Origin of the sequence: Tateyamaria sp. Alg231-49 (genome assembly GCF_900143535.1) — a bacterium.
Classification (GTDB): domain Bacteria; phylum Pseudomonadota; class Alphaproteobacteria; order Rhodobacterales; family Rhodobacteraceae; genus Tateyamaria.
Genome location: NZ_FRFA01000001.1, coordinates 115,344 through 171,097 on the forward strand (window position 1 = coordinate 115,344; position 55,754 = coordinate 171,097).

The window sequence follows — 55,754 nt, forward strand, 5'->3', positions numbered from 1 at the left end:
GACAAAGGCGCGATGGCGGTGGCGTTCTTGTCAAAGCCGGCGGCAAGGCCGACGGGGTTGGGCATGGTAAGGCTGGCAACTTTGGTGCGCAGTCGGTCGCTGGTTACGGGTCCGGGCAAATGCGCCAGTGGCGTGTGAACAGCGCGCAAGGCCAATCCGTGTGCGGTTTCCGGGTCAATGCGACGCAAGGCGGCCATGCCGAGGTTTTCAATAGTGCGTTTCATCCGAAGCTGGTCCCGATTGTACCTGGTTTAGTGCGGATCAGGCGGGACGTGGCCACGCCTGCTTGCCGGTGCACCACGGCGCGTTGATAGTCAGCATCTGAAATCATGGCGAGAAAGGCATGCACCGTGGGATAGCGCGCGATGAACATCGCATCCCATGCCTCGTCTGACGGGCCGATCAGCGTGGTTTCAAACTGCGCGCTCCACAAGATGCTGCCGCCAACATTGGTCAGGATCGCCGCAGTGTGTTTTCCATAAAGAGCATAGGCTTCGGTCCCCGTCAGTCCATCACGCGCCAGTGCGTGATCGCCGGGATAGTTAGCAAGATCGCGAAACCGCACGAGGTTCAACATTTCGATCGGATGATCCCGGTCCAACCCTTTGAATGCATCAAACTGAGCGCGGGTGGGATCGACAAAGGCAGGGTCGCTCATTCCTCGAAACCGGCTCCGGCCGGGAATTGATGCACCCCGTCTATGATGGGCAGGGGTTGCGCCCAGTGTACGTCAGCCAACGTCATCTCCCGATAAAGATGCGGAAACAGTGCGTCACCCCGCGATGGTTCCCATTTTAGGTCATCGCCCAAGGCGTCAGTTTCAACCGCGATCAGAAACAGATCATCCACGCCTGCAAAATGCTTGGCCGCAGTCTCGCCAGCCTGTTCAGCCGTTGAGAAGTGGATATAGCCGTCCGTGACGTCTATCGGTGCCCCTGTCGTAGTCCTGTCCCGACGCAAAGCTGCCCATTCGGGGGCGCGGAAAATTTTGTAAATCAGCATGGTCCCCTGATGCCCGTCGCCCATCAAACAATCAAGTGGGCGTTGTCATATGTGCGTTGCGTCAATCATGCAGGATGTCCTTTGACTCGGGGCACGGATTGTTGTCACGTAACCGTCATAATCAACATGGGAGACACCGACATGACCCGACTTTTGATGGGCACAGCTGCACTGGCGCTGAGCGCTGGCGTCGCTTCGGCAGAGTATACACTGCACATTCTTCACACCAATGACATGCACAGCCGGATCGAATCGATCAACAAATACGATTCTACCTGCAACGCCGAGGGCGAAGCTGAGGGTAAGTGCTTTGGCGGCATCGCGCGGGTCAAATCGGCAATCGATGCCAAGAAAGCATCGCTCGACAACCAGAACGTCGTGGTGCTGGATGCAGGCGATCCATTTCAGGGCTCTCTGTTTTACACCACCTACAAAGGGGCCGCAGAGGCCGAATTCATGGAACAGATGGGCTATGACGTCATGGCCGTGGGCAACCACGAATTTGACGATGGTCCTGCCGGTTTGGGCAGCTTTGTAGACACGGTCAGCTTTCCTGTGATTTCGGGCAATCTGGATGTATCTGGCGAAGCCACTTTGGCAGGCAAAGTTGAGAACCACGTTGTTCTTGAGGTTGGCGGCAAGAAAATTGGTGTGATTTCGGCGTTGGCCGTAGACACCGTTGAAACGTCCAGCCCCGGCGAAAACGTGATCTTTCAGGACGAGATCGAGGCGCTGAGCGCGGATGCCGCCGCCCTTGAAGCCGAAGGCGTCGATATCATCATCGCCCTTAATCACGTCGGCCTGAACAAGGATCTGGACATCGCCGCAGCCGTTCCCGCCATCGACGTTGTGATCGGTGGGCACAGCCACACGTTGATGTCCAATGACGATGACGGCACGCCCGCATATCCCACGATGGTCGACGGCACACCGGTGGCACAGGCCTATGCCTACACCAAGTATCTGGGTCATATGACTGTCACCTTTGATGATGATGGCAACGTGACTGCGGCCTCAGGTGATCCGATGGTGCTGGATGCCTCGGTCACTCCGAACGACGCCTTCCTTGCCCGGATCACCGAAATGGGTGCGCCGATCGAAGAGATGAAGACACGTGTCGTTGCCGAAGCGGCTGACGTCATCGAAGGCGGGCGTGACACCTGCCGCGCGATGGAGTGCGCCATGGGATCGCTTATCGCAGATGCGATGCTTGACCGGGTGGCGGATCAGGGGATCGAGATCGCGATCCAGAATGGCGGGGGCATTCGTGCGTCCATCGATGCAGGGCCTGTCACAATGGGTGAAGTCCTGACCGTTCTGCCGTTTCAGAACACCCTGTCCACGTTCCAGGTGACCGGAGCAACTATCGTCGCAGCTCTGGAAAACGGTGTTGGCCAGATTGAGGACGGCGCAGGCCGTTTCCCACAAGTGGCTGGCATGAGCTACGCCTTTGATGCTGCAGCCGAGCCCGGAGCGCGCATCAGCGACGTCATGGTTGGCGGTGCGCCGATTGATACTGACAAGCTCTACGGCGTTGTGTCCAACAACTATGTGCGCAACGGCGGTGATGGCTATGGCATGTTCAAAGAGGCGCTCAATGCCTACGACTTTGGACCGGATCTTGCTGATGTCACGGCTGAATTCCTGGCCGCGAAAGGTCCGTTCACGCCCTATACGGATGGACGTATCACTGCCAAGTAAGCAGCAGGGCGCACCATAAGGTGCGCCTAAGAGACTGATTGCGAACCCCCGATGGCCAGTGCCGTTGGGGGTTTTGCTTTGCTTGCCTCGGGCTTAGCTGCCTGACCCCCGCAAGCGCTGGGCAATACCCGCCACCCGCGCACCGAACTGAGCGGCGGTTTCAAGATCGCCCTCACGTACAGCGCCGCGCGGGCTGTGCGCACTGGTCGCCATCAACCCAAGCCAGCCGCCATCTGCGTTCACGCCTTCCCGCTCAGGAAAGACAGGAGCGCCAATATCAGCGGGGCCAACCCAGATCATGCCCATCTGCGCGGCGAAGATCGAAAACCGCTGCAAGGTCGCCAGCTTGTCTCCGGAGGGAAACGTGGCGACAGTAAACCCACCGGCCAGCTTGTCCTTCCAACCAAGGTCCATCCAGCGCTCGCCCGCCTCTTCAAGAAATGCGCCGTAGCGTGCAGCGGCCGATCCCATATAAGTGGGGGCTCCGAACAAGATGGCATCTGCGCGGTCCAGCGAGTTCCAATCGTCAGGTGACATATCCTCGACATTGACGGGAACAGCGCGGGCGCCAGACTCAGTTGCACCGGTAGCGATGGCGCGAGCCACCTGCGCGGTGTGACCCGCGCCGGAGTAATAGGGCAGGGCGATGAGGCTTTGCGTGTGATCCATCGCGCTACCTTGCCCGCTAGGTCTTTGGCCCACAAGCGGGTTGCCTGTGCGGCTGAGCCGTTCCATTCTCAGCCCCATGTGCGGACGTTTTTCCATCACCCTGCCACCGGACGCCATGGCGCAGCTGTTTGAGGCGGTGCCCGCCAATGACTTGCCGGATGTGCCAAACTACAATGTCTGCCCGACGAACGCCGTGCATGTTGTTACGGCAGTTGAAGGGCAGCGTCGGCTGGGTGCTATGCGGTGGGGGTTCATTCCGCACTGGTACAAGAAACCGAACGACGGGCCGTTGCTGATCAACGCCCGGGCAGAAACGATTGCAGAAAAGCCAGCCTTTCGCGCGGCCTGCCGCGAACGTCGGGCCGTCATTGTCGCCTCTGGCTTTTATGAATGGACACGCGACGGGGATGCGCGCCTGCCTTGGTACATCAGCCGAACAGACGGTGCGCCCTTGGCCTTCGCGGCGATCTGGCAGACGTGGTCGGCCAAGGATGACAGCGACGAAATGCGCACGGCTGCCATAGTGACCACGGGTGCAAACAAATCCATGTCCACGATCCACCACCGCATGCCTGTGATCCTTGAACCGGATGACATTCCGCTTTGGCTGGGCGAACAAGGCAAAGGGGCCGCGACGCTGATGCGTGCGGCCCCGGAAAACACTTTGGGTTGGTATCGTGTCGACAAGACGGTCAATTCCAACCGGGCCGCCGGGCCTGCGTTGATTGAACCTCTGGGCGACGCGCCGACTTAGTTCAGTGGCGCAGAGTCAAAGCTGATTTCGCCTTGAACAAGCAATGTACCGTCATCTGCGACAGCGTCTTTGTCGTAAAACAACTTTTCAACCACGTCGCTGACTTCGAGGACTACTTCGCCCTGATCCGGAATGGGGCCGATTTCCCAAGCCGCGCCTTCGGCGACGATATTGTGCTCACCACCGGACAAGTTGATGAACCGAACCGAGTCGCCATTGTCCAGATAGGTGACCTTCGGGAAATAGGCATCGGCCAGGATGAGGACAGTGTGTTCGTCCGCCGCCGCAGCGGAGGCGATGGACATTGCGGCAACAGTCGCCACTAGAGAAAACGCGCGCTTCATGGCAGCACTCCTTTTATATTTCGGCCCCACCCGAAAGTCAGAATCATATAGGATGGTTTATCGGCCTGCATTGCGGCGAAAATGGGGCGTCCGCGCGTCATCGATCTGGCGCTTTTCTCTAATCGAGACGGTCACGCAGGTTATCCGCCAACCTGTGATCAGAGCGATTTGCACAAAAAACAAGCTCAGACACATTGCCATTGGACACCGGTTCGCGGCACAACAGATAGATGTCGAGACGGTAAAGTGATCGCCGATGTGTCGCATGAACGTCGCACCCGCAAAGGAGAGCTCAGATGAATGCAGAAGCCAAAATCCTGAAAGCCAAAGACGCCCCCGATCTGGGCAGCTTTGACTGGGCCGATCCGTTCCGCCTGTCTGAACAGCTTAGCGAAGACGAGCGGATGATCCAGTCTTCCGCCGCCGCCTATGCGCAGGAAAAGTTGGCGCCGCGTGTGACCAAGGCCTTTGCCGATGAAACGTCTGATCCGGAGATTTTCCGCGAGATGGGCGAAATGGGCCTGCTCGGCGTGACTTTGCCCGAGGAATACGGAGGACTCGGCGGGTCTTACGTCTCTTATGGTCTTGTCGCGCGCGAGGTTGAGCGGGTCGATTCCGGGTATCGTTCGATGATGTCGGTGCAATCAAGCCTCGTGATGTACCCGATCTATGCCTACGGGTCTGAAGCGCAGCGCAACAAGTACCTGCCCAAGCTTTCCAGCGGGGAATGGATTGGCTGTTTTGGCCTGACCGAACCAGATGCCGGGTCTGATCCTGCGGGCATGAAAACCACTGCGAAAAAGACAGATGGTGGATACGTACTGAATGGCGCCAAGATGTGGATTTCGAACTCGCCCATCGCGGATGTCTTTGTGATATGGGCAAAATCCGATGCCCATGATGGCAAAATCCGTGGATTTGTTTTGGAAAGAGGGCTGAAAGGCCTGTCGACCCCGAAGATCGAGCACAAGCTATCATTGCGGGCCTCCATCACAGGTGAGATCGTGATGGAAGATGTCGAAGTGGGCGAGGACGCTCTGCTGCCGGACGTGCAGGGGCTAAAAGGGCCGTTTGGCTGTCTTAATCGTGCACGCTATGGGATCAGCTGGGGCGCGATGGGGGCGGCTGAGTTTTGCTGGCATGCCGCGCGCCAATATGGCCTTGATCGCAAGCAATTCGGCAAGCCGCTGGCTCAGACCCAACTGTTCCAGAAAAAGCTGGCAGATATGCAGACGGAGATTGCGCTTGGGCTTCAGGCGTCGCTGCAGGTGGGCCGTTTGATGGACGCAGCCGAGGCCGCGCCTGAAATGATCTCTATCGTCAAACGCAACAATTGCGGCAAGGCGCTCGATATTGCGCGCAACGCCCGTGACATGCACGGCGGAAACGGGATTTCGGGCGAGTTTCAGGTCATGCGCCATATGATGAACCTCGAAACCGTCAACACCTATGAAGGCACCCATGACGTGCACGCCTTGATCTTGGGCCGTGCGCAAACTGGGCTGCAGGCCTTTTTCTGACCGATCGCCGGGGGCGGTCTGTCCCCGGAGGATTGCTTGGAAGCAGAAAGGGCGCGGGTTAGTTCTTTTCTGTTTTGAAAGAACCCCCGACAGAAGCACGAAATCAAACATCCTGACAGAGGCCGTATGGACCGCGTTTCGATCGTTCACGACAACTTCCTGAGACAGGTGGCAGCGCGTGACCTGCCCGAGGTCACGCCGCAGGGGCTGGACGCTGAGGCCGCGCATCGTCTGTTCGAACACCAATGTCTGACCCGTGCGCTGGATATTGTGAGCCGCGAAATGCAGAAAGCGGGTCAGGGGTTTTACACCATCGGCTCGTCCGGGCACGAGGGAATGGCGGCGGTTGCCCATGCGCTGCGCGTCGATGACATCGCGTTTCTGCACTACCGGGATGGCGCGTTTCAGGTGGCCCGAGCAGCCAAGGCCGGGCAGGACGCGTGCCGCGATATGTTGCTCAGCTATGCCTGCGCCGCGGATGATCCCACCAGCGGCGGGCGTCATAAGGTGCTGGGAAGCCGCGATCTATTTATTCCGCCGCAGACCTCGACGATTGCCAGCCACCTGCCCAAGGCCGTTGGTGCAGCCTATGGCATCGCCTTGGCCCGCCGCAATCGTCCCGAACTGGCGATCCTTCCAGACGATGCAATTGCGGTGGCGAGTTTTGGGGATGCCTCGCTCAATCACTCAACAGCGCAAGGCGCGATCAACGCAGCAGGCTGGACAAGTGTACAGGGCGCCCCCTTGCCCTTGTTGTTCATATGCGAAGACAACGGAATTGGGATTTCGACCAAGACCCCGACAGGCTGGGTCGAGGGCAGCCTCGCGCATCGTCCGGGGCTGACATATTTCCGCGGCGATGGCTGCAATGTATGGGACGCTTATGCGGCTGCATCCGAGGCCGCAGACTATGTGCGTCGCACACGAAAACCCGCCGTCCTGCATCTGCGCACTGTGCGCTTGTACGGACATGCCGGTGCCGATGTGGCGACAAGCTATTTGCCCCGCGCAGAAGTCGAGGCGGATGAGGCCAACGATCCACTTTTGCACACAGCGGCTGGGCTGGTCGCTCAAGGGATGGAGCCCGATGCTGTCCTTGCTATTTACACTGGCGCCCTTGCACGCACTCGAGATGAGGCGTCGCAGATTGCCGATGCCCCACCCCTAAAAGGGGCAGAGGCGGTAATGTCCGCCATTGTGCCGCCTGCGCGGGCCGCTTCTTTGACAAATGGTCCGGACACCCCGGCCCGTATTGCGGCCTTTGGGACGGACTTTGCCCAGATGGATCGCGTGCAACCAATGTCCAAACTGATCAACTGGGCGCTGACCGACTTAATGCTCGCCCATCCTGAAACGGTGATCATGGGCGAAGATGTTGGGCGCAAGGGTGGGGTCTATGGCGTCACACAAAAGCTGTCTGCGCGGTTTGGAACGTCCCGTGTGATCGACACACTCTTGGACGAACAGTCCATCCTCGGGCTTGCGATCGGGATGGCCCATAATGGGTTTGTCCCGATGCCGGAAATTCAGTTTCTCGCCTACCTGCACAACGCCGAGGACCAGATACGCGGCGAAGCAGCGACCCTGCCGTTCTTTTCCAACGGGCAATGGACCAACCCAATGGTGCTGCGCATTGCAGGTCTTGGCTATCAAAAAGGGTTCGGCGGTCATTTCCACAACGACAATGCGCTTGCCGTGCTGCGAGACATTCCGGGGCTGATCCTTGCCTGTCCATCGGACGGGGCAGAGGCCGTCCAAATGCTGCGCGAGTGCCACCGCCTTGCACGCGAAGAAAACCGTCTGTGCGTCTTTGTGGAACCCATTGCGCTTTACCCGATGCGGGATGTGCAGCCCGGCGATGGCGCGTGGATGCGGACCTATCCGGCTTTGGATCAGCGCATCGAGGTTGGTGAGGTCGGTGTACAGGGCGAAGGCGATCTGGCCATTGTGACCTTTGCAAATGGCCGATACCTCGCCGAACAGGCAGATATTCCCGGTGCGCGACTGATTGATCTCCGTTGGTTGGCTCCGCTGCCCATCGACAGCCTTTTGGACGCTGTGCAAGGCAGCAAACATATCCTTGTCGTCGATGAAACGCGCCGTTCTGGCGGAGTTTCGGAAGGCGTTATGACCGCCCTTTTCGAGGCCGGTCATCGCAATATTGCGCGCTATACGGCGCAAGACAGCTTTATTCCAACGGGGCGCGCGTACGGCGACACGCTGCCTTCCGTTGAGGGAATTCGCGCGGCAGTTGCCGGTTTGCAGGCGACGAATCCTGCCTGAAAAGGCGTTTGCTAACGTTCCAGAATTTCGATGAAAGCATGCGTTTCCATCGCATTGGCAATGTCGACTCAACTATTTTGCACAGGTGTGCAAAAAACAGTTGCCAAGACGTAGGTGTGGTGACTAGCGTTTAACATCACGCTGTCGCGAGGGATCACTATGGCCGAAATTCAGCTACGCAACATCAACAAGCGCTGGGGAAGTTTCGTGGGGGTCGACAACTTTGACCTGACAATTGCTGATCAGGAATTCCTCGTGTTGCTGGGCCCTTCAGGCTGTGGAAAGACCACGACGATGCGCATGATTGCGGGCCTTGAGGACGCAACAGAGGGCGACATTGTGATCGACGGCAAGCGGGTCAACGATCTGGACCCCAAAGACCGCGACGTGGCGATGGTGTTCCAGTCCTATGGTCTCTATCCGCACCTCAACGTCTACGAAAACATCCGCTTTCCGCTGAAGGTGCGCAAGGCTGATCCAGCCACCCATGACGAACGTGTGCGACGGGCCTCTGCCATGGTCGAGCTCGATGAATTTCTGCACCGCAAGCCCGCTGAGCTTTCTGGTGGTCAGCGCCAGCGCGTCGCTCTTGCCCGAGCGATTGTGCGCGAGCCGAATGTGTTCCTGATGGATGAACCACTCTCCAATCTGGACGCCAAGCTGCGGGTCTCTACTCGGGCCCAGATCAAGAACCTAAGCCACGAATTGAAGGTCACGACAGTTTACGTGACCCACGACCAAATCGAAGCGATGACATTGGCCGACCGCGTGGTTGTCATGAAACAGGGCAAGGTCCAACAAGTGGGTACCCCAACTGAAATCTACGACAACCCGGCCAACACTTTCGTAGCAAGCTTTATCGGCTCACCTGCAATGAACCTGATGGACGGCACAATGGCGGGCGGCACATTTACCGGCGACAAGGTCAAGATCAGCGGCCTTGGCGTGCCCGACGGGCCTGTCACCTTGGGGTTCCGCGCCGAAGACGCTGCATTGGCTGAAGCCGACGGCCAGATCAACGCACCGATCTACACAATCGAACTGTTGGGAGACGCCACCATGCTGACGGTCCGTGCGGGCGGACAATTGGTTTCGGTCAAGGCGCACAAGGAATTCCGGGCAGAGATAGGCGACATGATCTCCTTCTCGATCCCGAACACGATCTGTCACGCATTTGACAGTACGTCAGGCGAACGCCTCGGCTGACATGACACCCCGTTGTCCCCGGGGGCACCCGGGCAGCGGGCAATCCAAGTTGGTGCAGGCTTGCAAGGTGCACTGACAAAAAACGCAACAGGGAGTTTGCACATGTATCTTAAGAAACTGGCACTGGCGGGCGCTGTCTCGCTTATGGGCACATCCGCGTTCGCGGCGTGCTCTTACGAAAACACGGTGCCGCTGAAATCGCTGAGCGCTGGATTTGAAGCGTGGAAAGCCGTCACAGACGCCATGGCCGAGTGCGGGAATTTTAAGGCCGAGCTTGATCAGGAATTCCGCACCAAGCAGCCTGCTGCCTTTGAGGCGAACCCATCACTTTATCACATCGGTGGCGTATCCAACGGCACCGTCACACCGTTGCTGAACGCAGGCACGATCCGCCCACTGGACGATCTAGTGGCCAAGTATGGTCAGAACCTGTCGCCCAACCAGCTAATCAAAGTTGACGGCAAGACCATGGCGATTGCCATGATGGTCAACACCCAGCACCTGATGTACCGCGAAGATATCTTCAACGATCTTGGCCTTGAAGTGCCCACCACATGGGACGAAGTGTTCGCTGCCGCTGAAACTATAAAAGAGGCCGGTGTTGTTGACCACGCCATCGGTGCCACGATGAAATCCGGCTGGAACCTCGCGCAGGAATTCGTGAACATGTATCCGGCCTTTGGTGGTGCGTTCTTCAACGCAGACAACTCTGCCGCAGTGAATTCCGAGGCGGGTATGAAAGCCCTGGAAACATTGGCGAAAACGCTTCCATACGCCGATCCAGAGGTGCTCGTCAGCGACTCAACTTACGTGCAACAGCAGTTCCAACAGGGCAAAATCGCCATGTCGAACCTCTGGGCAAGCCGTGGCGCTGCCATGGATGACGAGGCCGAAAGCACAGTTGTAGGCAAAGTCAAAATGGCTGCCGCACCGCTTGCTATGGAAGGCGGCGCACCTGCCACCACACTGTGGTGGGACGGCATCGTGATCGCGAGCAACATCACTGATGAGGAAGCTGACGCTGCTTTCCGTCTGGCGATGGAAGGTCTGGACGAGGAAATGGTCAAGGCCAACAACGGAGCCGCGATCTGGCTGGTCAAAGGCTATGAGCCCGGTCCGCTGGCCGCAGGTGCGATTGCAACGGCCACCGCGTCTCCTGCGGCTCCGCCTTACCCATCGACCACACAAATGGGTCTGATGCACACGGCGCTGGGGAACGAACTGCCTGCATTCCTGACAGGGGAACGTGACGCAGCAGCCACGCTTGTCGCGATTGAGGAATCCTACGCCACCGCGGCCAAAGAGGCCGGTGTGCTGAAGTAAGCCACTTTCTTGGCTGGCCGGGGCGTTCCCGGCCAGCCAATCCAAACACTGGGATGTCATGCAAACTGAATTCGATCATATCGTTCTGGGCGGTGGCTCTGCTGGATGCGCGGTTGCTGCGCGTCTTGCCGAACAACCGAACGCACTGGCGGGAATGCCGCCGGCCCGATTGCGGCATCCGCGTCGACCAAGCGTAATCTTTGACGCCAACACCAATGCCCCATCCATGATGATCGGTTGGCAGAGCAGGGGCCATAAGCCCGCTGCCACCCACGAAAGGACTGCAGCATGAAGTTCAAGACATTCTTCTGGTTCGTCGCGCCGTCGGTATTCATGATGCTGCTCTTTATCGCAGCGCCACTGGTTTCGGTTTTCATCCAGTCCTTTCAGGTGACCCAACCGGTCATGCAACAGATCGAGGTGGAAACCTGCACGCCCGGGTTCCTGACACAGACCTGCACCACTGAAATGAAAACAGTGCCAACGATCGACGAAGAGACAGGCAAGACGATCACGACAACTTCGTGGGTTGGCTTTCAGAGCTACGCCAACGTGCTGCAAATGGACAAGGTTTGGGAGGCGATCAGCAGCGGCGCTGTCGGTGACATTCTGCAGATCGACTTCTGGAAGGCGCTGCGTTTCACCCTGATGTTCACGCTGTTGACGCTGCCGCTGGTGATCGGGGTCGGGCTGATGATTGCGCTGGCAGTCAACAATGCAGCCAAGGCATTCAAGGGCCCCATAATCTTCGTCTCCCTTCTGCCCTTTATTATCACGCCGGTGATTGGGTCACTGTCGATCTACTGGCTTTTTGTGGGCGACGGCATCCTGACGGCAACGCTGGAACGCTGGACCGGGCAGGACATTGCAATGTTCGCTCAGGCTTGGACAATTGAACTCCTGATGTACTTTTACCGCGTCTGGCACGTGGCACCCTTTGCTTTCGTGATCTTCTATGCGGGCCTGCAAACCGTGAATATGGACACGCTGGAGTCCGCCATCATCGACGGGGCCAGCAGGTTTGAGCGCCTGCGGTACGTGATCGTGCCGCACCTGATGCCGCTGATCATCTTCATCGCGCTGATCCACTTGATGGACTGCTATCGGACGTTCGAAGAAATCGTCGGCTTCCGCTCTCAGGCGCACGTGATTTCGCTACAGTGGCTCACCTATGACTTCATGGTGCCGGATGATGCGGGCAACCGTGCGATTAGCCGGGCGTCGGCCTCGGCCATGCTGACCATGATCGGGATCGTTGTTCTGTTGATCCTGCCGTTGCGCCGCACATGGCGTGACCACAAAGGGGGGGCACACTGATGTCAAAGGCAACCGCACAACCGCTTTCGCTCAAAGTTGCATCGGGCGCATTCCTCGCCTTCTGGTGCTTGCTGGCGGCCTTCCCAATCGTGTGGATCGCGGTGATGAGCGTCAAATCCCCGCGCGACGCCTTTGCGGCGAGCGCTTGGGACGTCATCACCGGGCCTGCGACCCGGGCTGCTGGCACCGGGCTGTCGATCATCGACATCGTGCTGGGGCTGGCATTCCTGTTCTTTGCGATCCGCTGGGCCTTTACGGGCCTGCCAAAACTGGTTGAGCGGTTCTCTCCTCCGGGGCTGATCGTTGTGGGATGGCTGGTCGGCGCGGCCGTCTTTGGCCTCGCATTCGTGCTGGTCTTTTTTGGGATATTGCCGCCGGTATTCGGGGTGATCAATTCGATCCTTGGACCCATTGGCGAACCGATCATTGGGCTTACGACCGAACACTATCAGGCTGTCTGGGGCGAAAACCAGTTCTACCGCAACTTCATGAACTCGATGATTGTGACGGCTGGCGTGGTTTTGATCTCTCTTACCGTGGGGACGCTGGCAGGCTATGGGCTTGCGCGCTCTGGTTCGAACCTCGCCTTTTGGCTTTTGATCCTCGCTCTTGTTTTCCGCGCACTGCCGCATTCGGTTCTGGTGGCGGGGTACCTGCCGTGGTTCATCAATTCCGCTGAAATCCTGCGGCCCATCTTTGGGGACCTCTCGCCAACGCTCTACGGGCAACCCTGGGCGGTGATCGCGGTGCTTGTGTCTATCAACCAACCGTTCACGATCTGGATGCTGCGTAGCTTCTTCCAGAACATTCCTTCCGAACTGGATGAGGCCGCACGGGTGGATGGATGCAGCCACTTCCAGGCCTTCCGTCGCGTGATCATGCCGGTCATGTGGCCGGGGGTGATCACAACGGGCCTGTTCTCGTTCCTCTTGGGCTATAACGACTTCCTTGTGACCTCTCTGCTTCTGGATGCACAGAACCAGACGATGGTTCCCGCCATCGCGGGCTACTTCAACCGTGAAACCACAACAACAGATCAGGTCGAGGCGGTGGCGGCGGCGGTGTCGATCACAGCGCCTTTGTTCTTGCTTGTGATGGTGTTCCAGCGCCAGATCGTGAGTGGGCTTACGGCGGGGGCCGTCAAAGGCTGATGGTTTCTTCTGACCCAAAATACCACGGGGTCCGGGGCAGAGCCCCGGTCCTGTTCTCAAAAATCAAGGATGACGTTGCATGAAAGGGTCTCGCCCCGAACAAGCCGTGCTGACACGCGACACGGATCTCAGCAAAACAGACGAAACCCGCGCTGTGATCGAAGGGATGGTGGACGGCCTCAACGATCACCGCATTGATGATATTGGCCAGTTCTTTGCCGAAAGCTTTCTCTGGATGGGCAATCAGGGCTGCGGGACCAAGACCGGGTTGCAAGAGTTTCAGGACAACTGGCAGCGCCCGTTTCAGGCCGCCTTCAGCGACAAGGTCTGTGTGGACGAGGCGCGCCTTTATATGGGCGAATGGGCCGCAGCCTTTGGACGGCAAGAGGCAACGCATTCGGGTGACTTCATGGGGGTCGCCCCCACGGGCAAGCGGATCGACATCCGCTACATGGATTTCTGGAAAGTCGAAGACGGGCGGATCACCGACAACTACGTCATGGTCGATTTCCCGCATGTGCTGGCCCAGCTTGGGGTTGATGTTTTCAATGGTGAGGGATGGGAGGCGTTCGATAATGGCGACAGGGTCGCGCCCCGCCCCTCAGGGATGAGGTGACGAAATGACAATTGAGTATTTGAAAACCGGGAAGCCGGAAACGGAGCGGGACGCAGACGATGCCAAAACGCGTGCGATCGTTGAGGCGACTCTGGCGGATATCGCGGCACGCGGCGACGTGGCCGTGCGCGAATTGTCGGAAAAGTTCGACAACTACTCGCCGCCTGCGTTCAAACTGTCGGCCGAAGAGATCGACGCGTTGATCGCGCAACTGACCCCGCGCGAGCTGGAGGACATCCGTTTCGCCCAAGAACAGGTGCGCAATTTTGCTAAGGCCCAGCGTGACTCGATGCTCGACATCGAGGTCGAAACGATGCCGGGTGTGATCCTCGGTCACAAGAACATCCCCGTGCAATCGGTGGGGTGTTACGTGCCGGGTGGCAAGTTCCCGATGGTCGCATCCGCCCATATGTCGGTGGCAACGGCCAGTGTCGCTGGCGTCCCACGGATCATCGCCTGCACGCCCCCGTTTCAGGGCAAACCCAACCCGGGTGTAATCGCGGCCATGCATATGGGCGGCGCGCACGAGATCTACGTGATGGGTGGCATTCAGGCGATCGGCGCGATGGCTTTGGGCACCGAAACGATTGAACCTGTGCACATGCTCGTTGGACCCGGCAATGCCTTTGTGGCAGAGGCCAAACGGCAACTGTTCGGCAAGGTGGGCATTGATTTGTTCGCCGGGCCGACCGAGACGATGGTGATCGCGGACGATACGGTGGACGCTGAAATGTGTGCCACCGATCTCTTGGGGCAGGCCGAGCACGGGTATAATTCTCCGGCGGTTCTGCTCACCAACAGCCGCAAGCTGGCCGAGGCGACGCTGGTCGAAATTGACCGCATTCTGACCATCCTGCCGACCGCCGACACTGCATCGAAGTCGTGGGAGGACTATGGCGAGGTAATCTTGTGCGATACCTACGACGAGATGCTGGAAGTCGCAGACGACATCGCGTCGGAGCATGTGCAAGTGATGACCGATCGCGATGACTGGTTCCTCGAGCATATGACCTGCTACGGCGCGCTCTTCCTTGGTCCACGCACCAACGTGGCCAATGGGGACAAGGTGATCGGAACCAACCACACGCTGCCAACCAAAAAAGCGGGGCGGTACACGGGCGGTCTGTGGGTCGGCAAGTTCCTCAAGACGCATTCCTATCAAAAGGTCACAACAGACGCGGCGGCTGCCGAAATCGGCGCCTATGGTTCGCGCCTGTGCATGCTCGAAGGGTTCGTGGGCCATGCGGAGCAGTGCAACCTGCGTGTGCGCCGCTACGGCGGTGTGAACGTGCCTTACGGCACTGGTGCCCCAGCGCGGGATGCTGCGGAGTAAAAAGGGGGGCTAGCCCCCCGTCCTGCGGACTCCCCCCAGGATTTTTTAATCAGAGAAGAAGACCCTATGGGGACCGACATCAATCAACGCAACAAGACGAAGGCACTGACACTTTGGGCGGAACTTGACCGCGACCCGAACAGTGCGTTGGCGTTGCTGGACAAGGTCAAGCAGTGGCAGGGACCCGAACCCATTGGCATCCACAGCAGCGGTGCGGGCATCGTTGCTGCGATGTTTGCCCCCCTGCGGGCCGCCATCCCGGATTTGCAGCGCCAGACTCATATCCTGATGGGCGGTCAGTCTTCGGCCCATGAAAGCGGGCAGGGGGATGGTGCGTGGTGGGTCGCCGGCACGGGCTACTACACTGGCCGCGCCAGCGCGGACGTCTTTGGCATTCCGGCAACGACGCGCGAGCTGCGCATTCGCTGGGGTGAATTTTTGCGCTTTGATGCTGACGGGCAAGTGACACATGCCCAGACCATCTGGGATTTTGTCGATTGGTTCGAACAGATTGGACTGCCCATCCTGCCGCGCCCGAACGGGGCCTCGCATGTCTACCCGGCCCCGACGGGCTATGATGGAGTGCTGGCTGATGCACAAAGCGTCAAAGAGACCGAGCAAAGCATGGGGTTGGGTCGGGCGTTGATCTTTGGGGGGCTCAACACGTTTGACGAAAGTGATCTCTCAAGCATGGGCATGGCCCGATTTTTCCATCCCAACATCAAATGGTATGGCCCCGGCGGGATCGGAGCCTGCCTGTCATTGCACGAGTTCGAAACCTTGCACCAACGCCCGTGGCTGACAGCCTTTCCTGACCGCAAGGTGATGCATCTGGAAAGCCTCTTTGCAGAAGGCCGCATGGTCGCCGCGTCCGGACCCAAGGGCGTGGTCGCGACACATACCGGTCCTTATTTGGGCCAGCCTGCCAGTGCTGCGCATCTGGAGGTCTCGGGCCTTGATTTCTGGCTGCGCACTGGCGGGCAATTCACCGAAAACTGGGTGTTCGTGGATATGATCCATCTTTTCGCACAGATGGGTATCGATCTGTTTGCGCGGGCTAAGGGGCATTGGCCATGAGCGATCCACATACGCAGCACAAGACACTATTGGCCCCGTTGCGCGCAGCCATGTATGATTTTGACGCAAGCGCAGTGCGCGCCGCCCTACATGCTGTTTGTGACCCTGATGTCCTATTCAATTTGGCGTTTCCGTTCGAAACGACCGCGGGTGTGGACGCCTATTTTGACAAGGCTTACGACCCACTGCTGGCCGCGATCCCTGATCTGGAACGGCGTGATTTCATCGTTATGGCCGGCCCAACACCGGATGGGCACGACTGGGTTGGATGCGGCGGCTACTATACCGGCACCTTCCAGCACCCTTGGTTGGATATCCCGGCCACGGGGCACATCGTGCACATGCGGTTTCACGAGTTTTACCGCTTTGTTGACGGTCGCGTGGTCGAGATGCAGGCGCTTTGGGATATTCCGGAGGTGATGATGCAAGCGGGCGCGTGGCCAATGGTGCCGAGCCTTGGGCGCGAATGGCACGTGCCGGGGCCCGCCACCTGCGATGGGCTGGTGCCCGGACCCTATGACGGCAAAGAGGGTGCTGCCACCTGCCAGCATATCATCGACATGCTGGAGCACATGAAGCGCCACCCCAGCCAGGGCGGCCCTGAAGTGATGGAGATGGAGCGATTCTGGCACCCGCGCTTGATGTGGTACGGCCCCTCGGGCATCGGCTCGGGGCGGGGCATCGCGGGCTTTCGCAACTGGCACCAGATCCCGTTTCTGAATGGGATGCCGGATCGTGGTGCCTTTGTGGATGACATCGTCTATCACTTCTTCGGGGACCGCGCCTATGCGGCGGTCACGGGCTGGCCGAACATGTATCAGACCATAACGCATGATGGATGGTTGGGCCTGCCCCCGACAGATAAAAAGGTCGCCATGCGCAGCCTTGATTTCTGGCGGCTTGAGAACGGGTTGATACGGGAGAATTGGGTGATGGTGGATCTGCTGCATATGTATAACCAGATCGGGGTGGACGTGCTGGGGCGCATGCGCGAGTTCAATAAAGCACGCGCTGGGTTTGATCCAGAAACGGGGCGGGCGTTATGAGCACTCTGCCACGCACTCCATCGCTCGATTTGACGGGAAAACGCGCTCTGGTGACAGGGGCATCGTCGGGCGTTGGCTTGGGCTGCGCCGTGGCGTTGGCCGAGGCCGGCGCGCATGTGGTGTGTGCGGCAAGACGCGCTGACGTGTTGAACGATGCGGTTGCCGCCATGCAAGCCGCCGGACTGAGCGCTGAGGCGTTGCAGCTGGATCAGACCGACATTCCCGCCGTCTACGCCGCCTTTGAGACGCCCTGTGATGTCGTCGTCAACTCGGCTGGCCTTGCGCGGCACAGTGCGGCCCTCGACACCGTACCGCAGGATTATGACGCGGTTTTCGACATCAACGTCAAAGGTGCATATTTCCTGTCGACGTCCGCCGCACGTGCGCTGATCAAGGCAAACAAACCCGGCTCGATCATCCACATTTCATCCCAGATGGGCCACGTGGGCGGTATCGACCGCACGGTCTATTGCGCGACCAAACACGCGGTCGAAGGGATGGTCAAAGCCATGGCGATCGAGTGGGGAAAATCAGGTGTCCGCATCAACACGATCTGCCCGACCTTCATACGCACGCCGCTGACGGAACCGACGTTCAATGACCCTGAGCGCTATGCGTGGATCATGGACAAGATCAAATTGCCCCGTGTCGGCGAGGTGAGTGACATCATGGGCGCGGTGCAGTTTTTGGCAAGTGACGCCTCTGCAATGGTGACAGGCACTTCAATGCTGATCGACGGGGGCTGGACGGCAGACTGATGGGCAAAAAGGTAACAGCATTGGACGTGGCGGAACGGGCGGGTGTGTCGCGCTCGGCTGTATCTCGGGTGTTCACGCCGGGTGCTTCTGTGTCCGAACGCACGGCCAAAAAGGTCCGCTCGGCGGCCGAGGCCCTCGGGTATCGCCCCAACGTACTAGCGCGCTCCCTGATCACCGGTCGCTCGCGCATTATCGGTCTTCTGGTCGCCTATCTCGAAAATCAATTCTATCCCGAAGCCATCGAACGGCTCAGCCACGAGTTGCAAAAGCGGGGCTATCACGTTCTCGTCTTTATGGCTGCGAACTCCGGCGAAGAGGCGGACGAGGTGATGGAAGAACTGCTCGACTACCAGGTCGATGGGATCATCGCGGCCTCTGTCGGAATGTCCAATGATCTGACGCGTCGATGCGAGGCCGCAGGCATCCCGATTGTGCTGTTCAACCGCGCGCAGGATGATGATCGCCTCTCTGCTGTGACATCTGACAACTACCACGGTGGGCGCAAGCTGGCTGAATTCCTCGTCGCGGGCGGGCACGGCCGCATCGCCCATATCGCCGGTTGGGAAGGGGCCTCAACGCAGCGGGACCGCGAGGCGGGGTTCGTTGCGGGGTTGAACGCAGCAGGCCAGGGCCTGTTCGCCCGCGCCGTCAGCGATTTTCAGTTTGAGCAGGCCAAGGCGGTCGCGCGCGACATGTTTTCCGCAACCGATATTCCTGATGCGGTGTTCTGCGCGAATGACCACATGGCCTTTGCGGTCATGGATGTACTGCGTTTCGAACTGGGGCTTTCTGTTCCGGGTGATGTGTCTGTCGTGGGGTACGACGACGTGACGCTTGCCGCTTGGCCCAGCTATGACCTGACCACAGTGCGCCAGCCTGCCGGGCAAATGGCGCAAGCCACTGTGGGTATCCTGATGGATCGCCTGAGCGATCCCGACACCAAACCGCGACGCGTTGCGCTCGACGGTCCCCTGATCATTCGCGGCTCTGCCCGCATTCCCAAAGGATGGACCTCATGAAGGGTTTTTCGAACCGGTGGAAAGATTTCCCCGACTACATCATCGGCATCACCAAAGAGATATGGGAAGACCGCGGCATCGCGACACTGCACCATTACTACAGCCCCGACATTGTGGTGCGTTCGCCCGGAAGTGTGGTGATCGGGAACGAAAAAGTCATCGGGGCGACAATGGCCACGCTTGCGGAATTCCCTGACCGTACTCTTTTGGGGGAAGACGTCATTTGGTCCGGCACCCCGGAAGAGGGCATGTTGTCGTCCCACCGCATCCTGTCGACAGCGACGCACACGGCCGACGGCGTCTATGGGCCTGCATCTGGCAAGAAGCTGCAATACCGGATCATTGCCGACTGCCACGCGATCAACAATCAAATCAACGATGAATGGCTGATCCGGGATCAAACGGCGGTCGTGAACCAGATCGGCTGGGACGCCAAGGAATACGCCGCCGACCTCATTGCACGCGAAGGCGGACCAGAAAAGGCAGTGCGCCCGCTGACCCCTGCAACAGATCAGCCCGGGCCCTACAAAGGACGTGGCAACGACAACGCATGGGGCGAGAAATACGCCGACATCCTCACGCGGATCATGGGCGCAGACATGGCAGTGATCCCTGCCGAATATGACCGTGCCGTGCAGTCTGAATACCCCGGTGGCACCACAGGGCACAGCCATGGTCCGGTTGATCGGTTCTGGATGGGCCTGCGCGCGTCTTTCCCGGATGCAACCTTTACCATCGACCACCAGATCGGGCGCGACGATGATCATATGCCACCCCGCGCAGCGATCCGCTGGGCGCTGCACGGCAAACATGACGGCTGGGGCTACTTTGGCGCGCCGACAGGGGCAGAGGTTTATGTGCTGGGCATCAGCCATGCCGAATTCGGCCCATGGGGTCTGCGCCGTGAATTTGCACTGTTTGATGAAACTGCGATCTGGAAACAGATCTTGCTTCAGACAGGATAACGCACGAATGGCCTTGAATAGGAACCATACGGTCCCCAACTCTCAATCGTCTGCACACACCGCAGACGACAAAAGGGATCTGACCTATGCAACGCTATGACGAATTGATGTTCACACCCGCCGTGCAAGCGCTTCAAGACGTCGAGGGCACGCGCGAGATGTATGCCCGCAACTACGGTGCGCGCACGCGACCACTGGGCGCGGATGACATCGCGTTCATTACCAGCCGAACCTCCTTCTACATGGCCAGCGTCTCTGAAACTGGCTGGCCTTACATCCAGCACCGGGGCGGTCCCGTGGGATTCCTTCAGGTGCTTGACGATCACACGCTCGGCTTTGCCGATTACAAAGGGAACAAGCAGCATATCAGCCATGGCAACGTGGACCATGACGACCGGGTGTCGCTGTTCCTGATGGACTACCCGCGCAAGGCCCGCATGAAGCTGCAAGGTCACGCCACGTTCCAAAACGCAGCCGATAATCCTGACCTCGCCGCACGCCTGACCGTTGAGGGTCAGGGACGTGTAGAACGCCTCGTGACCATCAAACTGGCCGCCTTCGACTGGAACTGCCCGCAATTCATCACGCCGCGCTTTGACAGTGCAGAGATTGCGCAACTGGTTGGCCCGGAAATGGACAAGCTGAGCGCACGCATCCAAGAACTCGAGGCTGAAAACGCGGCACTGCGAGGGCAGGGATGACAGACATCTACCGCGCCGCAGAACGACTGATGGGGATGCAAGACGCTGATTGGCAGCGCCATGCAAACCCGCTCAGCGTCTGGTCGCGGTTCACCTGCCTGCCACTGCTGACGTTCGCGATCTACGCGCGCCAATGGATCGGTTGGTGGTCGCTGCCATTGTTTATGCTGGCGTGCCTCTGGACTTGGGCAAATCCGCGGGTCTTTCCAGTGCCGTCAGACTTTGGGTCGTGGGCGTCGCGCACCACGTTGGGCGAACGCATCTTCCTTGCCCGAGACCGTTACGACATCCCTGATCACCACATTCGTGCCTCTCATGTGCTGACAAGCCTTTCAGCCCTCGGCCTTGCGCCCCTCGCATACGGCCTGATCGTGCTTGACCCGTATGCCGTTCTGGCAGGGCTTGTGGCCATCATCCTGCCAAAACTCTGGTTCTGTGATCGCATGGTCTGGATCCACGCGGAAATGACCGGGACAACACCCGGAACACCTCTCTCAACACCCCTGATGCCCCCCGAAAGGACCTAAGCCCATGACCCCCGCCGAGATGGAGCCGCGCATTGTGCGTTACGGCGATCTGATGCCCTGCAAGACCGCGTTCATCGACGCACATACGCCGGGCAGTGATCAAAAGGAAAACTTCACCATCATTGGTGGCGGAGTCTCAGAGAGCGCGGATCAGCACGTCCACATCTCCATCCCGCATGGCTTTAATATTGGGGCGGCAGGGCAACCGCCCAAATGCCGCAACTCGCTGCACAGCCACCGCACGGCTGAGGTGTTCTTTGTGCTGTCGGGTCGTTGGCGCTTTTTCTGGGGCCGCTGGGGAGATGCGGGCGAGGTGGTGCTGGAAGAGGGCGACATCATCAACATCCCAACCGGCATCTTCCGCGGGTTTGAAAACATCGGCACCGACTACGGGATGATCATGGCGATCCTTGGTGGTGATGATGCGGGCGGTGGTGTCATCTGGGCGCCCCAAGTGATCGAGGATGCCGCCGATCACGGGCTGATGCTGGGCGAAAACGGCAAGCTTTATGATACCAAGCAAGGACAGGCGCTGCCCGATGGGGTGAATCCGATGCCAACCCTGACCGAGGAAGAATTGACCGAATACCCCGAGATGACGCCGATGCAGGTCGTCGGCATGGGGGTGCGCCGCTACAACGACATGATGGCGCTAGGCCAGCACGCGCCCTGCAAGGTGATTGGCGAAACAGGCATCATTCGCGACAAACCGGGGTTCGAGGTGGACCTGATCACCCGGGGCAGCGCGACCAAAGAGATGCACCAACACGACCGCCCCTCGGTCCTCATGCCGATGCGCGGCCATTGGCGTGTGACGTGGCAGGGTGGGGCAACAACGCTTGCCCCCGGCGACACGATGAGCGTGCCCGAGAACATCCCTCACAGTGCGGTTCCTTCAATGACAGGTGAGGCGTCGCTGTATCACATCGTCGCAACGGATGACGCAGCAGGGCCCACATGGATGGGCTAAGGGCAACCCTTTGCGCCCTCGTGTTGGCGACACCTGTGCATGCGGGTTGGGTCGCGCGCACGGCGGATGATGGCGCGCTTTTCTACGGGTTCGCGGTGGCCGAGGGCACAGGGCTTGCCGTGCGCTGCAACGGCCCCTCGCGCCAAGGGCTGCCCGTGGTGAGCGTCGGCGCCCACGAAGAGGCGCGCACAGACCCGTTCCATTTGATCTACAGCCTGCGCCCACCACTGATGGAGGCACCCGCCACGGGGTATCAGCGCAGTGATGTGGTGATCTGGTCGGGCGGCACGGGCTACCGTCTGCCGCCAACCATCTGGAACGAACTTGACGGTGAATGGCAGGTGCAGGTGGGCATGACGGATGCACTGTCCCTGTCGCTGATGACATCGGCGGATGTTGTCGTGGGGCCAGAGGCCGGGCCACATACCCGCGTTACAACCGACCAAATGAACCAATCGGTGGCCGAAGCGATGGCGTTCTGTGTTGCGGAATACCGCCGCGCGGGCCTGCCAGCCCCGGCGCCGCTGGATCAATTCTGGCCACAAGCGAACAACAGCCTGCTGGCAGACGATACTGCACCGACCATACCTGATGGTATGGTCGACTACGCCCGCGCGCATATCCGCGATGGTTGCTCCGGACCGGCGCAAATCGACGACAGCGCGATCCTTCTGGGCGAGATTGACGGCGACGGGCAGGAAGACGCAGTGGTGAACTGGGGCCGCATTACCTGCACCCAAGGGCTACCCCGCCCGTTTTGCGGGGCATCCATGTGCAGCGCAGATGTGTACCTGTCCAGCGCATACGCGCGCATTGGCGGCCCACTCAACCTGCTCGCGCTCGGCGTTCAACTGCAACCGCTCACCAATGGCCTGCAAGGCGTCTCGCTGGGTGGGTCTCTTTCAATGTGCGATGCGGCAGGGCAAACAGGCGGGGCCTGCAACTTTATCTGGTATTGGAACGGGGCTGAACTGGTGCAACTGAAATGAGCGAACTCGATCCCCTCGCGGATGAAACCCAAGCCATCTATGAGCGGCAAGCGGCACGCTATGATGCCAACCGGTCGCGCGCATTGTTTGAGGCGCGATGGCTGGCGCGATTTGCGGCCAGCCTCGCGCCGGGTGCGCATGTGCTTGATCTGGGATGCGGAACCGGCGAACCAATCGCGCGTTGGTTCATGGCTGAAGGGTTCAAAGTCACCGGCGTCGATTTCGCGAACGCGATGCTCGACATTGCCCGCAGTCGTTGGCCAGATGGGGATTGGCGCGATGGCGACATGCGCACCCTCGATCTGGGGCAGACGTTCGACGGGATCATCGCGTGGAACAGCTTTTTCCATTTGCGGCCCGACGAACAACGCGTTTGCATCGCGCATCTGGCAGACCATCTTGCTCCGGGCGCGCCATTGATGCTCACTGTCGGCCCGCGTGCAGGCGAAGTCAGCGGAACCGTGGGCGAGGACACAGTTTACCACGCGTCCCTGTCCCCGGCAGGCTACGCGTCCTGCCTCGAAGCGCACGGCCTGCGCCTCACCGGATTTCTGGCCGAAGACCCAGAAGCCAATGAACACAGCGTGCTGATGGCACGCAAAGACCACGATCAGGAGACTTAAAGTGACCATTCTGACCACCCACGCCGGCAGCCTGCCACGGACCCAAGAGGTCGTGGATTTCATTTTTGCGCGCGAACACGGCAAGGATTACGACCAAGCCGCATTTGATGCGGCCATGACGGCTGCAGTCGATGTCACGGTGGGCAAACAGGTGGCCGCAGGCGTCGGGATCGTCAGTGACGGCGAGACGTCCAAAATCAGCTACGCGACCTACGTCAAAGACCGCTACACCGGCTTTTCCGGCGACAGCCCGCGCAACGCACCTGCCGACCTCAAACAATTCCCCGGCTTCCTCAAGCGGTTGGCAAACGAAGGCGGCACACCGCAATACGCCCGCCCCATGTGCACGGGCGAGGTCAAGAGCCGCGGACAGGGCGAGTTGGAAAAAGACATCGCAAACCTCAAAGCAGCTATGGCCAAGCATGGCGCACCGCGTGGGTTTATGAACGCAGCCTCACCAGGGGTTATCTCTCTGTTCCTGCAGAACGATTTCTATCCAACACGCGACGCATACCTCGCCGCTCTGGCCGATGCGATGAAGGCAGAATACGACACAATCATCGCCGCAGGGCTCGATCTGCAACTTGATTGCCCGGACCTCGCGCTCAGCCGTCACATGCTGTTCGCAGACCTGTCGGATGCTGAATTCGTCAAGATCGCCGACGCCCATGTGGAGGCGCTCAATCACGCATTGCGCGACATTCCTGCGGAAAAGGTGCGGGTGCACATCTGTTGGGGCAACTATGAGGGGCCGCACGTCTGCGACATCGACATGGACACTGTTTTCCCGACACTCATGTCCACGCGGGCCTCGTACCTGCTTTTTGAAACATCAAATCCGCGCCATGCGCACGAATGGACAGTATTCCGCGACCGCAAGGCGGAAATCCCGGACAACAAGGTTCTGGTGCCGGGCGTCGTGGACACCACCACGAACTTTGTCGAACACCCGCAAGTGGTCTCGCAACGAATCGAACGCTTCACTGACATCGTGGGCAAAGACCGCGTTGTGGCGGGCAGCGATTGCGGCTTTGGCACTTTTGCAGGCTTTGGCGCGGTCGATCCCGACATCGCCTATGCCAAACTCGAGGCGCTGTCTCAGGGCGCGGGCCTTGTCTCCGCTTAAGGCGGTCGTCCTGTGCGCGCTGTTGGCGGCCCCGACCCAAGCACAAGAGGCTGATATGAAATTGTCTCCAAACTGGGAGTACGTGGCAGACACGGTCATGGGCGGCGTGTCCCAAGGCCAAGCACGTCAGGAAACGGTGGCCGGACGAAAGGCCATCCGGCTGACGGGCACCGTATCACTCGACAACAATGGCGGGTTTGTGCAGATCGCATTTGATCTGGCCGAGGGACGCGATTTTGATGCACGCAGCTATACTGGGCTGGTTTTCGAGGTGCTGGGCAACGGCGAAACCTATGATCTGCGATTGCGCACGCGTGCGCTGAATCGTCCCTGGCAATCCTTCCGCACAAGCTTTGTCGCGCCAGCGGAATGGACGGAAGTGCGCGTGCCATTTGACACGCTCGTTGCCCACAGGACAGATGCGGAATTTGATGCCGCAACTCTGCGTCGCGTTGGTATCCTCGCGATCGGAAAAGTCATGCAGGCAGATATTTCCCTCTCGGCCATCGGGTTCTATCGCTAGGCCAAAGGTGCATCCACACACAGCCTTTTGTGCGTAGCAAATGGGCACCCAAACGCACTACCCCTTTATTTTTCTAAACATATGACGCTAAATACAGTCACGCATTTTGATTAGCGGTTTTTTCGTGTTTTGATTTAGGCGCTGCGTTCTCTTTTTGGGGAAGGGACCAGCGCTGTTGGAGGGTCCATTGCCATGAGGGTTGAGCGCGCAATATTGCTTGCCGATGTGTCGGGCAGCACTGCGCTGTACCGAAGCCACGGTGACGAACGCGCAAGCCAGCTCGTATTTGAATGCGTGGAAGGCATGCAAAAGATCGCCACGATCCACGGCGGTGAGTTTGTGCGCTCCAAGGGCGACGACGTACTGTGCCTGTTTGCAGGCGCAGACGCGGCGATCGCAGCCGCGGGCGATATGATGACTCATGGCGCGCGGGGCGAGGTGTCGCTGCATGCAGGGCTCCATTGGGGACTTGTGGTGCATCGCGGGACCGAACTGTTCGGGGACGCCATCAACATTGCCGCGCGCCTGTCCAGCCAAGCCAAAGAAAACGAAGTTTTGATGAGTCGCGAACTGGTCAACTACACCAAGTCTGTTGACCGCGACACGCTCCGTTCGATCGGGGAACACACGCTCAAGGGCATCAATATGCCAACCGAGATCTTCGCTCTGATGGCGGGCGGAGACGAAGACGGTGGCGTGACCAGCTTTGCCGCCCAACCCACTATGTTTCAGGCACAGCGCAAGGAGACGGTGGCCAAAACCGCCGTGCGGCTGTCTTGGATGAACTGGTCTCAGGACATCCACGAGGGACAACAGATCACCGTGGGCCGTTCGTCTGCCTGCGGGCTTGTCGTACCCGAAGCATGGGTGTCGCGCGTGCATGCGGCGATCTCCGTGCGAGGCGGGATCGTGGAGTTCAAAGACAGCTCATCCGCGGGAACGACACTCACGATCGGCACTGCCCCCGAATTCTACATCTGCCGCCAGACCGTGGCCCTCACCGGTTCGGGATCTATCGCGCTGGGCGGCGTCGCCTCCGGCGAAGCCCCGCGCATCACCTACGAAGTGGTGCAGGTCGACTAGACCTCGCGCGGCGCGGGCGCACCGCCCTCAAAACTGTTGCCATTCTGATAATCGCAAGGCGCGTCCTGCATCTGCAAATGCAATCCGTCCCCGTCGTAAGGATGGGCACGGGCAAGCGCTTCGTCGACATCAATCCCCAGTCCAGGCGCATCCGAGGGCGTGATGAAACCATCCTCCACCCGGATCGCGCCCTTGATCAACTGATCATGGAACGGCGTTTCTATTGTCTCGCACATCAGGATGTTCGGAATCGAAGCCGCCAGTTGCACGTTTGCTGCCCACTCAACAGGGCCTGCATACAGGTGCGGCGCCATCTGGGCGTTGTAGACCTCCGCGATGGCGGCGACCTTTTTCATCTCCCAGATACCGCCCGCCCGGCCAAGTGCTGGCTGCACAATGCTTGCCGCACCGCTGCGCAAGACGGGTGCAAATTCGGCCTTCGTGGTTAGGCGTTCGCCCGTCGCCACCGGAATACGCACCGCGCGGGCGACCTTGGCCATCTCCTCCACCGCATCCGGCGGGATCGGCTCTTCGAACCACAGCGGCGCATAGGGCTCAATCGCCTGACCCAAACGGATCGCCCCCGCCGTGGTGAACTGCCCATGGGTGCCAAAAAGCAGATCGGCCCGGTCTCCCACGGCTTCCCGGATCGCTTTGCAAAAGGCGACAGACATAGAAATGTCACGCATGCCCGGCATATGCCCGCCGCGCATGGTGTAGGGGCCCGCGGGGTCAAATTTTACGGCTGTGTATCCACGATCAACGCAGTCGAGGGCTGACTCAGCCGCCATCTCCGGCGACGTCCAGAAATCCTCAAGCAAATGATGGGGCAGGGGGTAAAGGTAAGTATAGGCGCGGATACGATCATTCATCCGCCCGCCCAACATTGCATGCACTGGCCGCCCACGGGCCTTGCCCACAATATCCCAACACGCGATTTCAAGCCCCGAAAAGGCGCCCATCACGGTCAAATCCGGGCGCTGGGTAAAGCCCGAAGAATAGGCACGGCGAAACATCAACTCGATGTCTTCGGGATTTTCACCGGCCATATGGCGGTCAAACACATCCTCAATGACAGCGCGCATCGCCGCAGGGCCGACGGACGAGGCATAACACTCGCCCCACCCGACAATCCCGTCATCCGTGGTCAGCTTCACCAATATCCAATACCGTCCACCCCAACCGGGGGCCGGGGGTGCCGTGATGATGATGTCGAGATCGCGCAGTTTCATGATGCGTCCCTTCTCTGATTTAAAAAATCCCGGGGGAGTCCCGCAGGGACGGGGGCTGGCCCCCTTTACCGGTTAAACATGATCACGTTGCGCCGGGCTTTGCCGCCCTTGGTATCCGCAATCGCGTCATTGATCTGATCAAGCGACCACCGGCCGGAAATCAGGCTGTCCAATTGCAAGCGGCCTTGCAGATACAAGTCGACCATCCAGGGGATATCGCGCTGGATCACCACATCGCCCATTTTTGAGCCGACCATACCCTGACCCAGATATGCGAGATTGACGGGTTCGTATTCCGCCATCGCACCAGAATGCGGCATGCCGACCATAACGACCTTGCCACCACGACCAAGATACCTTGGAGCCTGATCATAGGCGGGGATCGCGCCAACAGTCACGATGACGGCTTCGGCGCCTTTGCCGCCAAGGGCTTTATAGGCTTCGCGCCATGGCGCTTCGCCCGTGGCCAACACACCGTGCGTTGCTCCAAAGGCGGTCGCGTCATCCAGTTTGTCCTCGGTCATGTCAACGGCGACGATGCGGCGGGCCCCGGCGATACGTGCCCCCTGAATAGCGTTCAGGCCCACGCCGCCGGCACCGATGACCACGACATCCTCACCTGCCCGCAAGCCTGCTGCGTTCACCACAGCGCCGACGCCCGTGATCACACCGCAAGCAATCAGGCTGGCCGCGTCCATCGGCATTGAGGCGGGGACTTTGACCAACTGGCTCTGATCCACGACCACTTTTTCGGCAAATGCGCCGCAGGCCATGGCCTGATGCAGCATACCATCATCTGCCGTGCGGATCGGACCCTGGTCTCCGTCATATGGGGTCTCGCAAATGGTGGGCTTGCCCCCGGCACAAGACGGGCAGGTGCCGCAGGCCCGGATCAGTGTAACGACGACACTGTCGCCCACAGCGACACCTTGCACGGTATCTCCAACGGCGCTGACGACACCAGCGGCCTCGTGCCCATAAACCGCAGGCAAACTGCCACCCCATGCACCATCTGCAAAGGAAATGTCGGAATGGCAAATAGCGACCGCGTGCAGGGTCACTTCGACTTCGCCCACCTTGGGCGCTCTCAATTGGATGTCTTCTATTACGAGGGGGGCGCCGAATTCGTGGCACACGGCCGCTTTGATTGTCTGCATGTCTGTCCCTTGTCGCGCGCTCATTATGACTGTGTTTGGTGTTTCGATTTTAGGGACGGTGGCGCAGGCGCGCGACACTCGCAAGAGCAATTGCGACCTCTCAAGGTCGTTGATCGCCGGTAACGTCGCGAGAGACCGCAATTTTTCCTACGCGCAAGAACACCATCAAACTGACAGCCATGAGAATTGCGGATAGATAAAACGATGCTCCGGGCATGTAGACCGGGGCTCCCGGTTCGGTGAACGCATAAAACACGTAGGTCATGATCATCGGCGAAATGATCATCGCCAGCGCCGAAACAGAGGTCAGCGCGCCCTGCAACTCGCCCTGCTGGTTGTCATCAACTGCCTTCGACATAATCCCCTGAAGCGCAGGTGTAATCACCGCAGGCAGCGCCGCCAAAGGCGTCAGCATCAGCAGCCAAAATCCCGAACTCGTAAACCCTATCAAAAGGAATACGCCGACATCTGCCACATGTCCGTAAATCACCGAACCCCGTTCGCCTATCGTGCGCAAGATGGGCCGGATCAGTACCCCCTGTACGATGGCCATGGAAATCCCGAACAGCCCCAGCGACAGCCCCCGCATTCCCGGCGACCAGTCAAAGCGCTCCAGCGTGTAAAAACTCCAGATCGCCGGATAGACGGTAAAGGCCACCTGATAGATGAAAAACACCACCAGCAACGGGCCTAGGCCGGGCAGGCGGGCGAGGTATTTGAACAGGCCAAACGGGTTTGCGCGCCGCCACTCAAACGGGCGGCGGATGCGGTCATCCACAGTTTCTTTCAACACGAAATAGCCAAATACAGCGTTCAGTGCTGCCAGCCCCGCAGCCGCATAAAACGGCGCGCGGGTGCCGTACTCTGCCAGAACGCCGCCGATCAATGGGCCAAAGACGAACCCCATCCCAAAGGCCGCCCCGATCAGTCCGAAATTCGCAGCCTTTTGCGCAGGCTTGGAAATGTCGGCCATATAGGCGTTCGCTGTTGACTGAGTGGCCGCCGTGATCCCGCCTACAACGCGCCCTGCCAGCAGTAACCAGATGGAACCTGCGACCGCCATCACGAGATAGTCTGCTGCCATAACAACCAATGAAATGAGCAATACAGGCCGCCGCCCAAACCGGTCCGACAACGCACCGATCACAGGGCCAAACAGAAACTGCATCAACGCAAATATCGTCGACAACACGCCGCCCCATAAGGCGGCCGACCCAATGTTTCCGCCCCGAACTTCCTGAATGAGGTCAGGCATGACAGGGACGATCAAACCGATGCCCATCGCATCCAGCATCACTGTAAACAGAATAAAGACGACGGGCAGCTTCACAGATCGGAAATCCGCTTGGCAAAGGCGCGTGCCGCGTCCGGGGCCAGACCCATTTGCCTGACAGGATCAAACAAATCGTCCGCTAAATCAGGATGCGCCGCTTGGGCCACAGCTTGCAGGGACACGCCGGTCTCAACGGCCTGCGCCACCAGCGCCTTGGTTGCGGCCTGCGCCTCTGGGCGGGGCATCTGGGCTGCGAGGGCAAAGCTCAGAGCTTCTGCGTGCAACAAACCCAAACCGTCAATATGCGTGCGCATCTGATCCGTCTGCGGGCTCAGGCCCTCCATCACGGCGCGGGCTGTTTCCAACGACGCCGCCGTTGACAGGGCAATCTGCGGCAGCACCATCCATTCGGTGAACCACGCGGCCCCGTCGCGCTGATACTGGTGGGCAGAGGATGCCTGCAAACTCGCGCGCAGACCGGTCATCTGGTGGTTCAGCGCGACCAGAACCGATGGTGCCACCGGGTTCTGTTTTTGCGGCATGGTCGAGGATGCTCCTGAACCGCCCAGACTAACCTCGCCCGTGTCCGAGCCGGTGAGGCCGATCACGCTGTGACCAAACGCTGCAAGGGTGGCGGTCACGCCACTCATCCACTCTGCGATCCGCAAAATGGGTCCGCGGTCGGTGTGCCAACTGCGGCCCGGATCACCCAGACCCAAGGCGTCGGCCAGAGCCGCACGCGTCGCCACAGCCTCTGGCCCAAGGGCCGCGGATGTCCCGGCCGCCCCGCTCAAACTCACCCAAAGCGAGGCCGCTTTCACAGCGGGCAGCGCCTCAAGCGCATCCGCCAGAGGGTCACCCCATTGTGCCAGCACCGCCCCCCAAGAGGTCACAGTCGCGTGTTGCCCATAGGTGCGCGCGGCCATTGGCGTGTCTGCGTGGTCCAGCGTCTGCTGCGACATCAAACGCAACACCGCCCGCAAGACCTCTTCTTGTGCGGCAAGAGTCTGGCGCAAACGCAGCATCAGGGCCGTGTCGATGATATCCTGACTTGTCGCCCCCCAATGAGCGTATTGCGCATGCTCCGGGGCCTCCATCGCCGTGCGAAAGGCGGCCACCAGTCTCGGCACGCAGACGCCATTCGTCGCCGTACTGTCGGCCAAACCGGCCGGATCGATCTGCACCTCAAGGCTGGAGCGGTGAACGAACGCGGCGCTGATCTCGGGGATCACACCTTGCGCGCCCTGCACCTTGGCCAATGCCCCTTCAACCAGCAACATCGCGCGCACCTCGGCGCTGTCGCTCCAAAGCCGCCCAACGTCACCGGTGCCAAACAGCTTACCCAGCAAGGGGGATGCAAAAACGCTCGCCGCCATGGTTCAGATATGCCCCACGCTGCGCATGAAATCGGTGATCACCTGCGCATATTCCTGCGGTTTCTCAACACAAGGCAAGTGGCCCGCACGGCGGATCAAATGGAACTGGCTGCCCGGGATCAGGCCGGTCGTCTCGCGCATCAGATCAGGGGGCGTGGCCCCATCCTCGGACCCGGCAATGCCCAATGTGGGCAGGCGCAGCGTGGCTGTGGTCGCGAAAAAGTCGCTTCCCGAAATCGCAGCACAACAGCCCGCATATCCCGCATCCGGTTGGCGGGTCAGCATGTTGCGCCAAAGCTCAAGATCGACATGGACAAGAAAATCCTTGGAAAACCAACGCTCCATCGTAGCATCCGCCATGCTCTCAATGCCGCCAGCCTCAACATTCGCGATCCGCTCGGCCCACAAGTCCTTGGTGCCAATCTTGGCGCCTGTGTTGGACAGCACCATCGCGCGCATCAAATCCAGCCGTTTCACGGCCAGCCCTTGGGCAATCAGCCCGCCAATGGACAGCCCGACAAACAAGGCATCTTTGAAGCCCAGATGATCCATCAGGCGTTCCGCGTCTCCGACCAGAGCGCCCATCGCATAGGGACCACTCGGGCAACTCGACAACCCATGTCCGCGCTTGTCATAGCGCAGGATGCGCAAACCAGCAGGCAACAAGGGCAAGATCGGGTCCCACAGGCGCAGATCCGTGCCCAGCGAGTTCGCGAAAACCACAGGTGCCCCGTCTTCTGGCCCATCAATCCGGTAATGCAGGCGGACGTCGCCCAAATCTGCCATGTGCATGTGAATTCAGTCCTTCAGTCGCATATGCGCTATGATCTGTCCGTGATCAGAGGCCAGTTTGTTATAGGGCGCCTCGGGATGGCTGCCGTCGGTCAGATGATCGTTCAGCACGCTGAAATAGTCCATCTGCCCGATGCTTCCCTTTGCGTCAGGCAGAAAGTGGCGGGACATATAGATCTGGTCAATGCTCTCGTAGTTGCCGCCAAAGGCCGCCGTATAAACCATATCGCGGGCCGATTTGCGCACGAACTGCTTTTCTGCCGAATGCAGGCGCACTGCTTCTATGTCTTCCTGAATCTGTTCGTTTTCCGCGTCGGAGTAGCGATCACGGGGCGTTTCAGCATCATGGCGCAGCATCCACGCGTAATTCTTGAACGGGACTTCACCGCTGATGATCTCTGAACTCACAGCATGTTCACCGTCGTTGAAATCACCCAGCACCATCACTGGATGGCCAGCCTGCAACTCTGCGACAATGGCACGGCGCAGCACCCACGCCTCGGCCATACGGCGCAGGGCAGCGCGCAGGCCACCAAGGGCACGGGCAACGGGGTCGTAAGCCGTCAGATCAACCTCGGCAGGGGCACCTCCGCCTTTGGGCGGCACAAACTCTCCCAACTTGGATTTCAAATGGCAGTTGAAAACGGTGATCACATGCCCACCCACAGGCACGCGTACCTTCAGAATCGGACGGCTAAGGCGGGTCAGGCGAAAACTCCCCCCGCCTTCGGGGCCCATCGGGCCAAAGTCGATGTTCAATGGCGCGGCAAGGTCCTGTATGATCTCAGGCTCACCCACAAAGCCCAGCCGCGACAGGATCGCGACACCGGGACGGCGCTGTCCGGGGCCGCCGTCGTTGACGTTGGGCGCCACGGCAAGGGCCGCGTCCGTATACGGACGATAAGCCAGCTTGCGAAAGATCGCCTTGCGCCGGTACCGTTTGTTCGGCCCGGGAATGTGGGCATCGTTGTCCGCGATCCCTTCTTCATCGGCTTGGCGGATCACATCACGCAACGCGCTTTCTTCAAATATCTCCTGAAAACCGACGATATCGGCGTCCATCGTCTGCATCTGTTCGGCCAGCCAATCGGCCTTCCATGCGTATTCCTCAGGGGTATAGCTTTGAAAACGATAGTATTCGGCGTCCGGACCAATGAGGTTCTTGACGTTAAAGCTGGCGATGGAAAAGTCGGTCATGACAGGGTCTTGAGGCTCCGTGCAAAGATTTCAGGGTCCACGTTGCCACCCGATATGGTGACAATCACGTCCTCTCCTTCAATCTGATCCTGCCGACACAATGCGGCAGCAAGGGCAACAGCCCCTCCCGGTTCGGCCACCACCTTCAGGCGCAGAAATGCCTGGGCCATGGCTTGCAGGGCCTCATCCTCAGTGACCACCAATCCGGGGCCGCACAACCGGTGCATGATCGGAAAGGTAATGTCGCCGGGCTGCGGCGTGATGATCGCATCGCAAATGTTCCCTGACACCCGGTTGTTACGCTCAATGCCCCCCGACCTAAGCGAACGGGCAACGTCGTCAAACCCCTCAGGTTCAACAGGGCGCACGCGCAGCCCCGGTGCCTCTGCCTCAGCCGCCAATGCAATGCCCGAGGTCAAACCACCCCCACCGCAACAGACCAGAATGTCAGCATTCTCGACGCCTGCGTCTCGGGCTTGGGTGACGATCTCAAGACCGGTTGTGCCCTGCCCGGCGATGACCTGTGGCTCATCATAGGGTTTGATCAGGGTCAGCCCGCGTTCCTGTGCCAACTGCGCGCCAATGCGGTCGCGATCCTCGCTGCCGCGATCGTACAGAACCACCTCGGCCCCCAAGGCCTTTGTGTTGGCGATCTTGAGCGCGGGGGCGTCGCGTGGCATGACGATGACCGATGGCACCCCGTGCAATGTGGCCGCATGTGCGACGCCTTGAGCATGATTGCCGCTGGAAAATGCGATGACACCGCGCGCGCGTGTGTCAGGATCAAGTGCAGACAGCGCCGACCAACCGCCCCGAAACTTGAAACTTCCCGTACGTTGCAGGCACTCCGGCTTGATCCAGACACGACGGCCCGCGATCTCGTCAAGAAAGGGCGAGTTCAGCAGCGGGGTCACCCGTGCATGCCCCTCAAGGCGCTTTGCAGCGGCGCGGATCATATCGATATTCATTGCATTTTCTCCATCCATGCCGCTAGGGCGGCGACCGCCTCGGGTTCGTCCAGAAATGGCACGTGGCCCCGGTCCGGCACCTCGGCATAGATCATGTCAGGGCGGCGATCCTGCATCTTTTGGGCTGTAGCCGCGCTCAGCAAGTCCGACCCGGCCCCCCGGATCAGGCAAGTTGGCTTGCCCGCAAGCGCGTCAAAGAACGGCCACAGATCAGGGACATCGCCACCTGCCTCGACCGCGTCGCGCAAGTGTGGATCGTACGTGATGCTAAGGCCTTCGGGTGTTTGCACAAAATGGGTCTGCGCTTCTTGCATCCAGCGCTCAGGGGGCACGTTCGCGAACCCTTTCAGCACATAAGGCAGAGCCATCGCGGTTTCGCTGTGGCTGCGTGCAGTGGGATTTCGGCCAAGATAGACCATGATCCCGGCAAGGCCCTCGGGGTCCAGTTCAGGACCCACATCGTTGAGGGCCACACCCAACACCCGCTCAGGCGCTGCGGCGGCAAGGCCCATCCCGTTCAGCCCCCCGCGCGATGTGCCAAGGATGGCACAGGCGGGCAGGGACAGGTGGTCCAGCAATTCGATCACGTCGCGGATTTCCACAGGCAACGTGTAGTTCTGCCAATTCGGGTCGACGTCTGATTGCCCCCGCCCGCGATAATCCATCTTGATGAGACGGCAGGGGGGCAAGTGTGGCGTCACATACTGGAAATCTTCCGTGGTCCTTGTCAGCCCCGGCAAACACAACAGTGGCAGCCCCGAGCCTTCATCGGTGTAAAAGAGGTTCAATCCATCAGAGGTCGTGAACGTGGCCATTACACGCCCGCCAAGGCCGGAATACCTGTCAAATTGGTCAGGGTCGTGTGCGGTGTCCATGGCAAGCGGTCTACCGGTTCTCCGGCGCGATTGACCCACGCCGTCGTAAACCCATAACCGGTGGCCCCGGCGGCGTCCCAGCCATTCGAAGAGACGAAAAGTACCTCTTCCTTGGCACAGCCAAACCGCTGCCCAACAAGGTCATAGACCCGCACGTCTGGTTTGAAGATGCCGACGGACTGAACCGACAGGCTGTCATCCAATACATCGGCAATGCCCGCCGATTGCACCGCGCCGTCCAGCATTTCGGGCGATCCATTGGACAAGATGGCGGTGTTCATCCCTGCGTTCTTGAGGGTGTGCAACATCTCGGGCACTTCGGGATAGGCCTGCAATTCCCAATAAAGCGCCAACAACCGCTCGCGCAAAGCCGGATCATGGGAATGTCCCGTCTTCTCCAAAGCCCAGTCGAGCCCGTTTTGCGTCACTTCCCAGAAATCCGTATGCGAGCCGGTGATCGCGCGCAGCCACGTGTACTGGAGCTGCTTGGCGCGCCAATGCTCGGCCAGCGCGGGCCAGTCATCCTTGATCGCGGCAAAAGACGGATCACCCGCCGCCTGACGCGCTGCAGCGGCGACATCAAACAGGGTTCCATAGGCGTCAAAAATGCAGGTGGTGATGGGCATGGCAGCAACCTTTCTCAAGTTGCGCAAACACTGACATGGGGATGCAGCGACGAAAAGGGGCGAGGGGTTGGAAAAACAAAATCCGGGGTGCGAAAAGACCGCCAGACGGGGTTTACCCCCCGTTCACATACAGGCAGTGTGAACGCCGAACCTGAAGGAGCATGCACATGGCCGAAATCAAAGACGGTGACACCGTGCGCATCCACTACACAGGCACTTTGAAGGACGGAACCACCTTTGACAGCTCAGAGGGACGCGATCCGCTGGAATTTGTCGTGGGTGCGGGCCACATCATCAAAGGGCTGGACACAGCCCTGCCGGGCATGCAGGCAGGGGACAAAAAGTCAGTGAGCATTGACTGCGCGGATGCCTACGGCCCGATCAATCCCGCGTTGCACCAAGGCGTACCCCGCGACGCGATTCCGGACGATATCCAGCTTGAGGTTGGTATGCAGTTGCAGATGCAAACGCCGCAGGGCCAGCCAATGCCGGTTACGGTGACGGCGATTGACGAGGAACAAGTTATGCTGGACGCCAACCACCCACTGGCGGGGCGTGATCTGGTGTTTGATTTCGAGGTGGTGTCGGTCGAGGCTGGATAAGCAGACCCCGCTGACGCGTCTGCGCGTGGGCCTATGCCCCTAGTTGGGAACCTCACTTAGGGTTTCAAGAAACGCGACCAGGTCTGAAATTTCGGCTTCAGACAAGTTCAATGGTTGCAGAATTGCTTCGCCATCGGCGTGCATCCGCTCCAGATTGATCTCGTTGTAATGCCGCACAACAGCCGTGAGATCCGGCAGGGATCCGTCGTGCATGTAGGGTGCGGTATCAGCGGCTCCACGCAGGCTTGGTGTTCTGAACGTGCCGAAATTCGCATGGGTTTGACGGACATTTTGCACAGCCCATGCACCATGTTTGGTTTCATCATCGCTCCATGCGCCAGCCAATGTGTACGGGCTGGCGAGCAAGATGTTCAGCCCGCCAAACCGGCCCGTGTCAACCGACGTTTCATCAATAAAATAGGGCACACCTGCATCATGGAATTCATTGTTCGAGAACCGCGGGCCGCTGTGACACATGATGCAATTCCCCTTCCCAAGAAAAATCTGCAATCCTCGTTGGGCGGACTCTGAATAGCGCCCTGCGGCGACATGATCTCGCTGTTCCAGCGCATCTCGAAAAGTATCAAAAGTGGTGGGCAACGTCACCAAAACCTCTTGGTACGCCGCGAGCGTTTTGGCAGTATTGACCAGAACGGCTTCGGGCGACTGCTGATCAATCGGACCAAAGATGGCCTCATAGGCCACCGCGTGCCTGCTTGCTGACAGTGCCGTCTGCAAACTTTGCGCACTGTGCGCCATTTCCTGTTCTGCGACGATGGGGTGTAAACTGGCCGCCCATAGATTGTCGCTCTTGCCGCCCCAGCCAAACCAGCGCAGGCCACCAAGGTTCACCACACTTGGACTGTTGCGATCCAGAATTTCGCGACCAACAGCGCGGGACACTGGAACCGTAAACCCCTGCGCCGGATCGTGACAGCTTGAACAGGCAAGGCTGGCATCTTTGGACAGGATTGGATCTGTGAACAAATCCTCGCCCAAGGCAATCGCAGCCCGGCTCCCCGATACCCTGTTGCTTTTGTCGGGCTCTGGTTCAGGCGGCCAGGGCCCCAACGACAGGGTTTGGGAAATCTCGACAGGCGACAGGATTACGTCTGCCATGACCGGAGCGCCCCAAAAAAGCATGGCGCAAATGAACCCGCGTATCATTGCAATTCAGTCGTTTGGGTATAGCGGGTAACGCCGGTCTGGTCATACAGGTCCATTTGTATTTCCCAGACACCCGGCATGTGAAACAGCATGCCATCCACACGAAACGCGCCTTCGCCCAAATTAATAACAGTGGGGGTGTAATTCATCCCGTGCTGGTGCGCAGGCATTATGGCGTCAACCATGAGTTTCTGGATGATCCTATCACCGCAAACAACGATTTTGACCGAAAAAGGCTGGGCCAGCTGCATGTCGTCCAGAAACATTTCCACGCGAGGCGCGTTTTGGTCTAACGAGGTCAAAGGCAGGCCAGTGCCGTCGCAGGCCAAGGCGCTCATCGGCCAAAGCGCGCCCAAAACGAATGCCAGCCGTTTCATTTTGTCTTCAGCATGCGTTCTGCGTTGGCAAAGGCAATGTTGTCCGCAATGTCATCCGGCAAAGTGTCGATCCATTCCCGGGAAAACGTGGCGTGGGGGCCAACATAATACCAGCGTTCGGGGGCGAATGTGTCGGTGCCGACCATGAACCGGTCTGGGTGGGTCTCAAATGCGGCCCTCCAATCAGGATCAATCTTACCGCGCGTCGCCATATCTGATCGATAGGCCAAATCCGCCCAAAGCCGTGGATATGTGTTCAATGCATCCACAACATTTGCCGGATCGACAAACCCTGAATGCGCCCACAAAACCCGCGCGTCAGGCCACGTTTCAAAGATCAGGTCCAACGCTGCGCGATCACCGTGATGGTGCAAAAGCAAATTGCGTTCACGGGCCAAGACGATCAGGCGCTGCAACACAGGAGTTTTGATATCGTCGCCAAAGGCATGGAATTCTCCGATGGCTTCGTAGTGGTTGGTCGCCAGATTTTTCTCAAGATAGTCGATCACAGAAAGATCGTTCATCCACGTTCCAATCGCACCCCGCCGGGCATAGGGGCGCAAAGCGGGAACGATGATATCCGGGGCTGCGGCCTTTAATAACTGCGTGCCATTGTCGTCCGAACTCGAAACCAATGCCTTACGAACACCAGCGTCTCGCAAGATTTTCACAGCTTGCTCCGGTGGGACGGTCAACACCGCGTCGTGGCTGTAATGGATATGCGCATCAAAGATTGGCCGGTCTTGGCCAAATGCCGCACCTGACAACGATAGTACGCTCAGAAGAAAAAGGACCGGTCGGAAGATCATGCGCTTTGCTAAACTGTTGTTTGAACCCTCCTCACAGTATTTTACGACGAGGGGAAAGCAACCTGAAACGCGGGTGCAGTTTCGTGGTAATACACCCAAACAGATGTAATGATGTCTGATGTCGCAACAAGGCAAACCATCGCGGCGCGCGTCCCAATCACAACGCCTCTGACCAACTTTCAGGTCCTGCGAACACTTAGACGGTAATTTGCCTCAGGCGGCCACCCAAGATCGGTGTGTTGTGATAGGCGCTCTGTACTTTTGTTACGGACCTAACGCGATGTGCGCTGGCGCGGAAAACTGCCGGAAAAGTGCTGGTTTCCAAGACACAGTTTGCCAAAACGACAAACCCAATCCCTCAGTTGCCGAATGACCCGCTGCCCCGGCGCACGGGGATCGCGTTACTGGGCATTGATCGGACGTGGGTATCGTCTGACCTGTCTACAGTGCGCAAGGCCTCTGGCACATCCGTTCCATGGGACCAGGCAACAGCGTCACTGATCAGTTGCGGATGCAAAAACAATGAAAACATCAGCCCCGCACCAGTCAGCGCAAACAGCGTGCTCGCCAGAAGTTTGGCCCGCCGGGTCCGCGCCGCGCGGCGCTCAAAGGCCCGCTCATGTGCGCGGGCACGGTATACTTCTGACATTTCCATGACACCGCCCTATCGCTCTACTTTGGCGAGAATTTGGCGACAAAATGGTAAAGTTCAGAGGTGATCTGGCTGCGGCATACCCAGCACATGAAAACCACCATCGACGCGAATGATCTCTCCGGTCGTGCACGCGCCCGCGTCCGAACACAGATAGACGGCGGTGCCGCCCACCGCTTCAAGCGTAGCATTGCTGCGCAAAGGCGCGTTCTGGTCTGTGTGCTTGTAGGTCTTGCGTGCGCCCCCGATGGCCGCACCGGCAAGAGTTTTCATCGGTCCGGGCGAAATGGCGTTCACGCGGATGCCTTCGGGCCCCAGATCATTGGCCAGATAGCGGGTGGCGGATTCCAAAGCGGCCTTGGCCACGCCCATCACGTTATAGCTGGGCACAACGCGGTTGCTGCCTTGATAGGTCAGAGTCAGCAGCGTGCCGCCATTCTCAATCATCAGCGGATGAGCGCGCCGCGCCACCTCAATAAAGCTGTAGGCAGAGATATCCATCGAGTGTTTGAAATTGGCACGCGACGTGTTCAGGAACCGCCCCGTCAGCTCGGATTTGTCCGAAAACGCGATGGCATGGACCACAAAGTCGATCGTAGGCCAGCGGGCACCAAGCGCGTCAAAGGCTGCATCAAGTGACGCATCGTCGGTCACGTCCACGTCCACCATGAAATCCGACCCGACGCTTGCCGCTAATGGCTCCAGCCGCTTGCCAAAGGCCTCGCCCTGATAGGTGAACGCCAGTTCGGCCCCCGCCTCATGCAGCGCCTTGGCGATCCCCCACGCGATTGAGCGGTCATTGGCGACCCCCATGATCAGACCGCGTTTACCTTGCATCAAATCGGACATGTTCAGTATTTACCCGTGAAATTTCGACAGGATCATCGACCCGTTCGTGCCACCAAACCCGAACGAGTTGGTCATAACGCAATCAAGCCCTGCATCGTTGCGCAGTGCGGTTGCGATCTCTGCGGGATCCAGCGCCTCATCCAGTGTTTCCACGTTGATTGAGGGCGCAATGAAATCATGTTCCAGCATCAAAAGGCTAAAGATCGCCTCAAGCGCGCCCGCCGCGCCCTGCGCGTGGCCCGTCATCGATTTGGTAGAACTGACCGGGGGGGTCGTGCCCTGACCAAACACCCGGCGCACTGCCTCGATCTCACCCACATCGCCAACCGGGGTCGAAGTGCCGTGCGCGTTGATGTAGCTGACAGTGCGGCCCTCGGGCAGCGTCTCAAGGGCGACACGCATAGCGCGCTCGCCACCCTCGCCAGAGGGGGCCACCATGTCATGGCCATCGGACGTGGCGGCATAGCCTGTCACTTCGGCGTAAATCTTGGCACCGCGCGCGCGGGCGTGTTCCAACTCTTCCAGCACCACGATGCCGCCACCACCCGAAATCACGAACCCGTCGCGGTTGGCGTCAAAGGCACGGCTGGCCGTGGCGGGCGCGTCATTGTACTTGGACGACATGGCGCCCATCGCATCGAACAGGCAGGACAGGGTCCAATCCAGTTCTTCGGCGCCACCGGCAAACATCACGTCCTGCTTGCCCAGCATGATCTGCTCGGCCGCGTTGCCAATGCAATGGAGCGATGTCGAACAGGCCGAGGTGATGGAATAGTTGATGCCTTTGATCTTGTAGGCCGTGGCAAGGTTCGCGCTGATGGTCGAAGACATGCACTTGGGCACCGCAAAGGGGCCAATGCGCTTGGTCGCGCCGGTCTTCAGCACTGTCTGATGCGCGGCAAGCATGGCCGAGGTCGACGGCCCGCCAGAACCTGCAACCAAGCCGGTACGCGGGTTCACGATATCGGACTCGTCCAGACCCGCATCCGCAATCGCTTGGCTCATGGCGATATGCGCATAGGCCGCGCCGGGACCCATGAACCGCAACGTGCGCTTTTCAACATGCTCGGCAACATCCAGTTTCAACGTGCCCGCAATCTGACTGCGGAACCCGTGTTCGGCCATCTCGTCAGAGGCGACAATGCCTGACGCACCCGCCTTGAGCGAAGCCAACACTTCGTCTGCGTTGTTCCCGATGGATGAGACGATGCCCAATCCGGTGACGACAACTCTTTTCATTTGCAAACCTCAGGTTTGACGCCGGGCACAACGGTTGCCCCCGCGCGTTTTACTGCCAGTCCCATGTAGGACAGGGGGGCGGGGGCGTGCAAGGAGATAGGGGGGAGTGTGTCACTGATCCGGCGCCGGGCTGGCCTGCGTCCCGCCCATGTGTGCGATACAAACGGTCGGTTCTGATGCCACAGGGCGAGCAGGGCAGGCGGCAAGAAAGCGACCCCACCGGTGCTCCGATCCACACAAACGCGTCCAGAAAATGCAAGGACTTGTTTGATGGACATGTGATATTTACCTGCAATACTGACCGATCAAACATCAATAAAGGATCGCGCCGATGCGGGCTCTTGTATACATTATCGCGGTGGTTCTGGCTGTCGCAGGAAGTGCGGCGACTGCCATGGAAACAATAAACGTTTCCGCTTCATACCGTGAGCGGATTGCCATGCTACCGGGGGTGACCTTCGAGGTGCAGCTAGAAGACGTGTCTCTGGCGGACGCACCGGCGAAAGTTCTTAGCAAGGTGACGGTCGAGGATGCGGGCAATCCTCCCTACAACGTCGCGCTGCCCTACAACCCGGACGTTATTCAGGATGGGCGACGCTATACAGTGCGGGCCAGCTTGCGGATGGGCGACAAATTGCTTTTCACAACAGACACCCATACGCCCGTCTTGACCCAAGACGCAGGCACGGACGCCTCGATCACCATGGTCAAGGTGCAGGCCCGCACACAGTCAAGCCGGCGCGTCATCGGAGAGTTCGTGTATTTCGCGGATGCAGCCACGTTTACGCCATGCGGAAGCGACGAAACCTATCCAGTTGCAATGGAGGGTGCGTATCTGGACGCCGAACGCGCCTACCGCGACGCACAGGCCGAACCTGGGGCGCCAACTGTTGTCGTCTTTGACGGACAAATCGCGAAACGCGAAGGTATGGAAGGCGGCCAGCGCGATATGGTTGTGATCGACCGGCTGGCCGGGTTCGTGCCCGGTCTGACCTGTGAACGCGCGATGGCAGATTCAGAAATCGGTGACGCCTACTGGCGCATACTGTCGATTGGCGGCGAACCGCTCGATGCCGCCAACGGCGAGCGCGAACCGCACATCATCTTTCGCTCCGGCCAAGCGGCGTTCGCCTCGACGGTTGGCTGCAACACAGTCAATGGCGGCTACGTGCTGGATGGATCATCTCTGACGTTGCAACCGGGGCCAATGACGCTGATGGCGTGCCCACCGCCTCTTGATAAGATCGAACAGGCGTGGGTTCGGGGCATCGCGTCCGTCAGCGAAGCCATCGTGACAGGCCCCACGATGGAATTGCGCAACGCCCAAGGAGACACCATCGCGTTTCTGGAGAACGTGGCGTTGCAGTGATCTGCTCTGCTAGGGGCGCACCACAAAACTCTGTCGGGTGCCATGCTGAATGGCACCTGACCGCTCCGCGCCCACAGCGAACCCTGCAAGGGGTGAAAAACCTGGCGGCCTTTTGATGCCGGACCCTGTTTGCTGTTTGTATGAATTGACGTTCGGGCGCTGGATTTCGAGTGACTGACACAAGATGATGAACATCAATGACCCATGTTTAAACCTAGGGGTGAGACATGCAAAATAATATGGATGTGGAACAGCCGCATTCAATTTGGTTGTGCCCAACCGCCACCGCCAACCAGCATCTTCAAAACACGATTGATGATATCGCGGACCATGAAGGAACGCCGTCTTTTGCGCCGCATGTTACGCTGTTGGGCGATATCGTTGCAGCACCACGCCACACAGAATCCCTTTGCCGTCTGGCGTTTGCGCAAACTGCCGTGGTGGACGCCAGAATCGAGGGGCTGGCAATGACAAACCTGTTCTTCATGTCCCTTTTTGCTGATCTGGATGTGCCGTCATATTTGCATGATGTGCGCCGCACATTGGCAGACAGGCTGGGGCTGGACGTGGCGCCAGACTTCAGGCCGCACCTCAGCTTGGCTTATGGGCTCGCCCGCGATGCGCAGGCCCGTCAGTTCACGCGAACAACGCCCACAGTATCACAGGGGCAAAACCTGTTATTGGACACCGTGGTGATTGCATCTTCGTCAAGCACGTTGCCAATCAACCTTTGGAAGCCATTGCTTAAAATCAAGCTGGTGAGTGAGTGATTTGGGTGCTTCTTAAGCTGACCAATGCGCGTTTGAGTTGACACCCTAAAAAAATAATGACTTGCTGCTGAGACGCGTGGACCTGCATTGACGCAATTTTCGTCATATGCCCGTTACTAGATGGTCCTAAAGCCAAAGCTGTTGATCAACAACAGCTACAAACCGGGAGAAAAATTCATGAAAAGCCTAGCCTTGCTGACGGCGGGTCTTGCGACCTTTGCAACAGCATCCCTTGCACAAACTGAAATCCAATTCTGGCACGCCATGGGCGGCCGTCTTGGTGAAGTCGTTGAAGAAGTGGCGGAAAAATACAACGCCAGCCAAAGCGACTATGTTTTGGTACCGACCTACAAAGGTGGTTACGAGGACACAATGACCGCCGGTATCGCGGCGTTCCGTGCGAAACAACAGCCAAACCTGATCCAGATTTTCGATGCTGGCGCAGCAACGATTATCAATGCTCCCGGTGCGACAATCCCAGTTGCGGATTTGCTCACGCAATACGAAGGCGGCTTTAACGGAGCGGACTTCATTGAAGGCGTGCGCTATTTCTATGCCGACAGCGACGGAAAGATGATCGGCATGCCGTTCAACTCTTCCACGCCTCTTCTCTATTATAACAAGGATATCCTCGCCGAAGTAGGCATCGATGCTCCACCCAGCACGTGGGAAGAGTTCGAATCCATGGCGCCGAAAATCAAGGAAGCCGGTTATCAAGCTCTGGCGCAAAGCCACAGCCCTTGGATTTTCTCGGAAAACTTCCATAGCCGCCACAACCTTCAGCTTGCCACAGGCAACAATGGGTATGACAGCACCGACGTGGAAATTCTCTACAACAACGACGCGATGAAAATGCACTGGTCCAAAGTCAAAGAGTGGCTGGATGCAGGTTACTATGGCTTCTACGGCCGTGGTTGGGGTGACAACCAGGATGCGTTTGTCCAGAAGAAAACAGCCATGTGGCTCGGCTCTTCGGGGTCATTCGGAGGTCTGAAAGCAAGCACAGACTTCGAGTTCGGTACAACCTATCTGCCATATTGGTCATCGGTCATCGAAGAGCCGAAAAGCACGTTCATCGGCGGCGCTGCTCTGTTTGCGATGGCAGGCAAGAGCGACGAAGAAAATGAAGCGACAGCTGACTTTCTCAAGTTCCTGAGCAGCTCAGAAATCCAGTATTTCTGGCACAAAGAAACTGGCTATGTCCCGATCACAAACGCCGCTTATGACATGGCGAAGGCCGATGGCTACTACGGCACTACGCCAGATGCCGAAATCGGTATCTTGCAGCTGAGCCAACCAGGTGGTGAATGGACAAAAGGCTATCGTTTGGGCTTCTACGTGCAAATCCGCGACGTGATGTACAACGCCTTTGACGATATCTTCTCTGGCGAAGCATCTGTGGATGAAGCGTTCGCGGCCATCGAAAAAGGCGCCAATGAGTTGCTGGTTCGCTTTGACGCGACGGTAAAATAAGTAACCAAAACTTCAGCCAGCGGGGCAATGGGCTTCGCTGGCTGTCATCATTCGACCAGGGGGTTATATGAAGCGCGTACAATTCGAGCATAGCGCAATTCCGTATATGTTCATCGCGCCACAGATCATCATTATTGTGGTGTTCTTTCTTTGGCCCGCGGCGCAGGCGGTTTATCAGTCTTTCCTGCTTGAGGATGCCTTTGGGCTGTCCTCGCAGTTTGTTTGGTTCCGAAACTACTCTGACACAATTTTCAATGACGCATGGCTGCAGGCCGCGGGGTTCACCATTGTGTTCTCGACGCTGGTCACAGCCCTGTCGCTGGGGCTTGCACTATTGTTGGCGGTCAAGGCCAACGAAGTGATCCGCGGGGCCAGCACATACAAAACCCTGCTGATGTGGGCATACGCGATTGCGCCACCCGTCGCGGGCCTGATGGGCAATCTCATGTTCAATCCGCTGATCGGGGATCTCTACATCTTTATGAACTCGATTGGGTTCGACTTTGACCACAAACTTGACCCCTACGACGCCGGGTTTGTTGTGGTCCTGATCTCGGTCTGGAAACAGGTAAGCGTGAACTTTATCTTCTTCTTGTCGGGCCTTCAGGGCATTCCCAAAGGCGTGCAAGAGGCGGCATTGATGGACTGCAAATCTTCGACGCGCAGGTTCTGGACAATCACGTTCCCGCTTTTGGCGCCGACGACCTTCTTCCTGATGGTGATCAACATCACCTACGCGTTCTTTGAAACCTTCGGGATCATCGACACGACAACGCAAGGCGCGCCGGGTGGGGCGACAACAACGCTTGTCTACAAGGTTTTCCAGGACGGTTTTCGCGGTGCTGACATCGGCGGGTCGTCCGCGCAGTCGGTTGTTTTGATGATAATGGTTCTGGTTCTGACGGTCATCCAGTTCCGATTTATCGAGAAAAAGGTGCATTACTGATGGAACGTGTCCCAATCAGCACCCACATCATCCTAATTCTGGGCGCACTTTTCATGACGCTGCCGGTTTGGGTTGCCTTTGCGACATCGACCCATGCACCGGAAACGATCCTGCGCGAAGGGCTTCAGTTCTGGCCGGGCCCGCATTTCTTTGAAACCTACAACGAAGTCTTGTTCGTTGAGGGTGGTGTGATGAAAAAAGTCACGGCCACCACCATGCTGAAAAATTCGATGATCCTCGGGGTCGGCTTTGCCATCGGCAAAGTCATCATTTCGATGCTGGCGGCTTATGCGATCGTCTACTTCCGTTTCCGGCTGGGTGTTCCGCTGTTCTGGGTCATCTTCATGACGCTGTTGCTGCCGTTAGAAGTCCGCATCATTCCGTCATATGAAGTGGTCGCCAATATGGGGCTGCTGGATACCAAAGCAGGCTTGATTATTCCGCTGATTGCCTCTGCGACGGGCACGTTCTTCTTTCGCCAGTTTTTCAAGTCGGTGCCAGACGAGTTGCTAGAGGCCGCGCGTCTGGATGGTGCATCCGCATGGGGATTTTTCATTGATATTCTGGTGCCGCTGTCCAAGACGATGATCGCTGCGATCCTCATCATCATGTTTGTTGTCGGATGGAACCAATACCTCTGGCCGCTTATCATGACGACAAAAGAAGAAAACTACACGCTCGTCATTGGCATCAAGCAAATCTATCAAGTGCTCAATGAAGGTGGGGAACTGCCGCAATTCCAGAAAGCTTTCGCTCTGACTATTCTGGCTACCCTGCCGCCGGTCCTGGTGGTGCTGATATTCCAAAGATGGTTCGTGAAGGGCCTCGTCGAAAGTGAGAAGTAATGGCTCAGGTTGAACTCAAACAAGTCCGCAAAACCTACCCCAATGGCGCCGAGGCAATCTTTGGCGTGGATATGCAAATTGACGACGGCGAACTCATCGTGTTCGTCGGGCCGTCTGGCTGTGGCAAGTCTACGCTCCTGCGCATGGTTGCAGGTCTGGAAAGTGTGACCAGCGGTGACATCCTGATCGGTGACCGCGTGATCAACGACGTGTCTCCGTCCGAAAGGGACGTGGCGATGGTGTTCCAGAACTACGCGCTTTACCCACACATGAGCGTGCGCGGGAACATGTCTTACGGGTTGAAAAACCGGAAAATGGACAAAGCAGAGATCGAGCGGCGGATCACGGATGCGGCCAAGATGCTCAAGATCGACAAGTTCCTTGATCGCCAGCCCAACCAGTTGTCAGGCGGGCAACGTCAGCGGGTCGCAATGGGGCGGGCGATTGTGCGCAACCCACAGGTTTTTCTGTTTGATGAGCCACTGTCGAACCTTGATGCAAAGCTTCGTGTGCAGATGCGTATCGAGATCAAGAAACTCCAACGCCGCATGAATGTGACGTCAATCTACGTGACGCACGACCAGACCGAGGCGATGACACTTGCCGACAGGCTTGCCGTCATCAACGAGGGGCGTGTGGAACAGATGGGCGCGCCGATGGAGTTGTATTCCAACCCGCGCACTCTGTTCGTGGCGTCGTTTATCGGCTCGCCTGCGATCAATCTGATCCCTGCAAAGTTCGATGGGACCTCTTTGATCGCTGGGGATATGGCGCTTGCTGGGTTCTCTGACCTCCCAACAGACAAAGATCTGGTTCTGGGCGTGCGCCCCGACGTATTGACGGTATCTGACGAGGGTCAGTTTTCGATCAATGTAGATCTGGTTGAACAGCATGGCGGCGAGAACCTGATTTACGGGTCTTTGCCGAGCATGGTTTCGGATGCCGGTGATGTGCAAGAGATTTGCCTCAAGGCATCGCAATCCTTGCTGCCGGGGCTCGACGAAAAAATGACTCTGGCCTTTAACCCCGAAGATGCATTCGTATTTGAAAAGGATACAGGTGCGCGGCTTAAATGAACGCCGTACCAAGCCTCGTACCTCGTCCTTTTAAATGCGCCTGAACCCCAATCAGAAGCTGGCTCGCTCGGCTTGGCTGGATCATGTCATTTTGATTTTGGGGTCGACGTTTTTAATGCTGCCCATTTTCTTGATGATCGTATCTTCGACGCATACGTCATCCGTAATTTCTCAGCAGGGCTTGCAGTTTTGGCCCGGCACACAGGCCGGTGCTAACTATGCGCAGGTGGCCCGCCTCGAGGCAGGCTTTACCGATCAGATCACGGCTTTGGCGATGCTAAAGAATTCGCTCGTTATTGCCGTATCGATTGCATCGCTAACGACCGTACTTTCGATGATGGCCGCTTATGCGATTGTATTCTTCAAGTTTTCTGTCGCGGGCTTTTTGTTCTGGCTGACCATGTTGACCTTATTGCTCCCGCTAGAAAGCCGCTTTGTGACGACCTTTCAGGTGGCGGCCACTTTGGGCTTGGTGAATACCTTTGGGGGAATGGTTTTGCCGGCCCTTGCAATAGCATTGGGAACACTGTTTTTCCGCCAGCTTTTTTTGTCTTTTCCCAATGAATATCTGGAAGCGGCCAAGCTCGACGGGGCAGGCCCTGTACGGTTCTTTTGGGACTTTATCGTTCCGCTGGCGTGGCGTCGCGGTGGGGCGATATTCGTGGTGTCGTTTATGATCGGGTGGAACCAATATCTTTGGCCGCTCATGCTCAGTACGGACGAGTCCCGTTATACAGTTTTGCGCGGGATCAGATTGATCGGTTTGGAAAGTGCCTCGGGCATGGCCCTCGGTGTTTTGACGATCCTACCGCCTTTGATCTTGGTGATCCTGTTTCAACGGTATTTCTTCCAAGCGCTGGTCGATACCAAGGACTCTTTTTGACAGCGGAGTGTTCAGCAAAAACGGCCCGCCTTTTTGTGGCGTGAACCGTGTCACGCACAAATGGAGAAAAGAGGTGGCAGCCAAGTCCGCACGGCGGACGGTGCCAACGGCCCCGGTTGATCATCCGCAGCGGGGCAGTGTTCATGGTTTGCTAAAAATCACCACCGAACGCTGCGCTTATTTTAAGACGAATGCAAATAACGATGCGGTGCACAGTCTGTGCGCACGCAGTTTCGAACGTCGCCTTTGAGGTGCAATCGAGGTGTCGCGCAGGCGCTGGCTTAGCTCTCGCTCAGGGCGACCTTCATGTCTTTGACTTCATAGATCACTTCGCCGTCTGCCTCGACGATGCCGTCCGCAACGCCCATGGTCAGGCGGCGAGTCTGGATCGCTTTGGTAAAGTCGATCTTGTAGGTCAGCATTTTGCGGTCCGGACGGACCATGCCCTTCAGTTTGACCTCGCCCACGCCAAGGGCATAGCCGCGCCCCTGCCAGCCGCGCCAGCCGAGGTTAAAGCCAGTGAGTTGCCACAGGCCGTCAAGGCCAAGACAGCCGGGCATGATCGGGTTGCCGGGAAAGTGGCACTCAAAGAACCACAGATCGGGAGTGATATCGAACTCTGCCACGATGTGGCCTTTGCCATGCGCGCCGCCGTCGCCAGAAACGTCCGTGATCCGGTCCATCATCAGCATCGGCGGTGCGGGCAGTTGCGCATTGCCGGGTCCGAACAGGTCTCCGGCGGCGCATTTCAGCAAGCCCTCTTTGTCAAAGCTCGTGGGATAATCTGCCATGGTCAGCCTCTTCGTGTGCGCGCGGGCTATAGGGGCCCCAGGGTCGGTCTCCGTTTAGCATCGCCGGGTCCGTCTGTGCAAGGGCAGGGCAGGAGGACCACAGCCCTGTGGCATAATGTGTTAACACTGATTTTCAATTGAATTGCGGGCCCCTTCGACCTTATATGTTAAGCGACGAAGACGAGGATCACGATGGCACAGGGTCAACAGGACATTGAAACCAAATGGCTCGCAGGCGCCGGCCTGCGCCCCACGCGGCAACGTATGGCGCTTGCCTCGCTTTTGATTGGCGACGGTCAACACCGCCACGTCACCGCCGAAAGCCTGTTTGACGCGGCCAAATCCCAAGGCGACGGCGTGTCTCTGGCCACCGTATACAACACCCTGCGCGCCTTCTGCGATGCCGGACTGATGCAAGAAGTGATGGTAGACGGCTCCAAAAGCTACTTTGACACCAACACGCACGACCACCCGCATTTCTTCTGGGAAGACGAGGCCAAGCTGACAGACGCGCCATCCGATCAACTGGTGATCGCACAACTGCCAGACGCACCTGACGGGGCCGAGATCGCCTCGGTCGACGTGGTGATCCGGCTGCGCCGCAAACCCTGACCCATGACTGACGTCACCGCGCAAGACGCCGCCACCTATCAGGCCGACGGCGTTGTGCTGATCCGCGGGCTCTTTGACGATCATGTGGACACCCTGCGGGCAGGCATCGCGCGCAACATGGCCGAACCGGGGCCCTATGCGTCCACCAACGACCGGGCGGGCGATACCGGGCTCTTCTTTGACGACTACTGCAATTGGGAACGAATCCCGGAATTCCACGCACCCGTGCACGATCCAGCCATTGCGCGCGCGGCGGCAACGCTCATGGGCAGCAACACCGTGCAAATGTTCCATGACCACGTGCTGGTGAAAGAACCGGGAACCTCGATGGCGACACCATGGCATCAGGACGCACCCTATTACTTCGTCGAAGGGACACAGACAGTCAGCTTCTGGTCACCGCTCGATCCGGTGCGGGACGCGTCCTTGCGCTGCGTGGCGGGTTCTCACCTCTGGGAAAAAGACGTGCTGCCCACGCGCTGGGCGTCAGAGACCGCCTTTTTCGAAGGCGACTACATGGCAATCCCTGATCCAGAGGCCGAAGGGATGCGGATCGTGGAATTTGAAATGGAACCGGGTGACGCGGTCGCCTTCCACTTTCGCACACTGCACGGCGCGCGGGGCAATCACAGCGATGCGCGCAGACGGGCCTTTTCGCTGCGGCTGGTTGGGGACGATGCACACTATGTCACGCGGCCCGGCCCAACATCGCCGCCCTTCCCGGGGCACGATATGGTGCCCGGGCAACGACTGCGCAGCGACTGGTTTCCCATGCTGCTTGCCTAAGGCACGCCCGTTCTCACTCAAGGGTCCGAAACCAAATCGCCTCGCGCCTACACAGGCACGCGCAGATCCGGGTGATCGTCGATAAATGCCTCGAAATAATCTGCAAAGGTGCCAACCACCGGGGGCAAGCGCTCGTAGGGGGGGTAAAACAGGGTCAGCCACAAAGACGGAATGGACCAGTCCGGCAAAACTTCGATCACCGCGCCAGATTGCAAACCATCTGCGGTGATAAAATCAGGCAGCACACAAATGCCCTCGCCAATCCGCGCCATGGCATACAGAAAATCACCATTGTTCGAGATCACGGTTTTGCCCGCACGGACAGTGCGTTGCGCCCCGGCGCGGGCAAAGGACCACACTTCCGGTTCCCCTTTGGCACCATAGGACATCAACGGCGCGGCGATCAGATCGTCGGGATGTTGCGGACGGGGCAGCCAGTCAAACAAGGCAGGGGCTGCGATGGCACGCCGGGGCACCTCACACAGCTTGCGCCAAATGGTGGATTTGTCTGTGGGTGGGCCCGACACACGCACCGCCAGATCACAATTTTCCTCAATCACGTCGATCAGAGTGTCGGTGAAATTGATCTCGACCGATATGCCGGGATAGGCCAGTCGAAAGCCCGCAATAACCTGCGGTAACAGGGCGATGCCCAGTGAAATGGGTGCAGTCAGGCGCAGATGCCCCGCATCCGGGCGGACAGAGCGTTGCAGGTCTTGGGTGACCTCTTCGAACCCTTCCAGCAGCGGGCGGTAACGGGACAAGACGGTCGCCCCGGCGCTGGTCAACGCAACCTGCCGCGTGGTGCGCACCAACAATTGCGCGCCAAGGTCCTGTTCCAACTGGTTGATGATCCGGGTCACAGACGCAGGTGCAAGGTCAAGCGCACGAGCCGCCTGTGAAAAGCTTTTGAGGTCAGAAACCGCGCGCAGCACCCTAATGGGTTTCAACTCGATCATACGGCAGTCATAATTCCGTTTTCATCAATAATAAATGGATATCTTTGTCCATTTATTTTGCCACCCAAGCGCGTATGTCTAACGACAAGCACATGGAACCAAAAAATAAGGAGCCAGCCATGATCAAAGACATCAAAGGACTGCACCACGTCACGTCGATGGCCGGGGATGCCAACACCAACAACGCATTTTTCACGCAAACGCTGGGATTGCGCCGGGTGAAAAAGACCGTGAATTTCGACGCACCTGACGTCTATCACCTCTATTACGGGGATGAGGCAGGCACGCCCGGCTCGGTCATGACCTATTTTCCCTTTGGCCAAATGCCCAAAGGCAGCCGTGGCGCGGGCGAGGTTGGGATCACCGAATTCGCCGTGCCAACCGGCAGCCTTGGGTTCTGGTCCGATCACCTTGCCAGTCAGGGCGTCACGGGCCTGAACAAAGACACCGCCTTTGGCGAAACCCGACTCAGTTTTGATGGCCCGGACGGCGACGGCTTTGCGCTGGTCGAAAGCGAGGCGCGAGACCGGGCGCCATGGACAGGCAATGGCATCTCTGACGATACGGGCATCCTAGGCTTTCACGGGGCACGGTTCCGTTTGCGCGACGTGGACGCAACGGGCGAGTTGCTGGGGTTCATGGGGTACCAAAAGGGCGAAACCGCCGGCGATGTCACCCGCTATGTGATCGAAGGCGGTAATGCTGCAGACACCATTGACCTAGAGCGGGTGAAAGGCGCTGCCCCCACTGCAAACCAAGGGGCGGGGTCTGTCCACCACATCGCCTTTGCCGTCGAGGATCGCGCCGCACAACTGCGGGTGCGTGAGGCTCTGATGGCCACTGGTTATCAGGTTACACCTGTGATCGACCGCGATTATTTCTGGGCGATTTACTTCCGCACCCCCGGCGGTGTGCTGTTTGAGATTGCCACGAACGAACCCGGTTTTGATCGCGATGAAGACACGGCACATCTGGGTGAGGCGCTCAAACTGCCGACCCGCTACGAACCGCTTCGCGCCAAGATCGAGGCGGGACTTCCGCCAATCGCAAACTGACGGAGGGTGCCATGACAACAACTTCGTATGAGGCGCTCGTCAAAGCGCCCGAAGCCGGACGCCCGGTGGTCTTTGCCTTTCACGGGACGGGCGGGGACGAGCATCAGTTGTTTGACCTCGCAGGCCAACTTGTTCCGGGGGCGGGCGTCGTCTCGCCTCGGGGGGATGTGTCCGAAATGGGCGCGGCACGGTTTTTCCGGCGCACAGGTGAGGGCGTCTATGACATGGACGATCTAGCCCGCGCGCGTAACAAGATGATTGGTTTTATCGAGGGGCATCGCAACCAGTATCCCGGCAACCCTGTCTACGCTTTCGGCTATTCCAACGGGGCCAATATTCTGGCGTCGGTGTTTTTTCAGCGCCCCGATTTGTTCGACCGGGTTGGGCTATTGCATCCGCTGGTCACATGGGAGCCGATCACCAGCTCCCAAATGAAAAGCCGCCGTGTGTTGGTCACTGCGGGGCGGCGTGACCCAATCACGCCTTGGCCGATGAGTAAGGAGCTGATGTCGTGGCTTCAGTCAGAAGGTGCTGCCGTGCTCGCAGAGGTTCACGACGGTGGGCACGAGTTGCGCCAGACAGAGATCGACGCGCTGGCCGCTTTCCTTTCCGACTGATTTTTCTGGGGGCGGTCTGCGGACCGCTCAGGCCGTTGTGTTTCGCGCCCTAAAAAGGCGCGGCCACAGGCGTGCAGGCCCTTGTCACGGCGCCCTGCGCAGCGCCTCCCCAGACCTTAACGAACTGTTACCCGACCTCTGTAAGTCATTGATTTTACGTCTCTGGGGTCGTGTCCCACGCTGGGACACCCCTCAGAACCACTGCCCCGGTTCCATCAACCCAAGGTCCAAAAGCTGACGCGAATGCCACTCAAAAGGCGCCGAGTTATGCCATTTGAACGTCGGGATATCAAAGGTGCTGCCGGGGTTCAGTTTGAGCGCCTTGGCCGTGCGAAACGAACAGATCGCCGAGGTCAGGTTGTGGTGCCATTTGCAGGCATAGGTGTTGTATTCCTCGTCCGAAAACGTGTGATCCTCACGCAAGCTGAGACCCGGCTTGGTCTTGAACAGGGCGATCCGGTCAATCTTGCGCCGGGCCGCCGGCACATGCTCTTCATACCGCCAGCGCAGCCCGCCAAAAAAGCTCAACTGCCGCTCCCTCGGGTGCCCTTTCTCATCAGGGCGCGCAAGCGCGTAATAGCCCGACTTGTCCAGATACGCCCGTTCAAGCGCGACCGCGTTGGGAAACTCATGCAGATCGTCCGCATAAAGGTCGACCACATACGTCAGCATCGCAGACCGCCGCTCCTCGTTGTGAAAGGCGAGCATTTCACCAACGGTGCGCGTTTCACAAAACGGATGGAACAGATATTCGGCGTTGAAACAGTAATACATCCACGTGCCCTCAGGCAGCGACGTGATGAGCAGATTGACGGCCGATTGCATGGCGGCCGGAACCGTCATGTCATAGTCGACCCGGATCACGGTGTCCTCCAGATCGCGGGGCAGAGAAAAACCGCGCGGCATACAGGCGATGATCGACTTGAACCCAATCTGCTGGTGATGGCGCAAAGTAGTGGCGACTTCGACATCGTCCTCGACAAGAACCAGCGCCACAGGCCCCTGCGGCGGCACCGCAGCGGTAGATTTTATCATCGAGGACAGGCTGTCGTAATGCATCTGGCTTGATCTTGGCGGTTTCTCCCTTTCATTCGGTTAAACTGGCACGCATTGCAAGAGAGCCGTACCGCTGCTAGATCGCCAATCTAATCCCTTCAACACCCGAAAGCGCCCCATGACGACGCCGAAGAAGCTTTTTATCAAGACCTATGGCTGCCAGATGAACGTCTATGACAGCGAACGCATGGCCGAAGCCCTCGGTGGGCAGGGATACGTAGAAACCAGCGAGGCGGGCGAGGCAGACATGATCCTGCTCAACACCTGTCACATCCGGGAAAAGGCGGCGGAAAAGGTCTATTCCGAACTTGGTCGCATGAAAGCGCTGAAGGTTGAAAAGCCCGACTTGAAGATCGGTGTCGCCGGGTGCGTAGCGCAGGCTGAAGGCGCTGAGATCATGCGGCGTCAACCTGCGGTCGACCTCGTCGTTGGTCCGCAAAGTTATCACCGTCTGCCAGAGATGGAGGCCAAGGCGCGCGCGGGCGAGAAAGCGCTCGATACGGATTTCCCTGAGGAAGACAAGTTCGAGCGCCTGAAGTCCCGTCCCAAAGCCGCGCGCGGGCCGTCCGCATTTCTGACCGTACAGGAAGGTTGCGACAAGTTTTGCGCCTTTTGTGTGGTGCCCTACACCCGTGGGGCCGAAGTCAGCCGTCCGGCAGCCCGCGTTCTGGATGAGGCGCGCGATCTGGTCGAACGGGG

Annotated in this window: 59 protein-coding genes (2 of these 59 cut by a window edge); 36 read left to right on the plus strand and 23 right to left on the minus strand. The window is 58.7% G+C overall.

Annotated features, from left to right (window positions below; genetic code table 11):
* The 3 genes in view from DHN60_RS00500 to DHN60_RS00510 are tightly spaced (each overlapping or abutting the next) and all read right to left on the minus strand, a layout consistent with a single transcriptional unit that may run on beyond the window.
* Window positions 1–224: the start of a quinone-dependent dihydroorotate dehydrogenase gene (locus DHN60_RS00500; protein ID WP_108835321.1), read on the minus strand. Its footprint begins 820 nt before the window's first position; the window shows 224 of its 1,044 coding nt (coding positions 1–224); it begins with the start codon at window positions 222–224; its stop codon lies beyond the left edge, outside the window.
* Window positions 221–658 carry a DUF1330 domain-containing protein gene (locus tag DHN60_RS00505; RefSeq protein WP_108835322.1) on the minus strand — a complete coding sequence of 146 codons (438 nt, stop codon included), beginning with the start codon at window positions 656–658 and terminating at the stop codon, window positions 221–223. Before DHN60_RS00505 ends, DHN60_RS00500 begins: the two co-directional genes overlap by 4 nt.
* Window positions 655–1,002, minus strand: coding sequence for a DUF952 domain-containing protein (locus DHN60_RS00510; protein ID WP_108835862.1), 348 nt, complete (start codon window positions 1,000–1,002; stop codon window positions 655–657). The genes DHN60_RS00505 and DHN60_RS00510 overlap by 4 nt, the downstream gene beginning before the upstream one ends.
* A gap of 141 nt (window positions 1,003–1,143) precedes the next feature.
* Here DHN60_RS00510 and DHN60_RS00515 point away from each other — a divergent pair, with 141 nt between their 5' ends.
* Entirely contained in the window at window positions 1,144–2,703 is a 1,560-nt protein-coding gene (locus DHN60_RS00515; RefSeq protein ID WP_108835863.1) for a bifunctional UDP-sugar hydrolase/5'-nucleotidase, read from the plus strand.
* Window positions 2,704–2,796: 93 nt separating this feature from the next.
* On the opposite strand, the gene DHN60_RS00520 is transcribed toward DHN60_RS00515, so the two are convergent.
* On the minus strand, window positions 2,797–3,450 hold the full coding sequence (locus tag DHN60_RS00520; RefSeq protein WP_234423467.1) for a flavodoxin family protein: 654 nt from the start codon (window positions 3,448–3,450) through the stop codon (window positions 2,797–2,799).
* Between DHN60_RS00520 and DHN60_RS00525 the strand changes: the two genes are divergently transcribed.
* Complete coding sequence (locus DHN60_RS00525; protein WP_108835324.1) at window positions 3,449–4,126, plus strand: SOS response-associated peptidase; 678 nt, start codon at window positions 3,449–3,451, stop codon at window positions 4,124–4,126. The genes DHN60_RS00520 and DHN60_RS00525 overlap by 2 nt on opposite strands.
* Here the strand turns inward: DHN60_RS00525 and DHN60_RS00530 are convergent.
* Window positions 4,123–4,470: a hypothetical protein gene (locus tag DHN60_RS00530; protein ID WP_108835325.1), complete on the minus strand. Its 348-nt coding sequence runs from the start codon at window positions 4,468–4,470 to the stop codon at window positions 4,123–4,125. The genes DHN60_RS00525 and DHN60_RS00530 overlap by 4 nt on opposite strands.
* Before the next feature lie 296 nt (window positions 4,471–4,766).
* On the opposite strand from DHN60_RS00530, the gene DHN60_RS00540 reads away from it, so the two are divergent.
* The 21 genes from DHN60_RS00540 (at window position 4,767) to DHN60_RS00645 (ending at window position 26,626) form a co-directional block, all read left to right on the plus strand.
* Entirely contained in the window at window positions 4,767–5,990 is a 1,224-nt protein-coding gene (locus DHN60_RS00540) for an acyl-CoA dehydrogenase (RefSeq protein WP_108835327.1), read from the plus strand.
* Window positions 5,991–6,116: 126 nt separating this feature from the next.
* Window positions 6,117–8,273: a thiamine pyrophosphate-dependent enzyme gene (locus DHN60_RS00545; protein WP_108835328.1), complete on the plus strand. Its 2,157-nt coding sequence runs from the start codon at window positions 6,117–6,119 to the stop codon at window positions 8,271–8,273.
* Between the two features lie 159 nt (window positions 8,274–8,432).
* Window positions 8,433–9,479, plus strand: a complete 1,047-nt coding sequence (locus DHN60_RS00550) for an ABC transporter ATP-binding protein (RefSeq protein WP_108835329.1) — start codon at window positions 8,433–8,435, stop codon at window positions 9,477–9,479.
* 102 nt (window positions 9,480–9,581) lie between these two features.
* The gene (locus tag DHN60_RS00555; protein ID WP_108835330.1) at window positions 9,582–10,802 is read left to right on the plus strand and encodes an ABC transporter substrate-binding protein; all 1,221 of its coding nucleotides are present in this window, start codon (window positions 9,582–9,584) and stop codon (window positions 10,800–10,802) included.
* 288 nt (window positions 10,803–11,090) lie between these two features.
* Window positions 11,091–12,119 (plus strand): carbohydrate ABC transporter permease, encoded by a 1,029-nt coding sequence (locus tag DHN60_RS00565; RefSeq protein ID WP_108835332.1) that lies wholly within the window; start codon window positions 11,091–11,093, stop codon window positions 12,117–12,119.
* Window positions 12,119–13,270 carry a carbohydrate ABC transporter permease gene (locus tag DHN60_RS00570; protein ID WP_108835333.1) on the plus strand — a complete coding sequence of 384 codons (1,152 nt, stop codon included), beginning with the start codon at window positions 12,119–12,121 and terminating at the stop codon, window positions 13,268–13,270. The genes DHN60_RS00565 and DHN60_RS00570 overlap by 1 nt, the downstream gene beginning before the upstream one ends.
* A gap of 79 nt (window positions 13,271–13,349) precedes the next feature.
* The gene (locus DHN60_RS00575) at window positions 13,350–13,886 is read left to right on the plus strand and encodes an ester cyclase (protein ID WP_108835334.1); all 537 of its coding nucleotides are present in this window, start codon (window positions 13,350–13,352) and stop codon (window positions 13,884–13,886) included.
* A gap of 4 nt (window positions 13,887–13,890) precedes the next feature.
* Complete coding sequence (gene hisD / locus DHN60_RS00580; protein WP_108835335.1) at window positions 13,891–15,219, plus strand: histidinol dehydrogenase; 1,329 nt, start codon at window positions 13,891–13,893, stop codon at window positions 15,217–15,219.
* 66 nt (window positions 15,220–15,285) lie between these two features.
* On the plus strand, window positions 15,286–16,296 hold the full coding sequence (locus DHN60_RS00585) for an ester cyclase (protein WP_108835336.1): 1,011 nt from the start codon (window positions 15,286–15,288) through the stop codon (window positions 16,294–16,296).
* Window positions 16,293–17,342, plus strand: a complete 1,050-nt coding sequence (locus DHN60_RS00590; RefSeq protein ID WP_108835337.1) for an ester cyclase — start codon at window positions 16,293–16,295, stop codon at window positions 17,340–17,342. Before DHN60_RS00585 ends, DHN60_RS00590 begins: the two co-directional genes overlap by 4 nt.
* Window positions 17,339–18,100, plus strand: coding sequence for an SDR family NAD(P)-dependent oxidoreductase (locus tag DHN60_RS00595; RefSeq protein WP_108835338.1), 762 nt, complete (start codon window positions 17,339–17,341; stop codon window positions 18,098–18,100). The genes DHN60_RS00590 and DHN60_RS00595 overlap by 4 nt, the downstream gene beginning before the upstream one ends.
* Entirely contained in the window at window positions 18,100–19,119 is a 1,020-nt protein-coding gene (locus DHN60_RS00600; RefSeq protein ID WP_108835339.1) for a LacI family DNA-binding transcriptional regulator, read from the plus strand. The genes DHN60_RS00595 and DHN60_RS00600 overlap by 1 nt, the downstream gene beginning before the upstream one ends.
* On the plus strand, window positions 19,116–20,084 hold the full coding sequence (locus tag DHN60_RS00605) for an ester cyclase (RefSeq protein ID WP_108835864.1): 969 nt from the start codon (window positions 19,116–19,118) through the stop codon (window positions 20,082–20,084). The genes DHN60_RS00600 and DHN60_RS00605 overlap by 4 nt, the downstream gene beginning before the upstream one ends.
* A gap of 86 nt (window positions 20,085–20,170) precedes the next feature.
* Window positions 20,171–20,785: a pyridoxamine 5'-phosphate oxidase family protein gene (locus tag DHN60_RS00610; protein ID WP_108835340.1), complete on the plus strand. Its 615-nt coding sequence runs from the start codon at window positions 20,171–20,173 to the stop codon at window positions 20,783–20,785.
* Window positions 20,782–21,312 (plus strand): DUF6653 family protein, encoded by a 531-nt coding sequence (locus DHN60_RS00615; RefSeq protein ID WP_108835341.1) that lies wholly within the window; start codon window positions 20,782–20,784, stop codon window positions 21,310–21,312. Before DHN60_RS00610 ends, DHN60_RS00615 begins: the two co-directional genes overlap by 4 nt.
* 4 nt (window positions 21,313–21,316) lie before the next feature.
* Window positions 21,317–22,282, plus strand: a complete 966-nt coding sequence (locus DHN60_RS00620) for a cupin domain-containing protein (protein WP_108835342.1) — start codon at window positions 21,317–21,319, stop codon at window positions 22,280–22,282.
* A complete protein-coding gene (locus DHN60_RS00625) occupies window positions 22,270–23,271 on the plus strand; it encodes a hypothetical protein (RefSeq protein WP_159089067.1) in 1,002 nt (333 codons plus the stop codon). Before DHN60_RS00620 ends, DHN60_RS00625 begins: the two co-directional genes overlap by 13 nt.
* Window positions 23,268–23,894, plus strand: coding sequence for a class I SAM-dependent methyltransferase (locus DHN60_RS00630; protein ID WP_108835344.1), 627 nt, complete (start codon window positions 23,268–23,270; stop codon window positions 23,892–23,894). Before DHN60_RS00625 ends, DHN60_RS00630 begins: the two co-directional genes overlap by 4 nt.
* Before the next feature lies 1 nt (window position 23,895).
* Entirely contained in the window at window positions 23,896–25,020 is a 1,125-nt protein-coding gene (locus DHN60_RS00635; protein WP_108835345.1) for a cobalamin-independent methionine synthase II family protein, read from the plus strand.
* On the plus strand, window positions 25,007–25,543 hold the full coding sequence (locus DHN60_RS00640; RefSeq protein WP_306415961.1) for a CIA30 family protein: 537 nt from the start codon (window positions 25,007–25,009) through the stop codon (window positions 25,541–25,543). Before DHN60_RS00635 ends, DHN60_RS00640 begins: the two co-directional genes overlap by 14 nt.
* Before the next feature lie 192 nt (window positions 25,544–25,735).
* Window positions 25,736–26,626: an adenylate/guanylate cyclase domain-containing protein gene (locus DHN60_RS00645; RefSeq protein ID WP_108835346.1), complete on the plus strand. Its 891-nt coding sequence runs from the start codon at window positions 25,736–25,738 to the stop codon at window positions 26,624–26,626.
* Here DHN60_RS00645 and DHN60_RS00650 read toward each other — a convergent pair.
* The 9 genes from DHN60_RS00650 to DHN60_RS00690 form a co-directional block, all read right to left on the minus strand.
* A complete protein-coding gene (locus DHN60_RS00650) occupies window positions 26,623–27,858 on the minus strand; it encodes a mandelate racemase/muconate lactonizing enzyme family protein (RefSeq protein ID WP_108835347.1) in 1,236 nt (411 codons plus the stop codon). The genes DHN60_RS00645 and DHN60_RS00650 overlap by 4 nt on opposite strands.
* 65 nt (window positions 27,859–27,923) lie before the next feature.
* Window positions 27,924–29,015, minus strand: coding sequence for a Zn-dependent alcohol dehydrogenase (locus DHN60_RS00655; RefSeq protein WP_108835348.1), 1,092 nt, complete (start codon window positions 29,013–29,015; stop codon window positions 27,924–27,926).
* A gap of 100 nt (window positions 29,016–29,115) precedes the next feature.
* Window positions 29,116–30,345, minus strand: a complete 1,230-nt coding sequence (locus DHN60_RS00660) for a TCR/Tet family MFS transporter (RefSeq protein WP_108835349.1) — start codon at window positions 30,343–30,345, stop codon at window positions 29,116–29,118.
* Complete coding sequence (locus DHN60_RS00665) at window positions 30,342–31,664, minus strand: lyase family protein (RefSeq protein WP_108835350.1); 1,323 nt, start codon at window positions 31,662–31,664, stop codon at window positions 30,342–30,344. Before DHN60_RS00665 ends, DHN60_RS00660 begins: the two co-directional genes overlap by 4 nt.
* 3 nt (window positions 31,665–31,667) lie before the next feature.
* Window positions 31,668–32,456 (minus strand): 3-oxoadipate enol-lactonase, encoded by a 789-nt coding sequence (pcaD, locus tag DHN60_RS00670; RefSeq protein ID WP_108835351.1) that lies wholly within the window; start codon window positions 32,454–32,456, stop codon window positions 31,668–31,670.
* A gap of 6 nt (window positions 32,457–32,462) precedes the next feature.
* Window positions 32,463–33,653, minus strand: a complete 1,191-nt coding sequence (locus DHN60_RS00675; protein WP_108835352.1) for an endonuclease/exonuclease/phosphatase family protein — start codon at window positions 33,651–33,653, stop codon at window positions 32,463–32,465.
* A complete protein-coding gene (locus tag DHN60_RS00680; RefSeq protein WP_108835866.1) occupies window positions 33,650–34,621 on the minus strand; it encodes a threonine/serine dehydratase in 972 nt (323 codons plus the stop codon). The genes DHN60_RS00675 and DHN60_RS00680 overlap by 4 nt, the downstream gene beginning before the upstream one ends.
* Complete coding sequence (locus DHN60_RS00685; protein WP_108835353.1) at window positions 34,618–35,436, minus strand: alpha/beta fold hydrolase; 819 nt, start codon at window positions 35,434–35,436, stop codon at window positions 34,618–34,620. The genes DHN60_RS00680 and DHN60_RS00685 overlap by 4 nt, the downstream gene beginning before the upstream one ends.
* On the minus strand, window positions 35,436–36,122 hold the full coding sequence (locus tag DHN60_RS00690) for a haloacid dehalogenase type II (protein ID WP_108835354.1): 687 nt from the start codon (window positions 36,120–36,122) through the stop codon (window positions 35,436–35,438). Before DHN60_RS00690 ends, DHN60_RS00685 begins: the two co-directional genes overlap by 1 nt.
* A 167-nt stretch (window positions 36,123–36,289) precedes the next feature.
* Between DHN60_RS00690 and DHN60_RS00695 the strand changes: the two genes are divergently transcribed.
* Entirely contained in the window at window positions 36,290–36,724 is a 435-nt protein-coding gene (locus tag DHN60_RS00695) for a peptidylprolyl isomerase (protein ID WP_108835355.1), read from the plus strand.
* Window positions 36,725–36,763: 39 nt separating this feature from the next.
* Here the strand turns inward: DHN60_RS00695 and DHN60_RS00700 are convergent, their stop codons facing one another.
* The 6 genes from DHN60_RS00700 to fabB all read right to left on the minus strand — a co-directional run bounded on the left by DHN60_RS00700 (window position 36,764) and on the right by fabB (window position 41,817).
* Entirely contained in the window at window positions 36,764–37,843 is a 1,080-nt protein-coding gene (locus DHN60_RS00700; RefSeq protein WP_234423468.1) for a cytochrome-c peroxidase, read from the minus strand.
* Window positions 37,844–37,887: 44 nt separating this feature from the next.
* Complete coding sequence (locus tag DHN60_RS00705; protein WP_108835357.1) at window positions 37,888–38,268, minus strand: hypothetical protein; 381 nt, start codon at window positions 38,266–38,268, stop codon at window positions 37,888–37,890.
* The gene (locus DHN60_RS00710) at window positions 38,265–39,077 is read right to left on the minus strand and encodes an amidohydrolase (protein WP_234423469.1); all 813 of its coding nucleotides are present in this window, start codon (window positions 39,075–39,077) and stop codon (window positions 38,265–38,267) included. The genes DHN60_RS00705 and DHN60_RS00710 overlap by 4 nt, the downstream gene beginning before the upstream one ends.
* Before the next feature lie 358 nt (window positions 39,078–39,435).
* A complete protein-coding gene (locus DHN60_RS00715; RefSeq protein WP_159089069.1) occupies window positions 39,436–39,726 on the minus strand; it encodes a hypothetical protein in 291 nt (96 codons plus the stop codon).
* 60 nt (window positions 39,727–39,786) lie between these two features.
* Window positions 39,787–40,578: an enoyl-ACP reductase gene (locus DHN60_RS00720; protein ID WP_108835359.1), complete on the minus strand. Its 792-nt coding sequence runs from the start codon at window positions 40,576–40,578 to the stop codon at window positions 39,787–39,789.
* Between the two features lie 9 nt (window positions 40,579–40,587).
* The gene (gene fabB, locus DHN60_RS00725; protein WP_108835360.1) at window positions 40,588–41,817 is read right to left on the minus strand and encodes a beta-ketoacyl-ACP synthase I; all 1,230 of its coding nucleotides are present in this window, start codon (window positions 41,815–41,817) and stop codon (window positions 40,588–40,590) included.
* Window positions 41,818–42,148: 331 nt separating this feature from the next.
* Between fabB and DHN60_RS00735 the strand changes: the two genes are divergently transcribed.
* The 7 genes from DHN60_RS00735 to DHN60_RS00770 all read left to right on the plus strand — a co-directional run bounded on the left by DHN60_RS00735 (window position 42,149) and on the right by DHN60_RS00770 (window position 49,179).
* Window positions 42,149–43,186, plus strand: coding sequence for a YbaY family lipoprotein (locus tag DHN60_RS00735; RefSeq protein WP_108835362.1), 1,038 nt, complete (start codon window positions 42,149–42,151; stop codon window positions 43,184–43,186).
* Between the two features lie 227 nt (window positions 43,187–43,413).
* Window positions 43,414–43,956 carry a 2'-5' RNA ligase family protein gene (locus DHN60_RS00745; protein ID WP_108835364.1) on the plus strand — a complete coding sequence of 181 codons (543 nt, stop codon included), beginning with the start codon at window positions 43,414–43,416 and terminating at the stop codon, window positions 43,954–43,956.
* A gap of 177 nt (window positions 43,957–44,133) precedes the next feature.
* Window positions 44,134–45,429, plus strand: coding sequence for an extracellular solute-binding protein (locus DHN60_RS00750; protein WP_108835868.1), 1,296 nt, complete (start codon window positions 44,134–44,136; stop codon window positions 45,427–45,429).
* Window positions 45,430–45,496: 67 nt separating this feature from the next.
* On the plus strand, window positions 45,497–46,375 hold the full coding sequence (locus tag DHN60_RS00755) for an ABC transporter permease subunit (protein ID WP_108835365.1): 879 nt from the start codon (window positions 45,497–45,499) through the stop codon (window positions 46,373–46,375).
* Window positions 46,375–47,220 (plus strand): ABC transporter permease subunit, encoded by an 846-nt coding sequence (locus DHN60_RS00760; protein WP_108835366.1) that lies wholly within the window; start codon window positions 46,375–46,377, stop codon window positions 47,218–47,220. Before DHN60_RS00755 ends, DHN60_RS00760 begins: the two co-directional genes overlap by 1 nt.
* Window positions 47,220–48,296, plus strand: a complete 1,077-nt coding sequence (ugpC, locus tag DHN60_RS00765; protein WP_108835367.1) for a sn-glycerol-3-phosphate ABC transporter ATP-binding protein UgpC — start codon at window positions 47,220–47,222, stop codon at window positions 48,294–48,296. The genes DHN60_RS00760 and ugpC overlap by 1 nt, the downstream gene beginning before the upstream one ends.
* Before the next feature lie 133 nt (window positions 48,297–48,429).
* A complete protein-coding gene (locus tag DHN60_RS00770; RefSeq protein ID WP_234423470.1) occupies window positions 48,430–49,179 on the plus strand; it encodes an ABC transporter permease subunit in 750 nt (249 codons plus the stop codon).
* A 281-nt stretch (window positions 49,180–49,460) separates the two neighbouring features.
* On the opposite strand, the gene fabA is transcribed toward DHN60_RS00770, so the two are convergent.
* A complete protein-coding gene (gene fabA, locus DHN60_RS00780; RefSeq protein WP_108835370.1) occupies window positions 49,461–49,970 on the minus strand; it encodes a bifunctional 3-hydroxydecanoyl-ACP dehydratase/trans-2-decenoyl-ACP isomerase in 510 nt (169 codons plus the stop codon).
* A gap of 192 nt (window positions 49,971–50,162) precedes the next feature.
* Between fabA and irrA the strand changes: the two genes are divergently transcribed.
* The gene (gene irrA / locus DHN60_RS00785) at window positions 50,163–50,582 is read left to right on the plus strand and encodes an iron response transcriptional regulator IrrA (protein WP_108835371.1); all 420 of its coding nucleotides are present in this window, start codon (window positions 50,163–50,165) and stop codon (window positions 50,580–50,582) included.
* Between the two features lie 3 nt (window positions 50,583–50,585).
* A complete protein-coding gene (locus DHN60_RS00790) occupies window positions 50,586–51,368 on the plus strand; it encodes a phytanoyl-CoA dioxygenase family protein (RefSeq protein ID WP_108835372.1) in 783 nt (260 codons plus the stop codon).
* A gap of 47 nt (window positions 51,369–51,415) precedes the next feature.
* On the opposite strand, the gene DHN60_RS00795 is transcribed toward DHN60_RS00790, so the two are convergent.
* Window positions 51,416–52,327, minus strand: coding sequence for a LysR family transcriptional regulator (locus DHN60_RS00795; RefSeq protein ID WP_108835373.1), 912 nt, complete (start codon window positions 52,325–52,327; stop codon window positions 51,416–51,418).
* Window positions 52,328–52,446: 119 nt separating this feature from the next.
* On the opposite strand from DHN60_RS00795, the gene DHN60_RS00800 reads away from it, so the two are divergent.
* A complete protein-coding gene (locus tag DHN60_RS00800) occupies window positions 52,447–53,382 on the plus strand; it encodes a VOC family protein (protein WP_108835869.1) in 936 nt (311 codons plus the stop codon).
* A gap of 11 nt (window positions 53,383–53,393) precedes the next feature.
* Window positions 53,394–53,999 (plus strand): alpha/beta hydrolase, encoded by a 606-nt coding sequence (locus tag DHN60_RS00805; protein WP_108835374.1) that lies wholly within the window; start codon window positions 53,394–53,396, stop codon window positions 53,997–53,999.
* A 192-nt stretch (window positions 54,000–54,191) separates the two neighbouring features.
* Here the strand turns inward: DHN60_RS00805 and DHN60_RS00810 are convergent, their stop codons facing one another.
* The gene (locus tag DHN60_RS00810; protein WP_108835375.1) at window positions 54,192–55,058 is read right to left on the minus strand and encodes a hypothetical protein; all 867 of its coding nucleotides are present in this window, start codon (window positions 55,056–55,058) and stop codon (window positions 54,192–54,194) included.
* Window positions 55,059–55,173: 115 nt separating this feature from the next.
* On the opposite strand from DHN60_RS00810, the gene miaB reads away from it, so the two are divergent.
* Window positions 55,174–55,754, plus strand: the 5' portion of a protein-coding gene (gene miaB, locus DHN60_RS00815; RefSeq protein WP_108835376.1) for a tRNA (N6-isopentenyl adenosine(37)-C2)-methylthiotransferase MiaB. It continues 745 nt past the right edge of the window; 581 of the gene's 1,326 nt are visible here — the first part of the coding sequence; it begins with the start codon at window positions 55,174–55,176; the stop codon falls past the right edge of the window.

Bases quoted from the DNA above. Each gene is read 5' to 3' on its own strand.
- DHN60_RS00505 (WP_108835322.1), bottom strand. From the start codon at position 658: ATGAGCGACCCTGCCTTTGTCGATCCCACCCGCGCTCAGTTTGATGCA.
- DHN60_RS00510 (WP_108835862.1), bottom strand. From the start codon at position 1,002: ATGCTGATTTACAAAATTTTCCGCGCCCCCGAATGGGCAGCTTTGCGT.
- DHN60_RS00515 (WP_108835863.1), top strand. From the start codon at position 1,144: ATGACCCGACTTTTGATGGGCACAGCTGCACTGGCGCTGAGCGCTGGC.
- DHN60_RS00525 (WP_108835324.1), top strand. From the start codon at position 3,449: ATGTGCGGACGTTTTTCCATCACCCTGCCACCGGACGCCATGGCGCAG.
- DHN60_RS00520 (WP_234423467.1), bottom strand. From the start codon at position 3,450: ATGGGGCTGAGAATGGAACGGCTCAGCCGCACAGGCAACCCGCTTGTG.
- DHN60_RS00530 (WP_108835325.1), bottom strand. From the start codon at position 4,470: ATGAAGCGCGCGTTTTCTCTAGTGGCGACTGTTGCCGCAATGTCCATC.
- DHN60_RS00540 (WP_108835327.1), top strand. From the start codon at position 4,767: ATGAATGCAGAAGCCAAAATCCTGAAAGCCAAAGACGCCCCCGATCTG.
- DHN60_RS00545 (WP_108835328.1), top strand. From the start codon at position 6,117: ATGGACCGCGTTTCGATCGTTCACGACAACTTCCTGAGACAGGTGGCA.
- DHN60_RS00550 (WP_108835329.1), top strand. From the start codon at position 8,433: ATGGCCGAAATTCAGCTACGCAACATCAACAAGCGCTGGGGAAGTTTC.
- DHN60_RS00555 (WP_108835330.1), top strand. From the start codon at position 9,582: ATGTATCTTAAGAAACTGGCACTGGCGGGCGCTGTCTCGCTTATGGGC.
- DHN60_RS00565 (WP_108835332.1), top strand. From the start codon at position 11,091: ATGAAGTTCAAGACATTCTTCTGGTTCGTCGCGCCGTCGGTATTCATG.
- DHN60_RS00570 (WP_108835333.1), top strand. From the start codon at position 12,119: ATGTCAAAGGCAACCGCACAACCGCTTTCGCTCAAAGTTGCATCGGGC.
- DHN60_RS00575 (WP_108835334.1), top strand. From the start codon at position 13,350: ATGAAAGGGTCTCGCCCCGAACAAGCCGTGCTGACACGCGACACGGAT.
- hisD (WP_108835335.1), top strand. From the start codon at position 13,891: ATGACAATTGAGTATTTGAAAACCGGGAAGCCGGAAACGGAGCGGGAC.
- DHN60_RS00585 (WP_108835336.1), top strand. From the start codon at position 15,286: ATGGGGACCGACATCAATCAACGCAACAAGACGAAGGCACTGACACTT.
- DHN60_RS00590 (WP_108835337.1), top strand. From the start codon at position 16,293: ATGAGCGATCCACATACGCAGCACAAGACACTATTGGCCCCGTTGCGC.
- DHN60_RS00595 (WP_108835338.1), top strand. From the start codon at position 17,339: ATGAGCACTCTGCCACGCACTCCATCGCTCGATTTGACGGGAAAACGC.
- DHN60_RS00600 (WP_108835339.1), top strand. From the start codon at position 18,100: ATGGGCAAAAAGGTAACAGCATTGGACGTGGCGGAACGGGCGGGTGTG.
- DHN60_RS00605 (WP_108835864.1), top strand. From the start codon at position 19,116: ATGAAGGGTTTTTCGAACCGGTGGAAAGATTTCCCCGACTACATCATC.
- DHN60_RS00610 (WP_108835340.1), top strand. From the start codon at position 20,171: ATGCAACGCTATGACGAATTGATGTTCACACCCGCCGTGCAAGCGCTT.
- DHN60_RS00615 (WP_108835341.1), top strand. From the start codon at position 20,782: ATGACAGACATCTACCGCGCCGCAGAACGACTGATGGGGATGCAAGAC.
- DHN60_RS00620 (WP_108835342.1), top strand. From the start codon at position 21,317: ATGACCCCCGCCGAGATGGAGCCGCGCATTGTGCGTTACGGCGATCTG.
- DHN60_RS00625 (WP_159089067.1), top strand. From the start codon at position 22,270: ATGGATGGGCTAAGGGCAACCCTTTGCGCCCTCGTGTTGGCGACACCT.
- DHN60_RS00630 (WP_108835344.1), top strand. From the start codon at position 23,268: ATGAGCGAACTCGATCCCCTCGCGGATGAAACCCAAGCCATCTATGAG.
- DHN60_RS00645 (WP_108835346.1), top strand. From the start codon at position 25,736: ATGAGGGTTGAGCGCGCAATATTGCTTGCCGATGTGTCGGGCAGCACT.
- DHN60_RS00650 (WP_108835347.1), bottom strand. From the start codon at position 27,858: ATGAAACTGCGCGATCTCGACATCATCATCACGGCACCCCCGGCCCCC.
- DHN60_RS00655 (WP_108835348.1), bottom strand. From the start codon at position 29,015: ATGCAGACAATCAAAGCGGCCGTGTGCCACGAATTCGGCGCCCCCCTC.
- DHN60_RS00665 (WP_108835350.1), bottom strand. From the start codon at position 31,664: ATGGCGGCGAGCGTTTTTGCATCCCCCTTGCTGGGTAAGCTGTTTGGC.
- pcaD (WP_108835351.1), bottom strand. From the start codon at position 32,456: ATGCACATGGCAGATTTGGGCGACGTCCGCCTGCATTACCGGATTGAT.
- DHN60_RS00675 (WP_108835352.1), bottom strand. From the start codon at position 33,653: ATGACCGACTTTTCCATCGCCAGCTTTAACGTCAAGAACCTCATTGGT.
- DHN60_RS00680 (WP_108835866.1), bottom strand. From the start codon at position 34,621: ATGAATATCGATATGATCCGCGCCGCTGCAAAGCGCCTTGAGGGGCAT.
- DHN60_RS00685 (WP_108835353.1), bottom strand. From the start codon at position 35,436: ATGGCCACGTTCACGACCTCTGATGGATTGAACCTCTTTTACACCGAT.
- DHN60_RS00690 (WP_108835354.1), bottom strand. From the start codon at position 36,122: ATGCCCATCACCACCTGCATTTTTGACGCCTATGGAACCCTGTTTGAT.
- DHN60_RS00695 (WP_108835355.1), top strand. From the start codon at position 36,290: ATGGCCGAAATCAAAGACGGTGACACCGTGCGCATCCACTACACAGGC.
- DHN60_RS00700 (WP_234423468.1), bottom strand. From the start codon at position 37,843: ATGGCAGACGTAATCCTGTCGCCTGTCGAGATTTCCCAAACCCTGTCG.
- DHN60_RS00705 (WP_108835357.1), bottom strand. From the start codon at position 38,268: ATGAAACGGCTGGCATTCGTTTTGGGCGCGCTTTGGCCGATGAGCGCC.
- DHN60_RS00710 (WP_234423469.1), bottom strand. From the start codon at position 39,077: ATGATCTTCCGACCGGTCCTTTTTCTTCTGAGCGTACTATCGTTGTCA.
- DHN60_RS00715 (WP_159089069.1), bottom strand. From the start codon at position 39,726: ATGTCAGAAGTATACCGTGCCCGCGCACATGAGCGGGCCTTTGAGCGC.
- DHN60_RS00720 (WP_108835359.1), bottom strand. From the start codon at position 40,578: ATGTCCGATTTGATGCAAGGTAAACGCGGTCTGATCATGGGGGTCGCC.
- fabB (WP_108835360.1), bottom strand. From the start codon at position 41,817: ATGAAAAGAGTTGTCGTCACCGGATTGGGCATCGTCTCATCCATCGGG.
- DHN60_RS00735 (WP_108835362.1), top strand. From the start codon at position 42,149: ATGCGGGCTCTTGTATACATTATCGCGGTGGTTCTGGCTGTCGCAGGA.
- DHN60_RS00745 (WP_108835364.1), top strand. From the start codon at position 43,414: ATGCAAAATAATATGGATGTGGAACAGCCGCATTCAATTTGGTTGTGC.
- DHN60_RS00750 (WP_108835868.1), top strand. From the start codon at position 44,134: ATGAAAAGCCTAGCCTTGCTGACGGCGGGTCTTGCGACCTTTGCAACA.
- DHN60_RS00755 (WP_108835365.1), top strand. From the start codon at position 45,497: ATGAAGCGCGTACAATTCGAGCATAGCGCAATTCCGTATATGTTCATC.
- DHN60_RS00760 (WP_108835366.1), top strand. From the start codon at position 46,375: ATGGAACGTGTCCCAATCAGCACCCACATCATCCTAATTCTGGGCGCA.
- ugpC (WP_108835367.1), top strand. From the start codon at position 47,220: ATGGCTCAGGTTGAACTCAAACAAGTCCGCAAAACCTACCCCAATGGC.
- DHN60_RS00770 (WP_234423470.1), top strand. From the start codon at position 48,430: ATGATCGTATCTTCGACGCATACGTCATCCGTAATTTCTCAGCAGGGC.
- fabA (WP_108835370.1), bottom strand. From the start codon at position 49,970: ATGGCAGATTATCCCACGAGCTTTGACAAAGAGGGCTTGCTGAAATGC.
- irrA (WP_108835371.1), top strand. From the start codon at position 50,163: ATGGCACAGGGTCAACAGGACATTGAAACCAAATGGCTCGCAGGCGCC.
- DHN60_RS00790 (WP_108835372.1), top strand. From the start codon at position 50,586: ATGACTGACGTCACCGCGCAAGACGCCGCCACCTATCAGGCCGACGGC.
- DHN60_RS00795 (WP_108835373.1), bottom strand. From the start codon at position 52,327: ATGATCGAGTTGAAACCCATTAGGGTGCTGCGCGCGGTTTCTGACCTC.
- DHN60_RS00800 (WP_108835869.1), top strand. From the start codon at position 52,447: ATGATCAAAGACATCAAAGGACTGCACCACGTCACGTCGATGGCCGGG.
- DHN60_RS00805 (WP_108835374.1), top strand. From the start codon at position 53,394: ATGACAACAACTTCGTATGAGGCGCTCGTCAAAGCGCCCGAAGCCGGA.
- DHN60_RS00810 (WP_108835375.1), bottom strand. From the start codon at position 55,058: ATGCATTACGACAGCCTGTCCTCGATGATAAAATCTACCGCTGCGGTG.